A 56942-nucleotide genomic window follows, 5' to 3' on the forward strand; every position below is an offset into this window, starting at 1 on the left:
GCTTAACACTCTTTTCAATTGGTTTTTGAGTATTATAACACAGTAAGTAAAGCAATTTAAATTTAGCTCTTTTATCTTTTTTTATATAAAGAATTGTGTTTAATAGAGATTAGTAGAATATATTTTATAAAGCAATTGTCAATTTCTGAATGATTGATATGATTAAGTTAATAATGTAAAAGGTAGGTGTATCATGGTAAAAAGTTTAGAAATACCAAAAGAATTGTTAAACTACAAGGAACTAATCGAGTCGACAGTTAAAAACTCAGTAGTCATTCAGCCTGATATTCGAAAGACGAGTTTAACAGAAAGTAAGTTTTGTGGGGATCCTTTTTTTCCTAAACAAATGGCATATCCAAAGGACGAAAATGGGGAACCGATGAAGTTACTTGCACAAATAAATTTTTCAGAGTTACCTCAATTAAACGAGTTTCCAACTTCGGGTTTGCTACAATTTTACATATCAGCTGATGACGATGTTTATGGTATTGATTTCGATGAACCAGCTAAGCAGAAGAACTTTAAACTGATTTACCATGAGCAATTAAATGAAACAGATTTGATTGAAGATTTCTCATTTGTAACGGATGATAGAGATATAGAGTTTCCTATTGGGAAAGAGGCAGGAATGACATTTGGTCTAGTGCTTCAACCTGTATCAGCTTTTTCAGTTGATTTCGATATAATAGAAGAAAATATTCCACTTGATCAAGAAATAGAGCATGAAAATTGTAATGATTTACATGAATTATATATTGAAAAGTTTGTTGGAGAAGGTCATCGAATTGGTGGCTACCCATACTTTACACAAGCAGATCCTAGAGAAAAAGAAGAGCACCCTATATTACTTTTACAAATTGATTCGGATGATTCAATTGACTGTATGTTTGGTGACGTAGGAGTTGCTAACTTCTTTATTTCTAGAGAAGATTTATTAAACAGAAATTTTGCGAATGTCCTATACAACTGGGATTGTTGCTAGATATGTCAGTATAAAAAGAGCATTACTTCTTTAGCAGGAAGTAGTGCTCTTTTTATTGAAGTTTATAGAGTCGAAAGAAATACACTCTTTTTTAAAGGTTTGGAGGTCTATGATGAAAATTGTAGAGTTTAAGCAATCTTATATAGATGATGCAGCAAGTTTATTGGCGAAAAGGCAACAAAATGAGAGAACTGTAAATAAAGAATTACCAGTAAAGTTTGAAGAAATAGCTTATGCAAAGAAAGCGATAGAGTCATTGGTTACGAAAAATTGGACTGGCGTTGCAGCAATAAAAGACGATCAGTTAGTTGGTTATATGATTGGTACGATTCAAACCGATAAGAACCGTGAACGCCATACATGGATTCAGTATGCAGGAGTAGCAATTGCTCAAGGGGAAAATGAAGAATTATACCGTGAGTTGTACGCTGTACTCGCAAACGAAATGGTTAATAATGGTTCTTTCCATCATTACGTGATGGTACCAAGCGGTGATGCGAATATGTTGAATGCTTGGTTTCGTTCAGGATTTGCATAGGAACAAGTCCACGGAATTCGTGACATTTCAGAGGGGATAGAGCCATATCACATTCATCCTGATCTTCAAATTCGTTTAGCAACCAAAGATGATGAAAAAGATATTCGAGCATTGGCTACGGTTATCATGGAACATCAAGCTGAGTCTCCAGTTTTCGCACCTGGTTTTATAGAAGAAAGAGAAGATTATCAAGATGGGTACGCTGAATTAATATATGATGAAACAGTTACATTTTGGTTAGCTATTCACCAAAATGAAGTAGTTGGTTATCAAGTATATATGTTAGCAGAGGCATCAGATGAAAATATGCTTATACCAGATTCATGTATAAGTTTGGTGGTTGGTGCAACAGTTGAGTCTGCTAGAGGCATGGGGGTTGGCACAGCTTTATTACAAAATGGTCTTACTCATGCAAAGGAATCAGGTTATAAAAGTTGTGAGACTGACTGGAGAATGACAAATCTAGAATCTTCAAGATTTTGGTCGAAAAATGGATTTAAACCTTTAGTCCATCGATTAGTTCGTCATATTGATTCAAGGGTTTTATGGGCAAAGGGAAAATAGGTTCAGCTTTTTACTTTGGAAAGGCAATTTATAAGGTATTATAATAATAGAAAGAAAATTTACATAATAATATAGATGGTTTTTGAGGGGGATATAATCGTGGAATTAGTAGGGAATAATGTTTATTTAAGAATGCTAGAAGTTGAAGATGCAGAAGAGCTTTTACATTTTGAGGTGAAAAATAGAGAGTTCTTCAAACCCTTTACGTATATAAAAGATGAGAGTTTTTATACAGTAGAGTTTCAACAAGAACGCATTAAATCGAATAAAGAAAAAAGTGATAAAGATCTGTACTATTTTTTCGGTATCTACTTAAAAGAAACTGAAGAATTGATTGGAAATACGATGTTAGCTGAAATTTTAAGAGGGGATTTACAGAGTTGTTTTGTTGGCTATTCTTTAGATGAACATCAAAATGGTAAAGGTTATACGACTGAAGCAGTTAAGCTTGTAGTAGATTATGCATTTACTGAATTAAAGCTTCACCGTATCGAGGCTGGTGTTATGCCTCATAATATAGGCTCTATTAGAGTATTAGAAAAATCTGGTTTCCATAAAGAAGGGATTGCCAAGAAAAACGTGAGAATTAATGGGAAATGGGAAGATCACCAAATGCTTGCTATTATCAATGAAAATGAATAATAAAAGCTTATAAAAATATCTGGAGGAATTAAGATGGATATCGTTAGTTACCCTAATCTTTCGAATAGACCGTATAGCTTGCAGGTTGAACGTGAAATGGAAGTGTCAATAGACGTACTATATCACGCCTGGACGGAAGGGTTTGGTAGTTGGTTTGCAGCACCGGATTCTGTCATTATGGAAGCAAAAGTGAACTCTGTCTTCTTCTTTGAAACTGAATTTAATGAGATGCGTCATCCACATTATGGTCGTTTCTTAAAACTTGAGCAAAATCGACTGGTTGAAATTACGTGGATAACTGCTGGAACGAAAGCTGAAACAGTTGTTACGGTAGAATTCGTTTCAAAAGATCGTGGTGTAATGATTAAATTAACACATGCTGGTTTCAGTGATGAATTATCAAGAAATCAGCATGAAGAAGCGTGGCCATATGTACTAGAACAACTTGATAAACGTATGAAGGAAACAATAAAGTAATGAGAAAAAAATCTTTTCTTTTAGAACTACAAGTATTAAAAGAGATTGCTGAGATATTAAATGAGGGTACTGACTTACACAGTACCCTTGATTGTGCATTAGCAAAATTAATTCAAATTACAGGCTTAGAAACTGGATGGATTTTTTTAATCGATAAAAATGGTAACTATGAATTAGTCGCCTCTCATGAGTTACCACCAGCGTTAACAAATGAAGAAGTAAAGCCGATGTGTTGTGGCGATTGCTGGTGCGTGAGCAAATACGTACAAGGAAGACTTAATAAAGCATCAAATATAATGGAATGTAAAAGATTAGAAGAATCTGTGATTCATAATTGGGGTGACACAAATGGTGTGACTCACCATGCGACTGTACCACTTCAAGCGGGAGAGGAATCATTTGGATTATTAAATGTAGCAGCATCAAACAAATTACAATTTGATCAAGAAGAGTTAGACCTCTTAGGAGCAGTAGCATTACAAATTGGTACAGCAATTAAAAGAATTCAATTAACTGAAAAAGTGAAGGGAATTCAAGTAATTGAAGAAAGAAATCGTTTAGCTAAAGACTTACATGATTCAGTTAGTCAATTGCTTTTTTCAATCAATGTAACAGCTAAAGCTGGGGGCAATGTATCAGATAACAAAAATATAAAAGAAACATTCCATCATATCCAACAAATTGCACAAGAAGCGCAGGCAGAAATGAAAGCATTAATTTGGCAGCTTCGACCGCAAGGAATAGAAAATGGAATTGTTAGTGCTTTAATTAACTATGGTGAAATGCTAGGTTTAAAAGCACATAGCAAAGTCAAAGGTATCAATGTTCTTCCTTCCAAAATAGAAGAGACATTATGGCGAGTAGGCCAAGAGGCTTTTAATAATTGTAGAAAACATTCTGGTCAAACGGATATTTATTTGCAATTATCAAGTAATGGTAAAAATATTAACATGGTGATTGAGGATAAAGGTGCTGGTTTTGTGTGCCCAGAAAATGTAAGTATTCCTACATTAGGGTTAAAAAGTATGCGAGAAAGAGTAGAAGCATTACAAGGATCTTTTATCGTGGAAAGTGAACTAAATAAAGGAACAAAAATAATAACAAATATTCCTTTTTAAAGAGGGAGAAATAGTAATGACAATAAAATTAGTAATTGCTGACGATCATCACATTGTCAGAAGAGGACTAATCTTTTTTTTAAATACTCAACAAGATATCGAGGTCATTGGTGAAGCATCAAACGGGGAAGAGGCTTTACAGTTAATAAAAGAATTGCATCCCGATATCGTCATTATGGATTTATCAATGCCAAAGTTAAATGGAATTGAAGCAACAGAACAAATTAAAAATGAAGGTCTACCTGTTAAAGTAATGATATTAACAAGTTTTTATGACCAAGATCATATTTTACCAGCAATCGAAGCAGGAGCGGTTGGCTATTATGTAAAAGATAGTGACCCAGATGAGCTTGTAACAGCTATACGAAAAATCTATGATGGAGAAAAACAATTTCATTCAAAAGTTACTACACAGTTAGTCTCTGCATTAACGAGTAAAAGTGAATCGAAATCTGAACAGACGATTCACGACAAACTAACGAAACGTGAAATGGATGTTTTAAAGGAAATTACAAGAGGTAAGAGTAACAAAGAAATTGCTTCTTCATTATTTATTACTGAGAAAACAGCGAAAACACATGTATCAAATATATTAGCAAAGTTACAACTTCAAGATCGTACACAGCTTGCACTTTATGCGATTCGAAATGGGATATCAGATTAATCAGGTGATAAAAGGTTTATTCAGGTAGCGGTCGATATTTTCCGTAAGGTTATTGATTACGTTAACAATATACTGGTAGAAAGGAAGATTGGATGCGAATTCTTGTTTTAGGCGCTGGTGGAGTAGGCGGATACTTTGGCGGCCGTTTAGTAGAAAAAGGAGAAGATGTTACTTTTTTAGTTCGAGCGAATCGAAAAAAACAGATAGAAGAAAAAGGACTAGTGATCCGTAGTGTGCACGGTGACATGATCGTACAACCTAAGATAATCACAGCGAGTGAGAATGCCGGAACGTTCGATTTAGTGCTTTTTTCAACTAAATCCTATCATTTACATGATGCCATTAAAGATGTAAAGCCATTTGTAGGTGAACATACAGTCATTTTACCACTACTAAATGGTATCTCACATGTAACAACTTTAAAAGAAGCATTTGGAGAAAGTAACTTAATTGGTGGTTTATGTTTTATTGAAACGACTTTAAATCATGACGGAGAAGTTGTTCAGACAAGTAAGGCAGCAAGACTTGTATATGGTGAATTTATGAATAAAGACACTGAGCGCATCCATAAAATTATGAAAGCATTTAGTGGTACGAAAGCTGATTTTGTATTAAGTGAGCAGATTGAACGAGATATGTGGCATAAATTTATGTTCATTACGGTCATGTCTGGTGTAACTTCCCTTATGCGAGCACCAATTGGACCAATCAGAGAAAGTGAAGGCGGCAGGACGATCATCCGTCAATTATTTGAAGAATGTGCTAACATAATGCACGCCCATGATGCTCCAATCCACGAGAATATTGTTGATGAACATATGAAATCAATTGATGCTCTTGGATATGATATGAAATCTTCAATGCAGAGAGATATGGAAAAAGGTTCTTCTATTGAAAGCGATCATTTGCAAGGATACTTGCTCGAACTTGCGAAAGCGAAACATCTTTCAGCACAATTGCTTGAGGTAATTTATCAAAACCTCAAAGTATATGAAAAAATACATGTGGAAAATCATTTTTGACCTTTAATTTTGGTAGAAGTGGGTTACCTTTGACGGTAATTAGCACCCCAAGCAGGCGAAGCAACGAAGAAAGCGAGCGTTTGGTAACAGTCTGTAACCTACAACTTTAGTTGTAGGTTTTTTATTTTGTTGATACACCAAAACGTGTAGCAAAGTTCTACCAAACGACTGACGATTACACTCTATTTATTGACTATACTAAAAGTACTTATCAAAGAGGAGTGGGATTTATGAATATTGTCATTGTTAATGGTAGTCCAAGAAAAGAAGGGCGTACTGGTAAATTGTCAGCTATTATTTCTAAAAAATATAATATCAGAACGATCGATTTAAGTGAATTAACTTTACCAATTTATAACGGACAAGAAGATCAAAATGAATTAGCTAATATTAAAATGTTAAGGGCTGAATTAGAAAATGCAGATGCAATGATTGTCGCTTCACCAGAATATCATGGCGGAATGAGTGGGGCATTAAAAAATGCATTGGATTTCTTAGGTAGCAAGCATTTTAAAGATAAACCAGTAGCTTTAATGGCTGTATCTGGTGGTGGAAAGGGAGGAATTAATGCGCTAAATAATATGCGAATTGTACTTAGAGCACTATATTCAAATGTATTATCTAAACAATTAGTCATTGATCCAACTGATTTTATCCAAGGTGGCGTTGCTTTGGCAGAAGAACCTTCTTACTTAGTAAATGGTTTAATTCAAGAGTTAAAGCTCTATACTCAATTAACAAAAAAGTTAAACGAAGAGTGGAGTGCTTCAAACTATTAAGAAAGGAGTCTGTATTAAATGAAAAATTGGGTCCAATTCAGAATCGCAAGACCAACAGATCAGTTAGAAAAAATTAAAAAGTTCTATGGTGAAGGGCTAGGATTAAAGCGTGTAGCTGGATTTGAAAATCATGATGGTTATGATGGAGTCATGTATGGCTTACCCGATGTAGAGTATCACCTAGAGTTTACTCAATATATTGGCGGAAGTCCATGTCCTGCACCAACAAAAGATAACCTCCTTGTATTCTATATACCTAATAAAAATGAGATAGATGAGATAAAAAACAGATTACAATTAATGGGATATGAAGAAGTTGAACCAGAAAATCCTTACTGGCTTGGTAAAAGTATTACAGTAGAGGACCCTGATGGTTGGAGAATCGTATTAATGAATACTGAAGGATTGAAGAAATAAAACGTGTTAATGTCATTGTCATAACGAACTAATAAATTTTTGCTATTTAAACTCGAACTACTTCATCAATGAAGTAGTTTTTTTATTAAAACAATATTGAATGACCTTCATAAAATAAGTTAATATATAATAAAACTTATAAAAAGAAGGTATTTGATGATGGATACTTACGATTTGAAAATTATTAATCGATTAATGGATCATTCAAGAATAAAATGGGCTGATTTGGCTGCTGAAATCGGGCTTTCTGCACCAGCTACTGCAGAAAGGGTAAACCGACTGGTAGAGCAAGGCGTAATAAAAAGTTATGGTGTATTAATTGATGCTGAAAAGGTTGGAAGTGAGCTTACTGCTTTTGTTGCAGTATCACTTGATCGCCCCGAAAATAGAGCACCATTTTTAGAACTTATTAATGAATTAGAAGAGGTACAGGAATGTCATCACATCGCAGGTGAGGACGATTATTTATTAAAAATAAGAAGTAAAAATACGAAAGATTTAGATCGAGTCATTAGTCATGAAATAAAAGGCCTTAAAGGAGTCATTAGAACAAAAACAACAATTGTAATGGATACAACGAAAGAAACGTTTAGAGTCCCATTACAAAATCATAAATTTTCAATTGAGTAGGGAGGGTTAGTATGGAATTGGCGTTTTTATTAAAAGGCTTGTTAATTGGTTTATCAATTGCTGCTCCTGTTGGTCCAATTGGTGTGTTATGTATTCGAAGAACATTAGCACATGGTAGAGTCGTAGGATTAGTTTCTGGATTAGGGGCGGCAACGGCGGATGGGATTTATGGTTTAATTGCAGGGTTTGGACTGACGGTTATTACGAATTTTTTAATTGGACAACATTTTTGGATTCAATTAATTGGTGGTATTTTTCTCTGTTATTTAGGTGTAAAAACACTGATGTCAAAAGCAAGCTATACTCAAACTGAAACCCAAAAGAAAAATATGCGGAATGCCTTTTTATCAGTTTTGTTTTTGACACTAACAAATCCAATGACAATCTTATCATTCATTGCAATTTTTGCAGGGTTAGGGATCTCTAATACAAGCAGCAATTTGATATCCTCGGTAGTTTTAGTAATAGGTGTATTCTGTGGATCTACTTTATGGTGGGTCATTTTAAGTAGTGGAGTAGGGTTGTTTAGGAAAAAGATTACAAATAAATCATTAACTGTGATCAACCGTTTATCAGGATTAATCATCCTAATTTTTGGTGGAATTGCTTTATATGAGATAATTAAATAAAGCTTCTTCAAATGGATTAGAGTATAAAAAAAAGAATCAACTTAAAAAGCTAGACTGCGAGGAACGTTTCAATGCTATTATTAAAAAGCTTTATTTTGGGTTTTTCAGTCTCGGCTCCTGTTGGCCCAATTGGTTTATTGTGTATACAAAGAATTCTGTCTAGAGGAAGAACGGCAGGTTTCATGACAGGTTTAGGTGCTGCATCTGCTAATTTAATTTATGCGAGCATCGCCGCGTTTGGGTTTTCAGTTGTATCTTCTTTTTTAGTAGAACAGCAGTTAATATTGAGGGTAGTCGGTGGTGTATTTTTACTTTACTTAGGGATAAAAACATTTATAAAAGAACCTTCTAATCATGCGGCTAATTTAGAAGATGAAAGTGTATTTGCAATGTTTCTTTCAACGTTTGTCTTAATGATTACGAATCCAGTGACCATTTTAAACTTTGTCGCGATGTTTGCTGGATTAGGTTTTGAACAAAGCTCCACCTCTAGTTTAGTCGGAGTAACTTTAATTGGTGGCGTATTTTTAGGAGCTATTTCTTGGTGGATCATTTTAAGCTATGTTGTAAGCTTATTTAGGAATAAAATTCGACCTCATTTAAGTAGGGTCAACAAAATAGCCGGACTACTTATTATAATTTTAGGTATCTTAGCCTTTATAGAAACATAAAAAAGGAGCCTAGCGCTCCTTTTTTGTTAGTTACTTACTTATATATTTCTTTAACGGTTTCCAGTAATTTTCAATCCATCCTATTGATAAATGTTCATCTTGTCCTTCCGGGAAACCTGTATGATCTAGAATTACCATTGTTCCTGATTCATGTTCCTTCAATTCAAAGCGTACAAGAGAATATACGCCCTCATTCCAGTTCCCAGCACGCCACGCTTGTACAATCAATTTATTTTCAACCAGTTCGATATTTCTTCCGTGAATCATTCCTCCAAATAGTGAAAATGAACCACCAGCTTCATTATGAATTTCTGTTGGTGCTCCACCAGTCAATTCACTAAATTTATTAGATTCTGTTAGGATTTGAAAAATTTCATTTGGGCTTACATTAAATATATTTTCTTGATGAATTGTATGTGACATATGTTATTCCTCCATTTTAACTTTCGATTTATTTTTTTGTTATAGACCAAGGATCAATACCAGGATCATTTCCTTCTAGTAACTGCTTAATGCGATCCATATAATGATTCCATCCTTTGTTGTTTGAAGGCATTTTTTCTTTGGGAATATTAGAGTGGATTAGTGTAAGCAAAGTACCGTTTTCTTTAGGCGTTAGACGGAACTCTAACGTAGTAGATCCAGGTGGCATGATGCTTGAATGATTCCATCCCCATGACATAATAATTTTTTCATTGGGTATCATTTCAATGTACTCACCTATCGCAATATCTTCACCATTAATATCAATTCGATATTTACCACCGATTTTTGGCTCTAATAAGATGTGACGTCCCATCCACTTAAGCATTTTTTCAGGATCAATGAAAAAAGAAAATAATGTTTTCGGACTACATTCGATAAAAATTTCTTTTGTGATTTGATTATTTTGCTTATGATTCATTATTTCTCCTTTCTAATTCTTCTGCAGCTTGTTTTAGAAGAGATAAGCTATCATCCCAAAAGTGATCTAAGTATGATGTTAAATCACTAAATCCTTCCTTTCTAATTTGATAAATTCTCTTATTGCCCTCCTTCCGAACGGTGACAAGTCCGGAGTTCTCTAATACTTTAAGATGTTGTGAAATTGCTGGTGGTGAAATATCAAAATTACTAGCAATTTGACTTGAAGTCAGTTCTTCATTCTTTAACAGATTTAATATTGTTCTGCGGTTTTGTTCTGAAATGGCGTGAATTACTTTTTCTATCATGAATCTAATTTAGCACCCACTTAATTAAGTGTCAACTTAAATAGTTTTAAACGTATTTACAAGTATGCTTTATCTTTAAGTTTCTCTATTTTATGCCTATATATAATGCAAAATTAAATAATAAGGAATTGACAATTATATTTGATGTAACTATAATGATTACATCAGGAGGTTGAATCCTATGAAGATCAGTAGTCGTTTTACTGTCGCTGTTCATATTTTGTCTTTAGTTACGATCGAGAATAGTGCACTTTGCACTTCTGAGTGGATTGCAGAAAGTGTCAATACGAATCCAGTCGTAATCAGAAGAGTGATGGGAAAACTTAAAAATGCTGGCTTAATTCAAGTTCGTCGAGGAACAGGTGGGGCTTCACTTTTAAAGCCTTTAAAAGAAATTTCTCTTCTAGATGTTTACCGTGCAGTAGAAGTAGTAGAAGAGGGAGAGCTTTTTCAATTTCATGAAAATCCGAATCCAAATTGTCCTGTTGGGGCTAATATTCAAGCAGTACTCGAATTGATTTTAAACCGAGCTCAAGAAGCGATGGAACGCATTCTGGATGAGGTAACGATGGAAGAATTAATTACAGTATTAACTAAAAAAATTGGATAATAAGATTCAATTTTTTTTGATAATGTTGTAACTTAGTTTGTTACATCACTAGCTAGTTTTATTTTTTTATTATAGTTGTAACTAAAATGGTTACAACTTAAAAATATTTTTAAACAACATACTTTCAGGAGGAATATAAGATGAAAATTGGAATTATTGGAGCTACAGGTAAAGCAGGGAATCTAATAGTAAAGGAAGCAATTGAAAGAGGTCATGCAGTAACAGCGATTGTAAGAAATGTTTCTAAATTAGCAGATCATATTGATTCAGTTTTAGAAAAAGAAATTTTTGACCTACAAGCAAACGATTTAATGCAATTTGATGTTATCGTAAATGCCTATGGTGCACCAGTTGGCCAAGAGCATCTTCATGTAGAAGCAGGCAATGTGTTAATTGAAGGTATCAAAGGTACAAATGAAACAAGATTAATTGTTGTAGGTGGAGCAGGAAGTTTATATGTAGATGAACAAAAAACAATTCGTTTAATTGATACGCCTGAATTCCCAAAAGAGTATTTTGCAACTGCATCCAACCAAGCAAAAAATCTTGAGGACTTACAGAAATCGAGTATTAATTGGACATTTATTAGCCCAGCAGCACATTTCGATCCAACTGGGAAAAGAACAGGTACTTATCAATTAGGGAAAGACAATTTTATTGTAAATGCAAAAGGTAATAGTTACGTTAGCTATGCTGATTATGCAATTGCTGTACTTGACGAAATCGAAAAACCTAAACATGTTAACCAACGCTTTACACTTGTTTCTGAAGCTGAATAAACAAAAAAGAGATTCTTCAAAAGAAGAATCTCTTTTTAAATTTCAATTAGATACTTTTCTTTTTGTAAACATAAAAATACATACTTAATGGCCACCAAATCACTGCGAAGATCGGGTAAACAGCCCATACTGTATCTGGAGATGAGACGATATTAACTGTAATAAAGAAAACACTGATTAATAAACTTGCAGTGAATGAAAAGAACACAAAGCTTCTACGTTTTGTATGATAAATTGCTAATGGCCACCAAATGACGGCAAACGCAGGATAGATTGCCCAAGGATAATCTGGGGAACCGAAAAGATTAAAACTAGAATAGTAGATAATTGTTGCTAAGCTACCGAGGATTGCAACGCGTAATGAACCTGATTTTGCTCCTAAGTGCATTAATATTGGCCACCAAATAATTGGATAAGCTGCATAGAAAAACCATAAATAATCTGGTGAATGAATTAAGTTTTCAGTAATAAGGAATGCAATAAGTACTAAGCTACAAAATAATGAAAGCTGTTTTGCAGATTTTTTAAATACAAAATATAAACTAATAGGCCATAATAACAGGAAAAAACAAGGATATATAAACCAAAGTGTATTAGGTGAGGTAATATAATTTACGATCATAAAAAATACCATACTCATAATACAACCAGCAGTGGCGAATCCAACATAATTTTTCATCATTTACACCTCACTTATTTCGTTGCCAATAAAAGTACATTGAAAGCGGCCACCAAAGTAGACCAAATGTGGGATAAACAAACCAAATCGTATTTGGTGTATAGTAAAAATTAATAAATAGGAAAAGTGCAATTAGAAGTCCACTACCGCAAAGTGAATAAGCTAAGTTTAGTTTTGCTAATTTACTCTTTTTTTGATCGGGATTCTTAACGCCTAGCTCTTTTTTTAGTTCATCTATATCTCCGAATTCAACAATTGCTTTATTGATTGCATCTTCTTCTTCCTTACCATTTTCCATTAAATAGATTACTTTTTCTTCTAAGTTTTGAATAATTTCTTGTTTTACTAGTTCCGATTCTTGTGTTCTAGGAATTTCTTTAAATAATTCTTCAATATGATTTTTGATTTTTTTCATCACAAGTCCTCCATAAATAAATCAATAATTTCTTTTACTTCATGCCATTCTTTTGCTAATTCATTTAAATATGCTTTACCTAATGATGTAATTTTGTAATACTTTCGTTTTCCACCGTGAGTAATGTCACCGAAATAAGCCTCGACTAGTTCTTTTTTCTCCAAGCGTTGAAAAACGGCGTAAAGAGTAGCTTCTTTAATTTGGAATCGATTATTTGTACGTAAGCCGATTTCTTGAGAAATTTCATAACCATATCGATCCTTCTCAAAAATAAGCCTCAATATTATTGAGTCCAAATGACCACGTATGATATCACTTCTAACCATAATTCACCTTCTAAAACATATTATTCTATCTGATAGAGTAATACTAACAATAATTACTCTATCTGTCAAAGTAATTTCAGTGAAAAATTTCGTCATTCTTTTTATTTCTGTTTTGTCACAAATTCCTCGTGCTATTCGTCTTAAGTAATGAGATAAGAGGAAAGGGTGAAGAAATATGTATTCGACAGAAGATATTACAGGCGTAAAATGGGATGTTGTCATATTAGGTGGAGGAATAGCTGGATTAACAGCATCTATTTTGTTAGCGCAAGAGGGGAAAAAAGTATTGGTACTAGAAAAAGGAGGGAATTTAGGTGGAAGGGGCATCTCGAGTAATTTAGGAAAAGCTCATGTGAATTTAGGCCCACATGCACTTTTTTCAGATACACTTGAGGTATTTAAGGAGGTTGGAGTCAATATTACAGGTAAATCGCCAAAATTAAGCGGTGCATTTGTGTTTGGAAAAGATCATGAAAAAATGAACGTAGTAGATATAGTGAATTTATTTCTTGGTAGCCATTTGAAGTGGAAAGAGAAAATGGAATTTATTCGTTTTTATCGTCATATACGTAAAATGGAGTTAGAGCCTTTAAATGGAATAAGTTTAAAGCAGTATCTATCTACTGCGCTATCAAGTAACAAGGTGAAAGACTTAATTTATACATTTGTTCGGTTATCCACATATGCAAATAACCCTGAACTAATCAGTGCTCGTGTAGCAATTGGTCAATTACGAGGAACAAGTGTATTGTATTTGAATGAAGGCTGGCAAACAATTGTTAATAAACTGATCAGTAGGGCGAAAGAAGTAGGGGTCACAATCCAAAAGAATGCAGTCGCTAGTAAAATTTCAGGTGATTATCCTGAATTAACAATTTTGTTAAAAGATGGGCAAATGATGAAATCACGTAGTATAGTTTCAACAATTAATCCACATGACCTAATGAAACTTGTAGGTGAGAAGGCCTCGGAATCTTTTCATAAAAAAGTAGATCAAATTATACCGGTTCGTGCAGCATGTTTAGATCTTGTCATGTCTGGTCTGCCCAATCCTAAAACGAATTTTGCATTAGGTGTGGAAAATCCATGGTATTTTTCAAATCATTCAACAGTGGCAAAGCTTTCAGATGAGCCTAGTCAAATTGTAGTACATGTGATGAAATATTTAGATTCCATGATTGAAACTGAATCACAAAATGATGAATATGAACTAGAATGTTTCCTAGATGTAATCCAACCTGGGTGGAGAGATTTTATTGTGTCACGTCGTTTTCTTCCTAAAATAGTTGTTTCCAATGCAATAAAAAAACCAAATGAAAATATAGTAGACGTAGATGAAATAGGGATAGAGGGCTTGTATATTGCAGGAGATTGGGTAGGAGATAAAGAAATTCTTTTGAGTGCGTCACTAAGTAGTGTTAAAAATGCTACGAAACTACTAGAAAAGAAACTAGCATTTCAACATTTATAGAACAGAAGGGAAGAGACTTCGTGGATATAGATATACTATATTCTGAATATAAACCACTTTTATTTTCAATTGGTTATCATATGTTGGGATCAGTCGAGGATTCTGAGGATTTAGTACAGGATACTTTTGTTGCCTTTCACCAACTAACTAATACTTCATCCGAAGAACCGAATAATATAAAAGCTTTTTTATGCAAAGTTATGACAAATAGATGCTTAGACTTATTAAAATCTTCAAGAAAGAAAAGGGAAGTCTATGTTGGACCATGGTTACCTGAACCAATTCTTCAGTTAAAATTTGAAGGCACACATGAAGATCCAGCGGAAAAAATCATTTTAGATGAAACGATTTCCTATGCACTATTAGTTCTACTTGAACAGCTAAGTCCTGTTGAAAGAGCAGTGTTTCTTCTTCGAGAAGTTTTTGAATTTGAATATAAAAATATTGCTGAAATTTTAAGCAAGACTGAAATGAATTGCCGCAAAATCTTTAGTAGAGTCAAAGATAAAATTCAAGCTGATCATCAAAATACGAAACCAAATATTGAAGAGGATTTCTTATTAGCAAAACGTTTTATCGAAGCTGTTGGGACTGGAAATCTAGAAGTTTTGATTTCACTGTTAACAGACGACATTGTTCTTATTTCTGATGGTGGTGGTAAAGTTAAGGCAGCCATGCGTCCTCTATCCAACAAGAATCATGTTATTGCATTCTTAACAGGTTTAGCGAAGAAGGAAGCCGACTCTGCGGAAGTCAAACTAGTCATGGTAAATGGTCAAATTGGCATACTAGTAGATGGCAAAGAACCTACAATCATTTGCTTTGAAAAAGCAGGAGATTGCTATAAGAGAATTTACCTAGTTAGAAACCCAGAAAAAATGAGAATAAAGTAAGTAATTTAATAATCAAGTTCCTTATATAATGATTATTTTCATATTTTATTAAGGAAATCGTTCGTTGTTCTAATAAAAAGCCGCTATAGCGGCTTTTTGTGTTGGAAAAGAGTACGAGCAAAACAATCATGAATGTATTGGACACAATTTGAATATAGTTAATTAATTCTCAAAATTTACAAGAATTGGGTTTCTAATTTTAATAGTTTTTTTATTAGGAGGTCAAGGATGATTGTATTTAATCAAGTGAATAAGTTTTACGGGGATTTTCAAGTCCTAAAAGATATCAACCTAACAATTAATAAAGGTGAGGTGGTTGTCATAATTGGTCCGTCCGGATCAGGGAAGAGTACTTTGTTGCGCTGCATTAATCATTTGGAATCAATTTCAGAAGGAACTCTCACCGTAAATGGAATTTCAGTAGGAGATAAAAATACAGATATTAATAAGCTTAGGCGTAATATCGGTATGGTTTTTCAGCACTTTTATTTATATCCCCATAAAACTGTACTTGAAAATATTACGCTAGCTCCTATGAAAGTTTTAGACCAATCCGAAAAAGAAGCTAAGGAAACAGCAAGTCATTATCTCAATAAGGTAGGTATATTGGAAAAAGCAGAATCGTATCCTTCCCAACTTTCCGGAGGTCAGCAACAGCGTGTCGCAATTGCCCGCGGACTTGCCATGAAACCAGATATCATGCTGTTTGATGAACCAACTTCCGCACTTGATCCCGAAATGATTGGGGAGGTCCTTGATGTGATGAAAGCCCTCGCTAGAGAAGGCATGACAATGGTTGTAGTAACTCATGAAATGGGCTTTGCAAGAGAGGTTGCCGACCGTATTGTGTTTATTGATGAAGGACGAATATTGGAAGAAGCAGTTCCGGCTGAATTTTATGAGAATCCACGTGAAGAACGAGCTCGATTATTTCTCAGCCGTATATTAAATCATTAATTGGAGGGAAAAGGATATGTTTAAAATAAAAAATTTCATGAAATTGGCACTTGTATCAATTATGGCGACCAGTTTCCTTGCTGGTTGCGGTGGGGACAAGGACTCTAAAGGAAACAGCAAGGATGTATTTGCTCAAATTAAAGAAGATAAAAAAATTGTGTTTGGCGTAAAGCATGACACGCGTTTGTTCGGATTGAAAAATCCTTCAACGGGTGATGTAGAAGGATTTGACATCGATCTTTCAAAAGCATTAACAGAAGAAATGTTTGGCGATGATGTTAAGCCGGAGTACATAGAGGTTACTTCTAAAACACGAGTAGGCCTTCTAAATAATGGCAAGGTTGATGCAGTAGTCGCAACAATGACGATCAATGAAGAACGTAAAAAAGAAGTAGATTTTACTGATGTCTATTTTGATGCTGGTCAATCATTGCTTGTGAAAAAAGGTAGCAAAGTAAAAAGCATTGAAGATTTAAAAAAAGGAACGAAGGTGCTGGCTGTTAAAGGCTCGACATCTTCAATTAATATTCGTGAGAAGGCTCCTGAAACAACAGTCCTTGAATTTGAAAATTATGCTGAAGCCTTTACAGCTTTAAAGTCTGGAAAGGGTGATGCGCTCACGACTGATGACGCAATTTTATATGGTATGGCAGAAGAAGATCCTTCCTTTGAATTGGTAGGAGGAACGTTCACTGAAGAGCCTTATGGAATTGCTGTAAAGAAAGGCAATAAAGAGCTTGTCGATGAGTTAAATAAAGCATTAAAAAGTCTGAAGGATTCAGGTAAGTACGCTGAAATAAAGGATAAGTGGATTAAAAACTAATTATTACTATCGGGATTCTCATAGGATGTGTAGTAGTCCGAATGCAAGTTTTTCGGACCTACTCATCCTGATTAATTAGGAGGAGATCGTTTGCTAGATTTCTCGATACTAACGAAATATATGGATTTATTTTTGGAAGGTTTAAAAATAACGATTATTACTAGTTTAATAGCTTTAATAGCAAGCTTTATTTTAGGAACAGTAATTGCTGTTATGAGAATTGCTCCATTTAGGCTACTTAACTGGGTTGGCACGGCATATGTTGAATTTATTCGTAATATACCAGTATTGGTTATTGTGTTTTTCACTTTCTTAGTTGGGAACTTTGGAGGAATGATTGCAGGAACAATAGGATTGACCATCTACACAGCCGCATTTATTGCTGAGGCTATTCGTGCCGGGATTTTGTCTGTTCCAAAAGGGCAAATGGAAGCTGCCCGATCGACAGGGTTAACATATGGTCAGGCAATGAGAATGGTTATTCTCCCGCAGGCGATTAAAATCGTTATTCCACCACTAGGCAACCAATTTATCAATTTAGTTAAAAATTCTTCATTACTAGCAGTAGTAGCAGGCGGGGATTTAATGTATCAAGGGGATCTCATATCTGCAATGACTTATGCGACCTTTGATACTTATATTTTTGTAGGATTATTTTATTTAATTATAACGATTCCTTTAAGTTTAGGGGTTGTTTTTTTAGAAAAACGCATGGCTAGAAGTAATTAGGGAGGGTGTATAGATGGATTTTCTAGCGCCATTCTTAGAAGTATATTCACCTGACAATGTAAGATTTCTGTTAGAAGGATTTTGGGTTACTCTAAAGGTCGCTGCGATTTCAATTGTACTTAGTTTCATAATCGGCGGTATTGTAGGTACACTTCGATATGCAAAAATTCCGGTTGTTTCTCATTTGCTAGCTGTGATCGTTGAGACGATTCGTAACCTACCTTTATTACTAATTATTTTCTTTACTTATTTTGCACTTCCTGAAATCGGAATTGAGATGGAAATTACAGCAGCCGCAATCGCAGCATTGACTGTTTTTGAATCAGCTATGATTTCGGAAATTATTCGTAGTGGCTTAAACTCTATTGAAAAAGGGCAGATTGAAGCAGGACGTGCTTCGGGACTAAACTACATTCAGACTTTACGCTATATCATCGTGCCCCAAGCGCTGAGAAGAATGGTGCCGCCTATTGTAAGTCAATTTATCTCTTTGCTGAAAGATACGTCTCTAGCTGTTGTGATTGCGCTGCCTGATGTATTGCATAATGGACAAATTATCTATGCACAAAAAGGATCATATGTAGTACCTGTACTGGTCATGGTATCGTTCATGTATTTCATCGTTAACTTTGCTTTGTCAATGATCGCGAGAAGATTAGAATTAAAACAGATATAATAACTCCAACATAAAGAACCCTATAGAGTAGACACAAAAAGGTCTACTTTATAGGGTATATTTATGCTGATAATGGTCATTCAAATTGCTTGGAATATAGTTGTTTATATACTCCGCCATTTGTCAACAATTCATCGTGTGTACCTTGTTCAGTAATACCTTCATCTGTCAAAACGAGAATCCGACCGGCATTGCGAATAGTGGAAAGCCGATGGGCAATTACAATTGTTGTACGTCCTTTCGCCAACGATTCTAGTGACTCCTTAATGAAGGTTTCACTCTCGTTATCAAGTGCACTTGTTGCCTCATCTAAAATGAGAATTGGTGGATTTTTTAAGAATACGCGAGCGATGCTTAGTCGCTGTTTTTGACCTCCAGAAAGTTTAACGCCTCGTTGTCCAATCTCAGTGTAATAACCATTTGGTAAACTCATGATAAATTCATGTGCATAAGCATGTTTTGCAGCAATGATGATTTCTTCTTCATTAGCATTTGGATTTCCATATCGGATATTTTCAATTATTGTGCCTGCAAATAAATAAACATCTTGCTGAACAATACCGATTGCATTTCTTAATGACTGTAGGTCGATATCACGAATATTGATGCCGTCTAAAAGTAATTCACCATCAGTTACATCGTAAAAACGAGGTATGAGAGAGCATAATGTTGTTTTTCCTGCTCCAGACGCCCCAATTAGCGCAATATATTTACCAGGCTGAACATGGAGTGAAATATTGACTAAGACATGATTCAGATGGTTACCATACTGAAAAGAAACATTCTTGAACTCAATTTCCCCTTGGACATCCCCCAATATAAGCGCTTTTGAACTGTTTTCAATCACAGGCTTTAGATTCATGATTTCCATAAATCGTTGGAATCCAGTAATACCTTCTTGAAACTGAGTGCTCATATGTGTAAGTCGCTGTATTGGTTCAATCATAAAATTGATGTACATTAAAAAAGTAATCAAATCTGCTAAATCAATTTCGTTATTGACGATTTTGGTACTACCGAAAATAATCACCGTAATGGTAATTAGTTGGAGCAGTATTTCAACACCATTGTAAAAATAGGCTTCTGCCTTGTAAGTTTCTTTTCGACTATCGAGGAAACGATTATTCTCTTTATTAAACTTTTCAATCTCTACATTTTCATTTGCAAATGATTTCACAACGCGGATTCCAGATAGACTGTCTTCTACCTGTGAGTTTATATCACCAATTCGTTCTTTGTTTCTTCTTAATGCCCGATTCAAAACCTTATTAAAATACAATGTAAAAGCACCCAAGAATGGTAAAAAGCAGAATACTGCGATAGTTAACGGTGCGTTAATAAAAAACAAAATGCTAAATGCCCCAATAAAGCGGACGAGATATTTGATGTAGTCTTCTGGACCATGGTGGTACAACTCGGAGAGAAGTAACAAATCATTCGTTATTCGAGACATGAGCTGACCGGTCTTTTCCTGATCGTAAAAGCTAAAGGAAAGCTTTTGCATATGTGAAAATAGCTCACTACGCATATCACGTTCCATACGTGCCCCGACTTCATGACCTTTATAATCCACGAAGAAATTGCCTAGATTCTGAATTGTGACTAGAACTAACATCAACCCTCCAATCCAGTAAACATCATTTAGTGAACTGGAGATGTCGCCTTCCAAAACATCTTTTGTAATATATCGAACGAGCAGAGGAAATATCAAAGTTATTGTGGATACGAAAAAGGCACAGACTAATATGGAAAGATACAACTTTAAATACGGTTTGTAATATGAGAAAAACTTTTTAACTGGAAAATGCATAAATTACCCCTTTATTGTGTTATTTACATTAACACATATATGGGGGTACACCGTTTACATCTTAAGAAAGTGTTCCACCCTTATATGTTCGTACGGTTTGACTCACGATGTTTCTCATGTTTATTCCTCCTTTTTCATGATTACTATCATTTTATACACATTACCAAAAAGAGAGAACTGTAAATCAGTTGGTGAAAGAACTGTATTTTACGACTTATGGGTAAATGTTGCCAAGCGAATAGACCTACTAACAGAATGGGGTATTGTAATTGACCAGGCTAAAGGAGATATTTATTCGATGCAAGAATTTCCTTTTGAAAAAATTGAATAGAATAAAAACAAACCTTGTATCTTATCCGAGATCAGGATTTGTTTTTTACATTCTAAAGTAGGTTTTCAATGTAATGAAAGTATATAGTTATCATAAATAAGTGGAGGTAAATTTCATTGAACCTCGAACTTAATACTATATGACATGATTAAATGAGAATGATGAATTTGAAAATCATATAGGTTTTAAGGAGAATGAAATGTTTGAAAAAATGAAGAAATGGGCTAAGAAAATTAAGCGACAAATATTTGTACTTTACTTTGCATGTAAAGATGAAAGAGTACCAATGTATGCGAAAGTATTTACAGCGTGTGTGGTTGCGTATGCATTCAGTCCGATCGACTTAATCCCGGACTTTATCCCTATACTTGGCTACTTAGACGATGTCATTCTGATTCCAATAGGGATCACACTGGCAGTAAAGATGATACCAAAGAATGTACTACTGGAATGTGAAGAGAAAGCAGCGGAGATGATGAAGAAAGGTAAGCCAAAGAATTGGTTTGTCGGTGCGGTCATCGTATTTATATGGATTTTGATTGTCATTTGGGCTAGTTATAAAATTTATCGTCTATTTATCTAATAACTTTTTTATGACTAAGTTAGGGGGAAGTTTATGAAGCTTATTTTAAATCAAGTTGGGACTATTTTTATTCCAGTCAAAAACATCGAGGAAGCAAGTAATTGGTACTGTGAAATACTTGGAATACCTAGAGATGGAGAAATACTGTATGGTCATTTATATATCGTTCCAATGATTGGTACAGGAATTGTATTAGACAGCAAGATTTATTCAGAAGAAAACCTCATAAAAACTCCACTTTTTCATTTAAATACGAACAACATTGAAGATGCCTATGAGTATATGAAAAGTATGAATGTCCACTTAACAACAGGAATAGAACATAACCATTATTTTAATTTTAAAGATCCTGATGGAAATCATTTAATGGTTTGTAAATGCTAAAGCTTTTAATAAAGCGGGCGTAGATTTTTTACATTGTCAAAAAAAACAAATAACGCTTGGACGTAGTCATATATCCAAGCGTTTCGTCATTATTTTTATTCACTCGTTTGATTTGTATTCTCCTTAGATAAAAACCATCCACCTAGAGCGATTAGAAGCATTACTGACCAAAAAATTGTATTCCATATTGGTCCTTCGACGAAATCATGAGAAAGTATGTGTACTGCAGGGTGCGCTAGTGTATGCATGACTAATTTAACTCCGACCCAACCAACCAACAACATTGCGGCTGTTTCAAGTTTAGGACGTTTCGTTAAAATCTTAACGAAGAAACCGGCAGCAAATCGAATAACAATTAAGCCTGCAATTGCCCCGATGATAATCACGATAAATTTCGCACCATCCATACCACCAATTTCGCCCATTTTTGTATCAGGCAAATCAATAACAAGTGCCACTGCAGCTAAAATAGAATCGATGGCGAATGCGATATCAGCTAATGATATTTGAGCAATGGTCATTCGATAGCTTTTTCCTTTTTGGTCTTTTCCATCATCATGTTTTTTGAGTAAATGTTTTAAAGCAATAAAGATTAAATATGCAGCGCCGATTGCTTGAACCTGCCAAACATGAAAAAGAAACGAAATAATAAAGATAGCACCGATTCTAAATATAAACGCTAAAAGCAACCCAATATTAATGGCCTTTTTTTGTTGCTCCTCTGGTAGATGCTTAGCCATTACTGCTAAAACTAATGCATTATCTGCAGATAATAATCCTTCTAACAGAATCAAAATCAGTAAAACCCACCCATACTCTAATAATAAAGAAAGTTCCATAAACTCCTCCTAACCAATCGAGCTTTTTATTTAAATGTACAACAAATTATTTTAAACTCCTTCCCCATATAATCCCTTAATAAATCTTTACTTATCCAATTTTAGATTTTTGAAGGTAAATAATATATATTTATTGAAATTTGGGGCTTTGAAATCAAGATTTCCACTCGGGGGTGTTAGTTTGAATGAGAGAATGTGTGGAGTGCGTCTCATTATAAAAAACTCCCACTATAAATACTATTCAATTTGAATTAATTATTATTCTATAATTGAATTTGAATACCTTTTTCAAAGGGACTTTTCTTTAAGATTGTTGATTTTGGATAGTAAATGACTTAGACAAAAGTTGATTACAAAGGAAGGTACGAGACTCCTGTAGGCAAGTAAGGTAGGCATACTAAAACCACAACGTCCTGTCGTAACGTTTGCACGATCCACATCCTGTGGACCCAAGGCTGAGACCCCACAAGGCAAGTAAGGGAGCATCCTGGAGAACTAGAACATTCTTATATAGAAACAATATATACGAAAAAAGCCATTTCAAAGAAATGAAATAAACTCTTGATCATTTACTTTATATTGAACAAAGCTTTATAGTGATACTATATTAGTCGGAATGATAGGAGATTTTATGGAAAATAAAGAGTATTTATTAGAACAACTAAAAGAAATTGAAAAGTGGGAAAAAGATCAAAAGAATTTATTTTTTTGGGAGAAAATAGGCAGAATTCCTTTTATGATTTTAGATAAGATCACACCAAAATTTATTCACGATAAAATAGGTAGTATTTTAGATGAGCTTTCAAAATATGTAAATGCTGGTGGGCAGTATTTAGTCAGCGTTCCGTCTACACTTGCTAAAATGAGTAAAGAAATTTCCGTCGAAGAGTTAACGGAATTAGACCATGTTGATCAGTTATCCATTGAACAAATGGACAAAGCTGCAAGTGCATTTGTTTTAAGCCGGAAACAATTTGCAAAGGTACAAGGAGCAACAACTGGTTTTGGTGGAATCTTTACACTTGCGATCGATGTCCCTATTTTATTAGGGCTTACTTTAAAAACACTTCAAGAAATTGCAATTTCATATGGATATGATCCGAATGATCAGGAAGAGAGAATTTTCATCATTAAATGTCTTCAATTTACATCCTCTGATATTGTTGGAAAGAAAGCAATATTAGAAGAATTAACATATGTTGAGGGGAAAAAAGCTTTTTCTCAAATTGAAGGATGGAGAGAAGTGTTTTTTACTTATCGAGATAATATGGGATGGAAGAAGCTTTTTCAAATGGTTCCGATAGCGGGATTAGTATTCGGAGCATATGTAAATAAGCAGGCGATTGAAGATGTTGGTGAAGTAGGAAGAATGTTATATAAAAAGAGAAAAGTAATGGAGAGAATGAAAAGTTTATAAGACAAAAAAAGGATGAATCCGAAAAGAGGATTCATCTTTTTTGATTACAGATTTTAATCAAACGTTTGTTTAGTTTTTGAATTTAGTAGGAAATTGCTTGATAATTCCTTCAGAAAGTACATCAGACAATTTGTAAATGTGATTTAAGCCATGGTCGAAGGCTCTTACATTTCCTTCCCAATCCATTTTCAGTCTTGTAATTAATTCTTCAGTAACCATTTTTAAATGAGTATGCAACAGATCTTTTAATTCTTTATTGTTCCAATGCGGATTTGCTTTGCTTAAAAAATTAGCAATATCGTCTGCATTTTTAAACCATTCAGCATTTAAGCTATTTAATGTATTCATATCATTTTTCTTTCCAGCTTCAACTATTTTACCAGCTATTAGAATATGGTCAGTAAATAGCTTTGCGAGTTGGTCGCCAGCAGCAACACCGTAGTAAGGTTTAATTGCATTGCCTATATCTTTTTGGTTTTGTAATAATCTTGCTAATACTTTCTCTTGATCTGGTAATCCGGCAACAGCACTAGTGATGTATTTACTAGTCCAAACAGTATGATCCGTCCAAAGTTTATGCATATTTTCTTTAAGCTGAACTGCTGACTTACTCATACATTTTGATTGAACGCGAGAATCAGTTTCTGCGTAGGATTTTAAAGGTGCTAGTATTAAACTAAAACATAGAAACATTACTGCCATTTTAAGGAACTGTTTTTTCAAGTTGTTATCTCCTATTCAATAAATTTTTAAAAGCTCAAATATTATTTTGGATTTTTTTAGTAATTTCATTCATAATTAAAATTATATAAATTTTCTAAATAATCAAAAGTAAATATTGGGAGTAACATGCATGAAAAATAAGCCGAAAAGAATTCATATCATTGGCTCGGTTGGAAGTGGAAAGACAACTTTAGCGAAAAATATATCAAATATTTTATCTATTCCTTATTACGAATTGGACAATATAGTTTGGAAAAGAACAAGTAATGGAGATATCAGAAATAGTATGGACGATCGTGACGCTATTTTTCAGAATATCATTGGACAAAATTACTGGATTGTTGAAGGGGTTCATTATGAATGGGTTAAAAAGAGCTTCGAACTAGCGGATATGATTTTGCTTTTAGATGTTTCAAAAAAGAAAAGGAAATATAGAATTCTTAAAAGATTTATCTTACAAAGATTAAATATAGAGAAAGCGAACTATAAGCCGACATTGAAGATGTTGAGGAAAATGTATACGTGGAATCGTAATTTTGAACTGCTGTATAAACCTGATATATTAAATATGCTTAAGCAGTACAACCATAAGGTGTACCTTCTTAAGGACAATCAAGATATAGATAAATTATTTCATTAGTAAATAAATGAAGAGCGAAAACCGAAAAAGCAAAAAGACATATCTTTTTACTTTTTTGTTATTTATTAAATCGATCAAAGTTAACTTTGCTCCATCATTTGGTCATAACGTAGTAGTACTTAAATAATTATATTTTAAATAATTACTTGCGGAAGTAGCGACTGGCATTGCCATTCAAATTCACTTTTTTTACGAACAAAGCTTCCGTGATTGGCGCATTTTAGTAGATTTATTTAATAGTTTATTAATCTTGCTGAAGAACTCCTTTTTAAAGTGAATTTATCAAATAAAAAAAGCAAAAAGAGTTATCTTTTTGCTTTCTGTCGGTAAACAAAGTAAGCGATTCATACTGATTGAAAACGATTAACCGTAAAGATTTATATTGTGATATCTAGTCTCTAAAAACCGTGGTTTGCGATATCTTCTATACTTTGTGTACTTGTTCCAGTAAGCTCTGCTTCAAACAAGTCTATAATTTGTAAAAATCTTTCAGCTTCCCTAAACACATGGTCTGCTAAAAGTGGATGAATAATACTCTTAATTTTACATGCTTCAATTAAATCACGAGCTGATTTCTTAAAGTCTCTAAGAGACTTTACTGAAACTCGATTTTCATCAAGTAATTTATCGATTAGTGGAACAGTCTCAGATTGCGGTTGCATCGCTTCTAAATCAACTGCTTGAAATAGTAATTGATCAAAATCATGACTAAAATCTCGTGCTTGTTCGACTAGTTTTCTTTCTGAAGGATCTAAAAGATGTCCAATAAACTTTGCATGATCTGCCATAATTCTAAGGAAGAATACATTCTCCCTAATAATAGCTGCAGGCTGAGGTTTTAGTTTCCCTTCATTTAATTCTTTTAAACGATTTGCGAAGTATGCAGCTTCTCTACTTGTGTGGTCAACAAGCAGCGGAAAATTATTACCTGATATTTTACAGGTTATAATTAGCCCCAGTATTTTTCGCTTAAAGGCCCATATCATGGAAGCAGAATTATGAACTTCTATATTAAATTGTTGTATTTGTCGAGGATCTGATTGAATGGTGAAATTTTGGGCTTTCGTTTCAATTGCTTCAAATAATTTATAAAATTGATCTGCTTCATTTATGAGTTCGGTATCATCGCAATTAAATCCAAGCTTGAGAAATAATGAATGCTCTTTCATAATTCTTGACCAAAATAGAATTTCATCTAATGAACGTGAAACAAAAAGGTTGGACATGAAATCACCCCTACATATTATTTACCGCTTCCATTTATAGTTATTTTCATTTGGACTTGAACATTACAAATCATAATAATAAAAGAATATAATCATACTAAATTCATAAAACATTTTACTTGATTTGTTATCAGTTTAATATTAAACTGATAACAAGATCGATCTTAGAGGTGGTTGCTATGCAAGATAATCATGAATTTTCTTCAAATAAATCTAAAAATTTAGCTATATTATTATGGTTCCGATTAGCGCGTTTCTATCTTAAAAATGTTAGAGAGTCTAATCAACACCTAAAGAAGTGGGACTTAACGACTGCACAATTTGATGTAATCGTACATGTTGGCAGAAATAAGAGAATTACACAGCAAGAATTAGCAGATAAATTAGTCGTAACAAAGGGAAATGTAACTCATTTGTTGAAAAAGATGGAAGAGATGAACTGGATAAAGAGGGAGGTTGAATGGAAGAATAAATATCTTTCTTTAACTGAACTTGGTGAAAAAATGTATGAAGAAATAGTTCCGACGCAAGAGAAATTTCAACAAAACCAATTCAGTAAACTTACTGAAGATGAACAAAAACAATTGCTTAATTTATTAAGAAAACTAAATAAATAATCACAATGTAGAAAGGGAGAAGAAGAATGGTAAAAATGAAAGGTATACACCATATAACTGCTATTGTTGGCGATCCACAGGAAAATATGGATTTCTATGCTGGTATTTTAGGATTACGTTTTGTAAAGAAAACGATTAACTTTGATGATCCGGGAACATACCATTTTTACTTTGGAAACGAAAATGCAGATCCAGGAACGATTATGACATTTTTCCCTTGGGCAAACGCTTATAAAGGTAAAGTAGGAAGCGGCCAAGTAGGGATTACAACATTTTTAATTCCAACAAATTCATTAGGTTTTTGGGAAAATCGTTTAAAATCTTTCCATATTGAAACGAAAAAAGTAACAAGATTTGGTGAAACATTTCTACAGTTCGAAGATGTCCACGGCTTACATTTAGAACTAGTTGAAAGAGAAGCAGGTGCAACAAATACATGGGAATTTAATGGTGTAACAAAAAATGTAGCAATAAAAGGTTTTGGAGGAGCGGTTTTATATTCTGGCGCACCACATAAAACTGCCGAGTTACTAGAAGATGTAATGGAATTAGAGAGCTTAGGCCAAGAAGGAAATTACTTGCGCTTTAAAGCAAGTGGCGAAATTGGTAATATCATCGATATCGAGCTTGCACCAGTTGGAAGAGGTGTGATGGGTGTTGGTACAGTACATCATATCGCTTGGCGTGCAGGTAATGATGAAGAACATGTAAATTGGCAGCATAAGATTCATGACCATCAATACGGCGTAACTGAAATAAAAGATAGAAATTATTTTCATGCAATTTATTTCCGTGAGCATGGCGGACTATTATTTGAAATTGCAACTGATCCTCCAGGCTTTATGATTGATGAACCAAAAGATAGCTTAGGAGAAAAGCTAATGCTTCCTAAATGGCAGGAAGTAAACCGCGAAGGTATCGAAAATCACTTGCAACCAATCGTTATCAGAGAATTGAAAGGAGAAAATTAAATGAAACACATATTCATTAAAGGGACGAATCCAAGTAAGCCAACTTTTCTATTACTTCATGGTACAGGAGGAAATGAACATGACCTGCTTCCAATTGCTAGTATGATTGATGATGAAGCTTCAGTTCTATCAGTAAGAGGTAATGTAAGTGAAAATGGTATGCCAAGATTTTTTAAGCGACTAGCTGAAGGAGTATTTGATGAAGAGGATTTAGTATTCCGTACAAAAGAGTTAAAAGAATTTATCGATCAGGCTTCAACTGAATATGATTTTAATCCGAATCATGTCATTGCGATTGGTTACTCTAATGGAGCTAACATTGCTGGTAGCTTACTATTCCATTATGAGGATGTATTGAAAGGTGCTATGTTATTACATCCAATGGTACCGATTAGAAATTTAGATTTACCACAAATGAAGAATCTTTCAGTCTTTATTGGTGCAGGAAAAAATGATCCAATTTGTCTTCCTCAAGAAACTGAAGAGTTAGCTTCTTTATTACAAGGTGCAGGTGCAAAAGTAGAAACGCATTGGGAAAATAATGGTCATAGCTTAACAAGAACAGAAATCGAAAAAGCAACAGAATGGTACGAAAAAAACTTTTAAGAGGTGAATTCATGAAATCTTTTTCTCCAACAGATTTGAGTGAACGTGATAATTATAAGTTTTTAATTGGTGGAATTATTCCGAGACCGATTGCTTTTGTTACAACCGAATCAAGTGAAGGAATCATAAATGGAGCACCATTCAGTTACTTCAACATCATAACGGCAAATCCACCTATGATATCTATTTCAGTACAACGACAAGCGGGTAAACAAAAGGATACTGCAAGAAATGCCATAGAGAAAAACGAATTCGTAGTTCACATTGTTGATGAACTAAATGTTGAAGCAATCAACAAAACAGCTGCAGCATTACCTCCCAACGAAAGTGAAATTCAATTAGCGGGCTTAACGCCAGTCGATAGTGTAAAAATATCAGTACCAGGTGTAAAAGAAGCGAAAATTCGTTTAGAATGCAAACTAGAACAAGCAATTCCTTTAGGCACGAATAATGAAGCCTGCGATTTATTAATTGGCAAAATTGTACACTATCATATCGATGAAGCCATTTATGAAAATGGACGAATTGATTCCAATGGCTTAATGGCAGTCAGCCGTTTAGCTGGAGACCATTATGCTAAGATCGGTGAAATTTTTACAATTGAACGACCAAAATAATCTTATAATAAAAATGATACCTTATCTAACATTAGATAGGGTTTTATTTTTTGTTTCAAAAAAACTCCTTGTTCGTGGATTTTTCGCTGGTCAGTTGAGGCATCAGGAGCCTAATCTCAAGTTAAAAAGAACAATGTTAACGAATCTCAAAAAAAAATTAAAAAGAAAAATGAACGATTTGTAGAAGATAAACGTATAACCTATGTAATCAAATTAAATATGAATCATCTATTGCTTGGTGGAAGGAGGAAGGAATGGATTCTTTCGAAGAATTAGAAGTCGTCAAACTCGCCCAAGAAGGTAATCATGAAGCATTTGCAGAGTTATTTCAAACATACTATTCCTTTTTATATAAATATGTATTAAAAATGACACTCGATCCACAAACTGCTGAAGACCTCGTGCAGGATACGATGCTAAAGGGTTTCGATCATATTCAAAAATACAACGCTCAGTCTAAGTTCTCTACATGGTTAATTACAATTGCAACGAGACTATATTTAGATCAGCAAAGAAGAAAAAAGCGCGAGTGGTTTTGGCAAAAAACTGAAATAGAGAATTTGTCCCGTTCTTTAAATTGGCAGCTTTCCTATAAAGGGTTTGAATGGGGTGATGTCATGGAAGGATTTAATAAATTAAAATCTGAAGTTCGTACTGCAATTTTATTAAAGCATTACTACGGATATACAAATGAAGAAATCGCCAAAATGATGAACATACGTGAAGGTACGGTTAAATCAAGAATTCATAATGGCATGAAGGAATTAAGAAAGGAGCTAATGCAGGATGAGTAAAGAAACAGATGAACTGTTATCAGCAATGAAGCAAATCGACGAATTAACTGAAGTTGAGATCCCATCATTAAATAACATCACTCAAAAAATTACTTTGCACCAGCATCGAAAAAGGTCGTCTTATGTGAAGGAGTTAATTTTGTTTATTTGTGTAGCTTGTAGTCTTTTTGTCGGAGCAATCCTTCTTTCACTTCAAACACCGATGAATCTAATTGTCATACAACTGTTGGGGTTTATAGCAATACCATTAATTTTTATAAGAGATAAAAAGAAAATCGAAAGCGAGTGGTAGATCAATGGAATGGACAGTTGAAAATATAATTACATTGGTTTTAGTTTTTATCATTTTAATATCTCAAAGTATCCTATTGTTTACGAATGCTAAAAAGAGAAATCGTTCTTCTTGGCTCTGGGGACTAGTGGGAATGATTCAGTTTCCTTTCCCTAGTATTTTCTTCTACTTTTTAGTCGTCAGAAAGGATCGGAAGGTAAATAGATTATAAATAGTGAAATAGAAAGAGAGGGACTACACATGGAGAGTAGACCAAGGTTAGATATACAAAGAACGCCTTTGCAAAATTGGATTAATATTATTTCAGTTTTTATAATTGGGGGAACGGCAATATATTTACTAGTTAATTATGCGAAATTACCAGATCAAATCCCGATGCATTTTAACTATTTGGGAGATGTAGATTATAGGGGGCCGAAAGAAAGTATCTTCATACTTTTGGGAGTTAGTATATTAATATATATACTAAATAAAAGAACTCAGCGCATACCACATAAGTTTAATTATATTGTAGAAATTACTGAAGAAAATGCAGAGAAACAATATCAAATGGCTGTCAGAATGATGTCTATAATGAACTTAGAAATCATGATTATAATTGCGTATATAAGCCGGGTAATTGTTGAAAATATACAATTGAATTCATATGTCATGATCTTATTTTTAGTCATATTGTTCAGTACGTTCATCATGTATTTAGTGAATTCAAGGAAATATAGATAACTTAGAATTGATGGAATACCAACCTTTTAGAAGCATCTCTAAATAAGGTTGGTATTTTTTTTGAAATTTGTGTTTGACAAGTTTGGTGTATTAACTGTATAGTACACGTATAAGGTGTATGAACCAAGTAGTACACACACTTAAAATCGGTATGATGAATTAGGAGGTGGGCTGATGGAGTTTATTGTGAACAATAGAGAGCCAGTATATTTACAGGTAGTTAGGCATTTTAAACAACAAATTGCTAAAAGACTATTAGAAGCTGGACAAGAAATACCATCAAGAAGAGAACTCGCTGTTCAATTTAATATAAATCCAAATACTGTACAAAAAGCGTACAAGGAAATGGAGGAACAAGGATTGATAACAACGGAAAAAAATTACCCAAGTAAAATAACGACTGATGTTGAAATATTAAAGGGAATACGAAATGAGCTAATTATGGAAGCAGTTAATGAGTTTGTTGATTCAATTAAGGTCATCAATGTCCCAGTTGAGGAATTACTAGAAATGGTTAAGAAAAATTATGAATTGAAGCAGACTAACCATGAAGAAGGAGAGTCTAAATGATAAAAGTAAGTAATGTTTCTAAAAAATTCGGACGAAAACATGTTCTAAGAAATATCAATTTTACAGCTAATAAAGGCGAAATAACATGTTTAATTGGAATAAATGGAGTAGGAAAGTCTACAACGATGAAAGCAATTATGGGCTTAACGCCAATTGATCAAGGTGAAATCTTAATAGATGAGAAGAAGATTCATCATTCAATGTATGAAAATATTACATTTATCCCTGATACTTTAACGATGCTTCCAAGTTTTACAGTTGGCGAAGCAATCCAATTCATGCAGGATTTTTATGTCAACTGGAATCAAGAACGTGCAAAAGAATTACTTGGATTTTTCCGATTAAACTTAGATGAAAAATTAGGTGAGTTGTCAAAAGGGAATGCAGCAAAAGCAAATTTATTATTTGGTCTTGGATTAGACGTAGATTATGTTCTAATGGATGAGCCATTCTCTGGTATTGATATGTTTAGTAGAGAGCAAATCGCCAAAGTATTCACGAGTCATTTAATAGAAGATCGTGGTGTTATTATTACAACTCACGAAATTAATGATATTGAACACTTATTAGACAAAGTCATCTTATTGGATAATGGAGAAATCTTAAAAGAATTTTATACAGAAGAATTACGATCGGAAGAAGGAAAGTCAGTGATTGACGTAATGAGAGAGGTGTATCAATCATGAATCGATTTATCAAACTAGTAAATTTCGAAATTAACCGTTTTATCAAATTATATATTGGATTATTAATTTTAACTGCAATTTCACAGTTTGTGAGTATTTTCATCGCAAAATCAGATTACTTAAATCAAGCAGAACATGCTAAATATGCTAGTTCAAGTAAAGCGTTAGAAGAATTTATTTCGTCATATGGCACAATTAGTTTTCATCATGTGACAAATAATATTTTCTTCGTAGCACCTATAGCGATTTGTGTGGCGTTAATGCTCCTTTATATTTTTATGATTTGGTATAGAGATTATTTTGGTAAAAACACATTTATATATCGACTATTTATGGTCCCGACGTCGAGAATGACAATCTATTTTGCAAAAGCAAGCACAATTCTAATCATGGTATTAAGCTTAATCGCTTACCAATTTATTTTACTTCCAATTGAAATAACTGTATTTGAAAATAATGTTCCTAGTGAATTGCTAAGCAAGATTAGTACTGTAGATTTAATCTTAAATAATATGTTATTTACAACAGTTTTACCAAGTAACTTTATACAGTTTTTATTATCGTATGGTGTTGGTTTAGTATCAATATTTGCGATTTTCACCGTGATTCTATTAGAGCGTAGCTTTAGATGGAAAGGAATTGTGTTGGGAATTTTATATGCAGCATTTATTGTGTTTGTCCTTATATCACCAATTCTAATTAATGAGCTAGTTTTAATGCCTAATAATGGCTTTTCACTTTATCCAAACGAAGTATTTTATATTGAGTTAGGTTTAATCGGTTTGATCACTGCTATTTCAATTATGTTAAGTAAGTACTTGCTACAGAATAAAGTTTCGGTGTAAGGGGGAGTAAAAATGAAACGATATCGAAATCTCGCTGTTATTGCAGCCGTTACAACAATCAGTCTTGGTGTGTTTTATACAAAGGTTGCCACATCAGAAAGTAATCGTCCTGTTTTCTATATTAGTACAGAGCAAGGGGAAACAAGTGCTGCTAATCATTTAGAGGTTCAGGGAAATCTATATGAAAATAATATAAATAGAAGTGTAAACATTACGACAAAAGGTACTGAGTACAAAAATGATCACTCAATATTTGATGAAATTAATCGCAAATCATTTAGTTTAGAAAAACTAAATACTTTACAAAATGACGAGAGAAATTTTATGCGTGGGAAAAATAATGAGACTAACTTTTATTTAGATAAAGATTATGCTTGGTATGCAGATGTAAGAGGAAAGAATTTAAATTTTGAAGCGAGAAATAATGATTACAAATTGTATATAGACGGTTTAGATCTACAAAGTAAAGATCGCATTAAGTTTAAAGTAGATATTCCTAATGAAGAAGAGTATTCATATATAGGAATTGAAGATGTTCAGTTAGTCGGCAAAGAATTAGTTGTTACTACATTTCAAAACAAGAATTATGGAGAAAATGAACGTTATATTTATCGAATTAGTATAAATAAAAAACAAATGACTGATAGTAAACAGATTACTATAGACAAAGAAGAATCTACTATTCATACAGAATATACTAACCCATCTGAAATAGATTCTACAAAATTAAAAAAGTATTATGTTTTTAAACAAGTAAAAATGAAAGATACGCATGAAGAAAACGGAGAAGTATTAAGCGAAGAACTTCATAGTGCTATGCACATAATGAATTTAGAAACAGGTAAGGAAGACAAAATAAATTTAACAAAAGAACAATTGGAAATGAGCAAGCAAAGTGATTTATTTCAGAGTGATAATATGCTTTACTTTATCATCCAAAATGATCAAAACGTAACAATTATAAAATATAGCTTAGAACGCAAAAAAATTGAAGGTGAGCCAACTGTTATTTCGAAAGAAAATGGCGTCTCTTTTTCTGGTAATAAAATAATTGATGGCAAGTTGTATACGATTGCGAATAGAGAAAATGGTGAGGATCGTTCAATCTATATTTTTGATTTAGCAACTGGAAAAACAATCTATGAAGGTGCAATTAAAGTTAAAAATACACAAGAAAATAAAGAACAGCTTCTAAAAAAGTTAGAGTTATATGAATTTAATCTGCGCTAGTAGACTAACCTAGTTCCGTAATGGACTAGGTTAGTTTTTTTATTTGCTTTCATATCGAAAGTAGCTTATAAATAAACTGAATGAAGGAATGTACGTTCTAGTTTAAAAGGTTTCTAGTTTACATTTTGAGGACAATCATGAATAGTAATAGAAAATATAAAGTACATTTGTTCTGTTTTTGATTGATTTTTGAAAAAATGTGGTAAAATAGAAGGATAGGTTTGTTTTGGAAATGGAGGCGGGGACGATGGAGCAGCAAAATTTTGAAGTAGTTTCAAATTATACACCTCAAGGCGATCAGCCAAATGCAATTAAAGAGCTTGTAGAAGGTGTTAGAAATGGTAAAAAGCATCAAGTGTTACTTGGGGCAACAGGAACGGGAAAAACATTTACGATTTCAAATGTTATTAAAGAAATTGGAAAACCAACATTAGTGTTTGCTCATAATAAAACACTTGCGGGTCAATTATATAGTGAGTTAAAGGATTTTTTTCCGAATAATGCTGTTGAATATTTTGTTAGTTACTATGATTACTTTCAACCGGAAGCGTATGTACCTCAAACGGATACTTACATTGAAAAAGATTCAAGTATAAATGATGAAATTGATAAACTACGTCACTCAGCCACATCTTCATTATTTGAACGGAATGATGTCATTATCGTAGCAAGTGTTTCTTGTATTTACGGTTTAGGTTCCCCAGAGGAATATCGTGAGTTAGTTTGTTCTCTTCGTACTGGCATGGAAATAAGTAGAGATGAGTTATTGCATAAATTAGTAGATATTCAATATGCAAGAAATGATATTGATTTCTCACGTGGTACATTTCGAGTTCGTGGTGACGTAGTGGAAATATTCCCTGCTTCAAGAGATGAACATTGTATTCGCGTGGAGTTTTTTGGTGACGAAATTGAGAGAATTAGAGAAGTGGATGCACTGACTGGTGAAATTTTGGGTGATCGTGATCATGTAGCAATTTTCCCTGCATCTCACTTCGTAACGCGTGAAGAAAAAATGAAGGTTGCGATTAAAAATATTGAAGCTGAATTAGAAGAACGCTTAAAAGTAATGAGGGAGAACGGAAAATTACTTGAAGCGCAAAGATTAGAGCAAAGAACAAGATACGATTTAGAAATGATGAATGAAATGGGCTTCTGTTCAGGAATCGAAAACTATTCACGTCATTTAACATTAAGACCACCAGGTTCAACACCGTATACTTTATTAGATTACTTCCCAGAAGATTTCTTAATGGTAATAGATGAGTCACATGTAACTGTGCCTCAAATCAGAGGGATGTTTAATGGAGACCAGGCGCGTAAGCAAGTATTAGTTGACCATGGATTCCGTCTTCCATCTGCACTTGATAATCGTCCTTTACGATTCCAAGAGTTTGAAGATAAGGTTCAACAAACAATTTATGTTACGGCAACGCCTGGACCATATGAACTTGATTTATGCCCTGAAAAAGTAGAACAAATTATCCGTCCTACTGGTCTATTAGATCCGACAATTGATGTTCGACCAATCGAAGGTCAAATTGACGATTTAATCGAAGAAATAAACCAACGAATCGCAAAAAATGAAAGAGTTCTTATTACAACTCTTACGAAAAAAATGAGTGAAGATTTAACTGATTACCTGAAAGAAATCGGGATCAAAGTAAATTATTTGCATTCTGAGATCAAAACATTGGAGCGAATTGAGATTATTCGTGACCTTCGATTAGGTAAATATGATGTATTAATCGGAATTAACTTATTACGAGAAGGTATCGATATTCCTGAGGTTTCTTTAGTTGTGATTTTAGATGCAGATAAAGAAGGCTTCCTTCGTTCTGAACGTTCATTGATTCAGACAATTGGTCGTGCTGCAAGGAACTCAAATGGTCATGTTATTATGTATGCAGATAAGATGACAAATTCGATGAATATCGCGATTGAAGAAACGAAACGTCGACGTGAAATACAGGAAGAATATAATAAAAAACATGGTGTTACACCGAAAACAATCATTAAACAAGTACGTGATGTCATTCGAGCAACTTCTGTCGCAGAGGATGAAGAAGTTTATGAAAATGGTATTCAAGCTAAGTATTCGAAAATGAACAAAAAAGAACGTCATCTATTCATTCAATCTATAGAAATGGAAATGAAGGATGCTGCAAAGGCGCTTGATTTCGAAAGAGCAACTGAGCTACGTGACTTAATACTAGAGTTAAAGGCTGAGAGGTGAGGAACTTGAAGAGTATGAATGAAATTATTATTAAAGGGGCTCGGGCACACAATCTTAAAAACATTGATGTGACGATTCCGCGTAATCAACTTGTTGTCGTAACTGGTTTATCGGGATCGGGAAAATCCTCACTAGCTTTTGACACAATATACGCAGAAGGACAACGAAGATATGTAGAGTCATTATCTGCATATGCTCGTCAATTTTTAGGCCAAATGGATAAACCGGATGTAGACTCGATTGAGGGTCTATCTCCGGCCATTTCGATTGATCAAAAGACGACAAGTAGAAATCCCCGTTCAACAGTTGGTACTGTAACGGAGATTTATGATTATTTACGTCTACTATATGCTCGAATTGGTACACCAATCTGCCCAACTCATGGAATTGAAATTACATCTCAAACAGTAGAACAAATGGTTGACCGTGTGATGGAATATCCTGAGCGTACAAAAATACAAGTACTTTCTCCAGTTATTTCTGGACGTAAAGGTACTCATGTAAAAGTATTTGAAGAAATTAAAAAAGAAGGCTTTGTTCGAGTACGTGTAGATGGGGAACTTTATGACGTATCGGATGAAATAGAATTAGAAAAAAATAAAAAGCATTCAATTGAAGTTGTAATTGACCGAATCGTAATTAAAGATGGAGTAGCTTCTCGACTTGCTGATTCTCTTGAAACTGCATTAAAGCTAGGAGAAGGACGAGTTATTATTGATGTAATCGGAGAAGAAGAGCTTCTATTCAGTGAACATCATGCTTGTCCCCATTGTGGTTTTTCAATTGGAGAGCTTGAGCCAAGAATGTTCTCGTTCAACAGCCCATTTGGAGCATGTCATTCATGTGATGGATTAGGTACAAAATTGGAAGTTGATTTAAGTTTGGTCATTCCAAATGAAGAACTTACATTAAAAGAAAATGCAATTGCACCGTGGGAATCAATCAGTTCTATGTATTATCCACAACTTCTTGAAAGTGTATGTAATCATTATGGAATCAATATGGATATACCGTACAAAGATATACCGAAACAGCTAAGAGACAAAATACTTTATGGCAGTGACGGAGAACAAATCTACTTCAAATATGATAACGAACAAGGTCATGTTCGTGAAGCAATGATCGAATTTGAAGGTGTTGTTTCAAATGTAGAAAGACGTTACAAAGAAACAACATCGGATTATATTCGTGAGCAAATGGAAAAATACATGGGTGTGCAGAGCTGCCCAACTTGTAAAGGACATCGATTAAGAAAAGAAGCACTTGCTGTATTTATTGGTGAATTACATGTAGGTGAAGTAACAAAGATGTCTGTTAAAGAAGCATACGACTTCTTTGATACGCTTAACTTAACTCCAAAACAAGAACAAATTGCTAACTTAATCCTTAGAGAAATTAAGGAGAGATTAGGATTTCTTGTAAATGTAGGTTTAGACTACTTAACATTAAATCGAGCAGCTGGTACATTATCTGGTGGCGAAGCGCAACGTATTCGTTTGGCAACGCAAATCGGTTCAAGACTAACAGGTGTTCTTTATATCTTAGATGAGCCGTCAATTGGATTACATCAAAGAGATAATGATCGCTTAATTTCTACGCTATTAAATATGCGAGATATAGGAAATACACTAATTGTCGTAGAACATGATGAAGATACAATGTTAGCTGCTGATTATTTAATTGATGTTGGACCTGGCGCTGGTGTTCATGGAGGACAAATCATTTCTCAAGGTACACCAAAAGAAGTAATGGAAGATCAAAACTCACTAACAGGTAAGTATTTATCAGGTGAGAAGTTTATTCCCGTACCTCTTGAACGAAGAAAAGGTGACGGTCGTGAGATCAAAATCATCGGGGCAAAGGAAAATAATTTAAAAAATGTTTCAACTTCATTCCCTTTAGGCACATTTGTCGCTGTAACTGGAGTATCTGGCTCTGGAAAGAGTACTTTAATTAATGAAATATTATATAAATCTTTAGCTCAAAAATTAAATGGTTCAAAGGTTCGTCCGGGAGAACATAAAGAAATTAAAGGGATTGAGCAATTAGAAAAAGTAATTGATATTGATCAGTCTCCAATTGGTCGTACTCCTCGTTCGAACCCAGCGACTTATACTGGTGTATTTGATGATATTCGTGACGTTTACGCGACTACGAACGAATCAAAAGTTAGAGGATATAAAAAAGGTCGATTTAGCTTCAACGTAAAAGGTGGAAGATGTGAAGCTTGTCGCGGAGATGGAATCATTAAAATTGAGATGCATTTCCTACCTGATGTCTATGTACCTTGTGAAGTATGTCATGGGAAACGATACAACCGAGAAACGTTAGAAGTAAAATATAAAGATAAATCTGTATCAGAAGTATTAAATATGACAGTTGAAGATGCAGTTGTATTTTTCGAGAATATCCCAAAAATCAAACGAAAACTTCAGACTTTGAATGATGTAGGCTTAGGATATATTACACTTGGACAACCGGCGACAACATTATCAGGAGGGGAAGCACAACGTGTAAAACTTGCTTCTGAACTTCATAAGCGTACCAATGGTCGAACATTATATATTTTGGATGAACCAACAACAGGATTACATGTAGATGATATTTCACGACTACTAGTCGTACTACAAAGATTAGTAGAAAATGGAGATACGGTTCTTGTTATTGAACATAACTTAGATGTCATTAAAGCTGCCGATCATCTGATTGACTTAGGGCCAGAAGGTGGAGACAAAGGTGGAACGATTGTTGCAACTGGAACACCAGAGGAACTTTGCAAAGTAGAAGCTTCTCATACAGGGAAGTATTTAAAAGCAGTTCTTGATCGAGACAAAAGCCGAATGGAACAAAAAATGGCATTAATGGAATCATAAAAATGAGTTGAAATACAAAGAGGGGAAATTACATTCTCCTCTTTGTTTTTGTATGTGTAAGTGAGTTGTTTTCTGATAAAAAGAGCCCAAAAAGGATTTGATATGCTAGTTTTCGTTTTTTGGACATTCTTTTTGTTTGTTTTGGCATAGAATAAATTATAAAGTATTTATTATAATAATTTTTATATAAATAGAGGCTGGATAGTTAGAGAGGAGATTACTGTGAGAAAATTATATCGATCTTCTAAAGACTCAATGCTTGCAGGAGTATGCGGTGGTTTGGGTCAATATTTTAATTTTGATAGTACATTAATACGATTACTGTTTGTATTATTATTTTTTATCGGATTTGGTGCTATATTTTTAGTTTACTTAGTTTGGATTTTTATTGTTCCAAAAGAAGGCGAAGTGTAAATTTTATGAGATGGTTATTTTCATTAGCAATTAATAGTTTAGTTTTCATTGTAGTAGCTGGTTTTCTTCAACCAGATTTTTATGTAGCAAATATTCCAACAGCTGTAGTTGCTGCACTAGTTTTATCTATATTAAATACAATTATCAGACCAATATTAATTTTTATCACATTACCCGTGACGATTTTTACACTTGGATTATTCCTGTTTATAATCAATGCGATTACTTTAGAAATGACAGATTATATCCTTGGTGATGCAATCAGGGTAAATGGGTTTGGTACGGCTATTTTAGCTTCAATTTTAATTAGTACATTTAGTATGTTAATACAATATTTTGTATTCGATCCAAAAAACAAAAAAACAAGTGAACGTAAATAAAAGCTCCCTTTTGGGAGCTTTTTAATTTGAAGAAAGAATGTAGTTTTCCACTTAAAGATGCTCACTCTTTATTGGAACCTTGGATGGGATCCACTTTAGTTTAACAATCTGACAATATAGAGTTTTTTTATCTCGAAATAAATGGAAAAGATTATTTTCCATGTTTTCCTTTATGATGATTGTCATCATCATCATCATCTTGCTTCTTTTTTTTCTCAACGACAACTGTAATGTTCGTCGAGAAATTCTGATAGCTAACTTTTATACTTGTAGCACCTTTTGCTTTTGCGACAAATTTGCCATCTGAGAAGTTAACAATTTTTGCATTTCCAATTTTATATTTTGAATCTTTAGTGATATCTTTTTTAGTTCCATCAGTATAAACTGCAAAAATTTTAATTGACTGCTTATCACCCTGTTGTAATTTCAATTTTGAAGGATTAGCTATAATACTCTTAAGTTTCGTCGGTGATTGTACAGAAACTTTACCTTCTGATTTTGCACTAAACTCCTCATATGAAACAGTAATGATTACATTGCTTTTTCCTTCCTTCACGGCTGTTACAATTCCATCTTTAACAGTAGCAACAGAAGTATTAGAGCTTTGCCAATTCAAGTTATCTTTTAAAACTTCCTTTGTACCATCTGAATAATATCCATAAACCTTTAATGGAATAGTTTTACCTACTGCTAGCTTAAACTCTTTTGGATCAATTTTGATACTTTCTAATTCAACTTTGTCTTCAACGTTTATCGTTAATAGAACATTAAAATCTTTATAAGAGAATTGTAATTCTGTTGTACCAAAATCTTCTCCAGCTGTAATAAGACCATTTTCGAAAATTACAAGCTCATCTATATTTTCTACTTTTAATTCGGGACTTTTTGTCACGTCCTCTTTTTCGCCAAGATCATTTATATAAGTAAGGATAATTTCTTTTGATTCACCAGGTGCGATTGCTACTTCACTTTCAGATAATGTTAATCGATCTTCAACGAGATTTGTTTCTTCAGCATGAGCTACTCCGTTAGTAAAAAATGGTAGAAAAAAAGTAAGTGCAAGTAGGAAAGAACATACTCCATTAGTCCATTTCTTAAACATAAATCCACCTCTATCATATTATTTTGTTAACAATATTAATATCGGCATAAAACTAAGGTTGTATATATGAATACAAGTAAATAAGCCATAGTGATTACTTTTCAATTATTAAATTAATAAACATTAACAGATCCTTTCATTTACAAATAGAAATTTATTACATCGATTTTTCTTGATAAAAATATGGTTAGCCATTTCTCGACATTTTCCCACCAACTTTAAAAATGGTACAATATGAAAAGATAAATTTATAAATTGAAATGAAAAACCAAATTTATAATCTAGGAGGCTCATGAATGGGTAAGTTACGTACGAAGGATATAGTTGAGCATTTTAAATTAGATGTAATAAGTGGTAGCGAAGGATTAAAAAGGTCCATTAATACGACTGATTTATCTCGACCTGGAATTGAAGTTGCAGGGTTTTTTACATACTACCCTTCTGATCGTGTGCAGTTATTGGGGATGACTGAGCTAACGTTTTATGAAAGTCTAACAGATGAGCAAAAAGAAGACCGATTAAAAAAACTTTGTGCAGAAGATACACCTTGTATTATCGTATCACGTGGGCTTGAAATTCCGACTGAATTAATTGAAGCAGGTGAAGAAACAGGGGTTCCAATCTTACGTTCTGGTAGTAAAACGACTAAATTATATAGCAGACTGACAAGTTATTTAGAAGCTAAATTAGCACCAACAACAGCTTTGCATGGTGTATTAGTTGATATTTATGGTGTTGGTGTATTGATTACTGGTAAAAGTGGTGTTGGTAAAAGTGAAACAGCACTAGAATTGGTAAAACGAGGCCATCGATTAGTTGCTGATGATTCAGTAGAAATCCGTCAAACTGATGAAGATACTTTAATCGGTTCTTCGCCGGAATTAATTGAGCACTTATTAGAAATTCGTGGATTAGGTATCATCAATGTGATGACACTGTTTGGAGCAGGTTCAGTCCGTACTTATAAACGAATAACGTTAAATATCGATTTAGAAATATGGGATTCACAAAAAGTATATGATCGAGTAGGTTTAGATGACGAAAAGTTAAAAATATTAGATACCGATATTTCCAAAATTACATTACCTGTTCGTCCAGGTCGAAACTTAGCTGTTATTATTGAAGTTGCAGCAATGAATTTCAGATTGAAAAATATGGGAGTTAATGCAGCTCAACAATTTGCAGATCGCTTGGAAAAGGTAATAAAGGGCGGTAATAATACAAATTTAGATGATCTAAACGATCTAATATAAAAATGAAGTGGGGAAAAAATAGATGGAAGCAAATATACAGCCATTAGATAAGGTGTTTTTTGAGCTAGGACCTCTTTCTATCAAATGGTATGGGGTATTAATAGGTATAGGTGTCTTATTAGGTTTGTGGTTAGCCATTCGTGAAGGGAAACGCCGTGGTGTTCATGAAGAAACTTTTATGGATATCGTATTAATTGCAGTTCCATCTGCAATTTTAGGGGCAAGAATTTACTATGTATTATTTGAATTCGATTATTATTCTAAGCATTTAATTGAAATTCCACAAATTTGGAATGGTGGCTTGGCTATTCACGGCGGCTTAATTGGTGCTTTTATTGCTAGTTATATTTTTTCAAAGAAAAAAGGTATATCATTTTGGAAATTAGCTGATATTGCAGCTCCTAGCATTCTTGTTGGACAAATGCTTGGACGCTGGGGAAATTTTATGAATCAAGAGGCTCATGGGGGAGAAGTTACTCGTTCATTTTTAGAGGGTCTACATTTACCAACTTGGATTATTAACCAAATGTATATTGATGGTGCTTACTACCACCCGACATTCTTATATGAATCAATGTGGAGCTTGCTAGGAATTATCTTATTATTGTCTTTACGAAAGGTAAATCTTAGACGTGGTGAAATGTTCTTAACTTATTTAATTTGGTATTCAGTTGGTCGATACTTTATTGAGGGTCTTCGTACAGATAGCTTAATGTTAACAGATACAATTAGGATGGCTCAGTTTATTTCTGTATTAATTATTGTGTTTGCGATTATTGTTCTTGTTTATCGTAGGGTTAAAGGATTATCTAATGATCGTTATTTAGATGCATAATCAATTGAAATAGCGGGTGAGGGGGGATTCGTTTTGGAAACATTGAAAAATGGGTTAAAAGTAGGTTTGTTGACATCTTGGAAGATGGGGAAAATCATCTTTCCAATTTCATTCATTTTAACGATCGTGAAAGAGACGAGTCTCATGGACTGGTTTGTGAACCTACTCGAACCTTTAATGAGTTTTATCGGTTTAAAAGGTGATGCAGCAATTGTTTTAGTTTTAGGTAATGTATTAAATTTATATGCCGCGATCGGCGCAATGCTTCCAATGGACTTAACGATGAAGGAAGCCTTAATTTTGGCAGTTATGCTAAGTTTCTCTCATAATTTATTCATAGAAACGAGTGTAGCAACAGCGGTAGGGATTCGTGCTTCCTTTGTAGTGTTTGTGAGAGTTGGTTTCGCAATCATATCTGCATTATGTTTGCATTTCTTTTGGCCAGGTGGAACGGAAATTGTTCATAAGGGTATAGCAGTTGCAGAGGCAGCAAACGTTGGCGGTTTGGAGTTAATAAAAACGGCCATTATTGCATCTGCCCTTGGCATTTATAAGTTAGTTATTATCGTTATTCCTTTGATGGTAGTGATCCAATTTGCAAAAGATTTAGGCTGGATGAACTACATTACAAAATTCTTATCACCTTTTACAAAATTACTAGGTGTAGAATCAAAGGCTGGTGTTACATTAGCAGCAGGTTTATTTTTCGGATTAGCTTTTGGTGCTGGTGTTATGATTCAAGCAGTAAAAGAAGATGGCGTTTCAAAGAAGGATTTATATTTAGTATTCTTGTTTTTAGTGGCATGTCATGCGGTAATTGAAGATACACTAATCTTTATCCCCTTAGGTATTCCGGTATGGTATTTATTTGTCATAAGATTTTTTGTAGCTTTAATTGTTACATGCTTTGTAGCGAGAATAATAGGTAAGGTTAGTAAGAAATCCGAAACTAGCTTAAACGCGGAAATGAAATAGTAGCAGTTAGAGAGGGAATTCTAATGAAAATTACAACATTATTATTTGACTTAGATGGTACATTGATCAACACAAACGAACTAATTATTGCGTCCTTCATGCATACATTAGAGAAGTTTTATCCTGGTAAATATAAACGTGAGCATGTTATTCCATTTATGGGTCCAACATTAACGGAATCTTTTTCAACAGTTGATGCAAATCGTGTAGAAGAGCTAATTACAGAATATCGTCGCTTTAATGTTGAGATGCACGATGAGTTTGTTGAGGAATATGAGACTGTTTATGAAACGATTGAAACTTTGCACGAACAAGGTTATAAGATTGGTATTGTAACGACAAAGGCAAGAAATGTAGTAGAAATGGGTTTAAGCTATAGTCGTTTAAAACAATTTTTTGATGTTGTCATTACAATCGACGATGTTCAAAATGCGAAACCACATCCAGAGCCAATACAATTAGCGTTGAAAAAGTTAAATGCTACGCCTGAGGAAACAATTATGGTAGGCGATAACTACCATGATATTGAAGGTGGCAAAAATGCTGGAACGAAAACAGCAGGTGTTGAATGGTCACTTAAAGGGAAAGAATTTTTAGAATCGTATCATCCAGACTATATGTTAGAAAAAATGAGCGATATCTTAACAATTATAGGAAATGAAGAAAAGTGAGAAATACGAAAAGATACAATATTGAGGGGAAAAACTCACTTTGGCAGCTATACAAGACAGTATCATTTTGGAAAACTTTTCGAAACGTAATCGTCATTGAAGTTGCAAGATATATTCCGTTTTTTAGCGTGAAAAACTGGATGTATAGACGACTAATTGGTATGAAAATTGGAAATTACACTGCTTTTGCTTTTAAAGTTACTCCAGACTTAATGTTTCCAGAGCTAATCTCAGTAGGGAATAATTCAATCATTGGTTATAATACTACGATTTTAGCACATGAATATTTAATAAACGAATATCGTTTAGGAGAAGTAATAATAGGGGATAATGTGTTAGTTGGCGCAAATACTACGATATTACCTGGTGTAGTAATTGGTGATGGAGCGAAAATTTCTGCAGCAACTTTAGTCAATAAAGATGTACCAGCAGGAGCGTTTGTTGGCGGGAATCCAATGACAATCATTTCGTTACCTGATGCCAAAATTAGTATAAGGTAATATTTGTAAAATAAAAAAGTGGTTCCATTATTCATTGTTTTATGTAAAATAATAAATTGGACTACTTTTGAATTTTTTAAAGGTGGAAATTGTTCGTCGTATACAAATTCTTAAAATTTGGACGACGACTATTTCCTCTTTTTGTATGATATACTGTGATAAGCTGGAAAAACTGGAGGATCGAATGTCTGAAAATTTGGGGAATCAAACAAATCAATTTCATAATGTCGTTTCGTTCTCGTTACCAAAAGATTATTTCTACGAAAAAGGTATGAAAGCTTATAATAGTAACGATACTGAACAAGCGATTTATTATTTAAAAAAAGCTGCTGAAAACGAAGAAAATCAAACTGTACTAGTTGATATTTCTCGAAAGCTTTTATCAATGCATCAATACCAAACGTCTATTACAATTTTAGAATATATATTAGATAAGTTCCCTGCAAATGAAGATGTGTATTATTTATTAGCATTTGCTTTTTTTGAATTGGGATTATTTCAAAAAGCCAATCTTTATGCTCAAAAGTACTTAGAAATAGGTACTGATGAAGACCAGTTAGATGAACTGGAAGATTACTTAGATATTATCCATAGTGAAGAAGATGATGATCTAAGTATTAATGATGATTTACTTGTCCTTCAAGAAAGAGTAACAAGTTATTTAGCTAATCATGATTGGAAATCTGCCAAAACAACTTTACTCAATATAGTGGATAAATACCAAGAATTTTGGCCTGCTTACAATAACTTGGCTTTAGTTGAACTACATTTAGGAAATCATGATGAATCCGAAAGAGTACTTCATTATGTATTAGAACAAAATCCTGGAAACCTTTCAGCTCTTATTCATTTAACAATGTTAAAAAGAATTTTAAATGAACAAGAGGCTGCTCAAGAATACTTGATGAGTTTGTCTAATATTGTTCCGATTTCTGAGGAACATCGACATAAACTTGGCGTACTGTTTTATCAATTCCAACAATTCGAGCAAGCTTTTAAGCTATTTCACTTACTTTATATGGATAGACCGAATCGTGAAGTCCAATTTTATTATATGTATAGTGATGCAGCATATAGATCCGGTCGGGTTCAACTTGCAGAGCGTATCTGGAATTTAGAAATGTCAGAAGCTTTTGAGGACCATGAAGAATTGGCTCCTTGGGTCGACAAGAAACACTCAACGAACGAAATAGAAAAACTAATGTCAGAAACAGAGTACCAAGCAAAATACTCTAATTCGAATAGTGAGCGTTGGGGTTTAATCTATTTTATGAAGGAATATTATTACGATCAAAAATTCAGTTCAATCCTTCAAGATTTAGAACCGTTAGATCATATGGGTATCGATGAACAAATAGAGCAAGTAATGTTAAATAATATGTGCTATATGGAACCACACCCATCATTGAAAATTGTCATAGATGGTGCGAAGAAAATTCAAACTTACTGGGAAGATGACTATGTACTTCTACGAAATCAACTTCAGTTATGGTTTTTCTCAATTTGTGAATTAACATTGAAGTATAAAGAATTACCAGTAAATGAAAATGCTTTATTAGCAGCTACACATTATCTTGTAGAAAATGAAGAAAAACGTGTATCACAAAAGAAAATTGCAGCAAACTATAATATCTCTACTTATTTGTTAAATAAAGGCATTAGCGCCATTCGAAGCTTGTTTTAATACCAAATGGTGTTAGGCAAGCTTTCTTTAATTTTACATGAGCATATGATTTGTCGTTTTCTGTGGTTTAGTTATAGGATAGTGTTAGTTAATAATATAGGAAAATGAGTTATTCAAGTACAAGGAGTGGAATAGTAATGGAAGAAAAAATTTATGACGTTATAATCATTGGTGCAGGACCAGCGGGGATGACTGCTGCGGTTTACACATCTCGTGCAAATCTGTCTACTTTAATGATGGAACGTGGAGTACCAGGTGGCCAAATGGCTAATACAGAAGAAATTGAAAACTATCCTGGTTTCGATAGTATTTTAGGACCGGATTTATCAAACAAAATGTTTGATCATGCGAAAAAATTTGGTGCTGAATATGCATATGGTGATATAAAAGAAATAGTTGATGGTAAAGAATATAAAACAGTTATTGCTGGTAAAAAAGAATATAAAGCGCGCGCGATTATTATTACAACAGGTGCAGAATATAAGAAAATCGGTGTTCCTGGTGAGCAAGAGCTTGGCGGTCGCGGAGTATCTTACTGTGCTGTTTGTGATGGCGCGTTCTTTAGAGATAAAGAATTAGTAGTAATTGGTGGAGGCGATTCAGCAGTTGAAGAAGGCGTTTACTTAACTCGTTTTGCTTCAAAAGTGACAATTGTACATCGTCGTGATGAACTACGTGCACAAAAAATCCTTCAAGATCGTGCGTTTGCAAATGAAAAAATTTCATTCATTTGGAATACAACATTAAAGCAAATCAACGGAACAGATGGCAAAGTTAGTGGTGTTACTTTAGTAAATACACAAAACGGTGAAGAATCTGATTTTAAAACAGATGGAGTATTTATTTATATTGGAATGCTACCACTTACAAAACCATTTGTTAACTTAGGCATTACAAATGAAAATGGTTATATTGAAACAAATGATGTAATGGAAACAAAAGTTCCTGGAATTTTTGCTGCAGGTGATGTACGTGAAAAAACATTACGTCAAGTTGTAACAGCTACTGGTGATGGAAGTATTGCAGCTCAAGCAGTTCAACATTATATTGAAGAATTAAAAGAAGAGTTAACGAAAACAAACTAATTCCAACAATCAGCTTACAATTTTTACCGAATGGTAGAAACGTTAAAGTGTAAATGGAATTGTAATATTCTGAAATTTATATGTAATTAGGGTGTAACTTTCTTGCAATATAAATACTGTAATATAGATAACAACCAGAGAGCCCCCTAATATATATGGAACATGGATATGCGCTTGTCCATGTTCCCTTTTTTTGTTTATCGATAATATAGCCTAAATTAAATCCTAGATTAGAACATAATAATATGTTTTAACTAGGATTTTCGTATGCCATACTCCTTTCAGTATTTCAAGTGATCATTCATGGTTACGAGTTGTTGTTGTAGGTGTTTAAAGGTATAATATAGATTGGGCAGTTGCAACTAACTGTAAGAAGATTGTAAGTGAGGTATAGAAAATGCAAAGAGTTACACATTGTGTTTTGTTAAAAGAAAATAACATCCTCCTGTTACAAAAGCCTAGAAGAAACTGGTGGGTTGCTCCTGGCGGAAAGATGGAGCCAGGTGAAAATATTCGAGAAGCAGTTGTTCGCGAATATCGAGAGGAAACCGGTGTCTATTTAAAAAACCCAAAATTAAAAGGTGTTTTCACAATTATTATAGAAGAAAATGAAAAAGTAGTTAATGAATGGATGATGTTTTCATTTTTAGCTACAGAATTTGATGGTGAAAACCAAGATGAATGTGAAGAAGGGATTCTTCGTTGGCATTCAATTGATGATGTGAAAAACCTTCAAATGGCTGAAGGAGATTATCATATTATTGACTATCTACTAAAAGGTACTGAAATTCTACATGGTACATTTGTATATACACCAGATTTTGAACTATTACGATATCGATTAAATCCAAGTTAATGAATAAATCTTAGAAAGGGTGGAATTAGAGTGGCTACAAGATCGCATGTAAACATGGTCATTATTACCGGGATGTCCGGTGCTGGTAAAACAGTCGTTGTGCAAGCATTAGAAGATATAGGATATTTCTGTGTTGATAATCTTCCGCCAGCATTACTTCCTAAGTTTGTAGAATTATTGAAAGATCCAGATCATCATACAACAGATAAAGTTGCGCTTGTAATGGATCTTCGTGGACGAGAGTTTTTTGATCAATTAGGCAGTTCATTAGATCAGTTAATGACAACTCCTTCAATCATCCCGCAAATATTATTTTTAGATGCTACAGATTCTGCATTAGTTACAAGATATAAAGAAACTCGTCGTTCGCATCCATTATCACCAACTGGATCTCCATTAAAAGGGATTGAGATGGAACGAGCTTTATTGGCTCAAGTGAAGGGGCGCGCGCAGTTAATATATGATACGTCAGATTTAAAGCCTAAAGCTTTAAGAGAAAAGATTATTAAGCAATTCCGTCAGAATGAACAAGAAGGTTTTTCAGTAAATATTGAGTCATTTGGTTTTAAATATGGCATTCCAATTGATGCTGATTTAGTATTCGACGTTCGTTTCTTACCAAATCCCTTTTACATTGAATCGATGAGACCTTTGACTGGCCTTGATAAAGAGGTTTCCTCATACGTACTGAAATTTAACGAGACAACTGAATTTATGTTGAAATTAATTGATTTAGTTAGTTTCATGTTACCTCAATATAAAAGAGAAGGTAAAAGACAATTAATCATAGCGATTGGTTGTACAGGCGGTCAACACCGATCAGTTACATTAGCAGAATACTTAGCCGACTACTTTAAAGACCAATATGATACAAACGTTAGTCATCGTGATGTTGAGAAAAGGAGCCATAAATAATGCCGAGCGAACAATCAAAAATCGTCATTATTGGAGGCGGCACGGGCCTATCTGTTTTAGTACGAGGTTTAAAAAAACATCCAGTTGATATAACGGCAATTGTGACAGTAGCTGATGATGGTGGAAGTTCAGGACGTTTACGAGATGAACTGAAAATCCCGCCTCCAGGAGATGTTCGTAATGTACTGGCAGCGTTGTCAGACGTGGAACCAATGCTAGAAGAATTATTCCAACATCGTTTTACAACAACAGGAGATTTATCTGGACATTCACTTGGGAATTTAATGTTAAGTGCAATGACAGATATTACTGGGGATTTTTATCGTGCAATTATAGAGATGAGAAAAGTTTTAAATGTTAGAGGTAAGGTAATTCCGGCTGCTAATCAGAGCGTTGTTTTAAAAGCAGAGCTTGAAGATGGAACAATTGTTTCAGGCGAGTCGAAGATACCTTATTCTGGTAAGAAGATTGAAAAAGTCTTTCTATCTCCTAGTAATGTAGAACCGATAAACGAGGCAATTGTTGAAATAGAGAAGGCTGATTTAATTGTTATAGGGCCGGGTAGTTTATATACAAGTATTCTACCTAATTTATTAGTATCTGACATTGGTAAGGCTGTTATGTCTGCTAAAGCAAAAAAAGTATATGTATGTAATGTAATGACGCAGGCTGGCGAAACATTACATTATAGTGCGAGTGATCATGTAAAAGCATTAAATCATCACATGGATTCAAGCTTTATTGACACGATTATCGTGAATGAAGGGAAAATCCCAAATAATATTTTAAAACGATATAACGAGGAATTATCACAACAAGTATTGTTTGATTTAGATCAACTGAATGAATTAAACCTTGAAGTTGTTACGAAGCCAATTATTAAATATGATAATAACGTCATTCGACATGACACCGTAAAACTGGCGGAAATTTTATGTGACTTAATTCCAACTAAAGTTAAAGTTAAAAAGGGTAAAATGAAATAAATTTTTAAAATGTGTTAAAAGGAGGGGGTGATTCAAATGTCCTTTGCATCCGAGACAAAGAAAGAATTAACAACAATTGAAATTAAGGATTGCTGCTCTAAATCTGAATTATCTTCATTAATTCGAATGAATGGTTCTTTATCAATTGCAAATCGCCAATTTATTGTAGATGTTGTTACTGAAAACGCTGCGATTGCCAGAAGAATTTATGTATTAATAAAACGTGTTTACGATGTGGACGTTGAATTGCTCGTTCGTAAAAAGATGCGTTTAAAAAAGAATAATGTGTACATCGTTCGCATTAAAGAAGAAGCAAAACACATTTTAAATGACCTATATATTACGGGTGAAGGGTTTACATTTACGAATGAAATTGCGAAAGAATTAATTGAAAAGAAGTGTTGTAAACGCTCATATTTAAGAGGGGCATTTTTAGCTGGAGGATCGGTAAATAATCCAGAGACATCTTCTTATCACTTAGAAATTTTTTCATTATACAAAGAACACACAGAAGCAATTTGTCGTTTGATGAATGAATTTGGTTTAAATGCAAAGACTTTAGAACGTCGAAAAGGCTATATTACTTATTTAAAGGAAGCAGAAAAAATTACTGAGTTTTTAAATATTGTTGGTGCTCACTCGGCTTTATTACGATTTGAAGATATCCGTATTGTGAGAGATATGAGAAACAGTGTTAATCGTCTAGTTAATTGTGAAACTGCGAACTTAAATAAAACAATTAGTGCTGCATTCCGCCAAATTGAAAATATTAAATATATTCAGAGCTCAGTTGGTTTAGATATTTTACCTCCTAAATTACGTGAGATTGCAGAACTACGTGTAGAGTACGAGGATGTAACCTTAAAAGAATTAGGTGAAATGGTATCGAGCGGATCAATTAGTAAATCAGGAATAAATCATCGACTAAGAAAAATAGATGAAATTGCTGATAAACTTCGAGCTGGAGAGCCGATAAAAATTAAATAAATAGAACAGGGAGGAACGTATTTTGTTAGAAAAAAGAGGGAAAGTATTACTGGAAACTGGCATTCAAGCCCGTCCAGCAGCACAATTTGTACAAATCGCAACAAGATTTCGTTCAGAAGTTTTGTTAGCATATAAAGGTAAGCAAGTTAACGTAAAAAGTATCATGGGCGTAATGAGTTTAGCTGTACCATTTGGCGAAGAAGTTGTCATTACTGTAACTGGCGACGACGAGGTCGAAGCAATGCAAGAAGTGCTTAAGTTTATTGGTGAAGAAATATAATGTAAAAGGACATTCATTTTAATGGAATGTCCTTTTGGTTTGTAGACAAAGTAAATACAAAGAGATTCAGACTGATTGAAAACGCTTGTCTTTCGAGGCGTAAAGCCGGATGAGGAGTGGAGTTACCTTTGACGGTAATGAGCACCGCAAGTAGGTGAAGCAACGAAGAAAGCGAGCGTTTGTCAACAGTCTGGAAGGACATTCATTTTAATGGAATGTCCTTTTTAGTTTTATAGAACCGTAGGGGAATTGTATAAACATCTTTGTTAATAGCTACAATTATGAAAATAGGTATGTAATTTAATTGAACCAGGAGGATAAAATTTTTTCTTGTAGAAGAATTTTAATGTAGCTAATTCAATTCAATAATTTACAAGCAATTCCAAAAAGGAAAGGAGAGCTTTTCACTATGTACGAACCAAAAACGAAAGAAACGAATAATAGTGTCATTGAGTTTATTGAAGATGTTGAAAATCCTAAAAAACGTGAAGATGCATATAAGTTATTAGATCTATTTACAGAAGTAACAGGTTATGAAGCAAAGATGTGGGGACCAAGTATTATTGGATTTGGTGCATATCATTATAAATATAAAACGGGCCACGAAGGTGATGCGCCATTAGTTGCCTTTTCACCACGTAAAGCGAAAGTTAGCTTATATTTTGCGCCGGATGATCCACATCGAGTGGCTTTATTAAAGAATTTTGGTAAACATACAACTGGGAAATCTTGTGTGTACATAAACAAATTAGCTGATGTTGATGTAAATGTCTTGAGGTCTTTAATTGAGAATACGGTAAAGTTTATGAAGGAAAGCTATCCGGACCAACAGTAGTAGGGGCATCATACTTATTTAGTACACAACTCTTTTTTATATACAATGTAATGATTTTGAAGAAGGAGTGTTGAAATGAGTGAATTAAAAGTAATCGAAACCTTCAAAAACGCCCTTCAAAACTATTCCCTGGAGCAACTAAGATATAAATCAGCAGATGGGGTATGGTCTATTTGTCAAATGTACGACCATTTAATTCTTGTAGCACTCGAGTACCTTGAAAATGTGGAAGCATGTGCAGTATCAAAGGAAGAACAAAAGCTCGGGAAATCAGAGTTTGGTGGGAACTTGTTTAAGAATGGAGGATTTCCTCCAATTAAAATCAGATTACCAGACGAGTTAAATGCTCCACCAAATAATTCTGATTGCAACGAAGTCCTTTTGACTCGGCTAGAACAAGTAGAGAAAAAGATGCAATATTGGCAGTCTACAGTAGATCAAATAAATCCAAATTACAAGGTTAAACATGGTGGTTTCGGATGGCTCAATGCGAGGGAATGGTTTGATTTGGTCGACATGCATTTCCGTCATCATCTACGTCAGAAATCAGAATTAGAAGATAGAATTGCATTCTTAAGAACCTAAACAGAAATCCTCCAAACTGTTCATTGGAGGATTCTTGTTTATAGATTGTTATTTTGTTGTTTAATTTCCTCACCAGCTAAAATGATATTGGCCGTTTCAATGGTTCGATGTTCATTTACAGACTCGCCTGGTTCAAGATTGTTTAAATCCGCAGTGATCTTTAGTTCCTCCTCAAGATGAAGGGGCTTCTTTTTTTTGTCCATTCTGTTTAGACCTCCAAATTAAATCGAAATGTAAGAGACAATTCTCTAACGTTAGTCTTAACGAATTCTTGAGCTTCATTCAAGTTTTATAGAAAGTGGAAAGTGACATGATGGAAGAATAGAAAGGAAATAAAAAAACTAGCCGATAAAAATCGACTAGTTTCTATTCTGATTACTTAATTGTTGCAGTGCTAGAAATTACTTTATCAATTAAACCGTACTCTAACGCACGTTCAGATGTCATGAAGTTATCACGTTCTGTGTCACGCTCAATTGTTTCCAAAGGTTGACCAGTACGCTCTGCAAGAATACCGTTTAACTTATCACGTAAGAATAAGATACGTTTTGCAGCAATTTCAATTTCTGTTGCTTGACCTTGAGCTCCACCTAATGGTTGGTGAATCATTACTTCCGCATTTGGAAGGGCAAATCGTTTACCTTTTTCACCAGCAGCCAATAAGAATGCACCCATTGAAGCAGCCATACCAATACAGATAGTAGAAACTTGTGGCTTAATAAAATTCATTGTGTCATAAATAGCCATACCAGCAGTAATACTTCCACCAGGACTATTTATGTAAAGTGAAATATCTTTGTCTGGATCTTCAGCAGCTAAGAATAAAAGCTGAGAGACAATCGAGTTAGCTACGTTATCATCTATTGCACTACCTAACATGATGATACGGTCTTTTAACAGACGAGAGTAAATATCATACGCACGCTCACCACGACTTGTTTGTTCAATAACTGTAGGAATTAAATTCATTTTTTCTCCTCCTTCTTAGAAACAAAAGATTGATTAATTCAATAATACCTTTAAGGTCAGAAAAGGTCAAATAAAAGAGATGCTACATTCAGTGTATTCTTTCGACTAAAAAATATTAACGACTTAAAAAAATATTCATTAAGTAATACTTCAACATCATTAACGACTTTTCCTATTTTTAAACGAAAGATTATGTAGTTTTTCTTATGATTAATTTATATTCTAAAGATACGTTAACTTGAGGTTTGTTTTCTAGTTTGTCATAGATACATTTAAATGCATTTTCTGCCTGTTGTTTGATTGGATTATGTATTGAAGTAATGTCTAAAACTCTGGACATTAAGTGATTATCAAAACCAACAACAGCTAAATCACCAGGTATATTCATTCCTTTTCTTTTTGCCTCGGAGACAATACCAGCTGCTACGAAGTCATTTGCACAAATGATGGCATCAGGTCTATCCTTTAATTTACATAATTGATTTAATACTTCTTCGCCATCGGCAGCAGAATACACTTCAGTAAAGGTATACTCATTCCTAATTGGCATTTTATTGAGCTTTAATAGATCGTTATAGGCTTGAATTCTTCTTATAGTATTCAATCCATTCATTCTTCCAAAGGCATTCCCAATTTTCCGATAACCCTTTTGAATTAAATATTCTAGTGCCATGTAATAACCGATATATTGGTCTAAATAAACAGAAGGGACAAAGTTTGAATCAACTCTTTCTAACGCAACAATCGGTCCATATTTACAATATCGTTCAATGTCACTCCATTCTGAAGCCCTAACAGTAATAACCAAAGCATCTATCTCTTTTCTCCGTAAAGCCTCTAACGCTTCTATTTCACCTGTTTTTTCATAACTTGTATTATAAGTAATTGTTTTAAAACCATGTTCGTTTGCAATGGAAATAAAACTATTGATGTATGGTAAGCTGAGCTCATTAATCTCAGGGGTGATGATCCCGATTAAAAAGTTTCTTCCTCTTTTTAATTTAACTGCATTTAAATTCGGTACGTAATCAAATTGTTCAATTACTTTTAAGACTCTTTTTTTCGTTTCTTCGTTCACGTGAGGATGGTTGTTTAATACACGAGAAACTGTGCTTGGTGATACGTTTGATATTTTGGCAATCTCTTTTATATTCAACATACGCTTTATCTCCTAGCATGAATTACTTCTATTATTACTACATTATCATAAAAGCGGTTACGACTCTTGTTTGAAAATTTTATATTTTTATTTGAAAAGGTATTGACCTGAAATGCATTTCAGAAATTATGATATCGGTGTAAGCAGAATATAAAAATAAGAATCTAGTAGGAGGACATTAAGTATGAGTACTAATCAAACGAGCTTCCCAGAGGGTTTTCTTTGGGGTGGAGCAACTGCAGCTAATCAACTAGAGGGAGCATTTAATGAAGGAGGAAAGGGTTTATCAATTTTTGATATGGTTGTTTTTGTACCAAAAGAAGAGCGAGATCCAACTGGTCATTCGATGGATATAACAAATGAACAACAATTAGAAGAAGTATTAGCAGGAAAAGCAGGGGACAATTTCCCAAAACGTCGTGGAATTGATTTCTACCATCGATATAAAGAAGATATTGCACTATTTGCAGAAATGGGTTTCAAAACATTTCGAATGTCTATTTCTTGGCCACGTATTTTTCCACAGGGAGATGAAATGGAACCAAATGAAGAAGGTCTTGAATTTTATGACAAAGTATTCGATGAGTTATTGAAATATGATATTGAACCATTGGTTACATTATCTCACTATGAAATGCCTCTGTATTTAGTACAAAATTATAATGGGTGGGCAGATCGAAGAGTAGTAGATTATTTTGTGCATTATGCTGAAACAGTTTTTAATCGTTATAAAGATAAAGTCAAATTTTGGTTAAC

At 33.8% G+C, this 56942-nt stretch carries 69 protein-coding genes (1 of these 69 running past the window's edge); 55 read left to right on the forward strand and 14 right to left on the reverse strand.

Annotated elements, in window-relative coordinates; all coding sequences use genetic code 11:
- Positions 1-193: 193 nt before the first annotated feature.
- The 13 genes from V7056_RS07590 (at position 194) to V7056_RS07650 (ending at position 9133) form a co-directional block, all read left to right on the forward strand.
- The gene (locus V7056_RS07590; protein WP_499700730.1) at positions 194-982 is read left to right on the forward strand and encodes a YwqG family protein; all 789 of its coding nucleotides are present in this window, start codon (positions 194-196) and stop codon (positions 980-982) included.
- Positions 983-1094: 112 nt separating this feature from the next.
- Positions 1095-1520, forward strand: coding sequence for a hypothetical protein (locus tag V7056_RS07595; protein ID WP_499700732.1), 426 nt, complete (start codon positions 1095-1097; stop codon positions 1518-1520).
- A 111-nt stretch (positions 1521-1631) separates the two neighbouring features.
- Positions 1632-2084 (forward strand): GNAT family N-acetyltransferase, encoded by a 453-nt coding sequence (locus V7056_RS07600; RefSeq protein ID WP_499700734.1) that lies wholly within the window; start codon positions 1632-1634, stop codon positions 2082-2084.
- A 99-nt stretch (positions 2085-2183) separates the two neighbouring features.
- Positions 2184-2726 carry a GNAT family N-acetyltransferase gene (locus V7056_RS07605; RefSeq protein ID WP_499700736.1) on the forward strand — a complete coding sequence of 181 codons (543 nt, stop codon included), beginning with the start codon at positions 2184-2186 and terminating at the stop codon, positions 2724-2726.
- A gap of 33 nt (positions 2727-2759) precedes the next feature.
- Positions 2760-3203 (forward strand): SRPBCC family protein, encoded by a 444-nt coding sequence (locus tag V7056_RS07610; protein ID WP_499700737.1) that lies wholly within the window; start codon positions 2760-2762, stop codon positions 3201-3203.
- Positions 3203-4321, forward strand: coding sequence for a GAF domain-containing sensor histidine kinase (locus tag V7056_RS07615; RefSeq protein WP_499700739.1), 1119 nt, complete (start codon positions 3203-3205; stop codon positions 4319-4321). The genes V7056_RS07610 and V7056_RS07615 overlap by 1 nt, the downstream gene beginning before the upstream one ends.
- A 16-nt stretch (positions 4322-4337) precedes the next feature.
- Entirely contained in the window at positions 4338-4985 is a 648-nt protein-coding gene (locus V7056_RS07620) for a response regulator transcription factor (protein WP_499700741.1), read from the forward strand.
- Between the two features lie 92 nt (positions 4986-5077).
- Positions 5078-6007: a 2-dehydropantoate 2-reductase gene (gene panE / locus V7056_RS07625; RefSeq protein WP_499700743.1), complete on the forward strand. Its 930-nt coding sequence runs from the start codon at positions 5078-5080 to the stop codon at positions 6005-6007.
- Between the two features lie 230 nt (positions 6008-6237).
- A complete protein-coding gene (locus tag V7056_RS07630) occupies positions 6238-6786 on the forward strand; it encodes an NADPH-dependent FMN reductase (protein ID WP_499700745.1) in 549 nt (182 codons plus the stop codon).
- Positions 6787-6804: 18 nt separating this feature from the next.
- Positions 6805-7203, forward strand: coding sequence for a VOC family protein (locus V7056_RS07635; protein ID WP_499700747.1), 399 nt, complete (start codon positions 6805-6807; stop codon positions 7201-7203).
- A gap of 159 nt (positions 7204-7362) precedes the next feature.
- The gene (locus tag V7056_RS07640; protein WP_499700749.1) at positions 7363-7833 is read left to right on the forward strand and encodes an Lrp/AsnC family transcriptional regulator; all 471 of its coding nucleotides are present in this window, start codon (positions 7363-7365) and stop codon (positions 7831-7833) included.
- An 11-nt stretch (positions 7834-7844) separates the two neighbouring features.
- On the forward strand, positions 7845-8462 hold the full coding sequence (locus tag V7056_RS07645) for a LysE family translocator (protein WP_499700751.1): 618 nt from the start codon (positions 7845-7847) through the stop codon (positions 8460-8462).
- A gap of 71 nt (positions 8463-8533) precedes the next feature.
- The gene (locus V7056_RS07650) at positions 8534-9133 is read left to right on the forward strand and encodes a LysE family translocator (protein ID WP_499700753.1); all 600 of its coding nucleotides are present in this window, start codon (positions 8534-8536) and stop codon (positions 9131-9133) included.
- Between the two features lie 30 nt (positions 9134-9163).
- Here the strand turns inward: V7056_RS07650 and V7056_RS07655 are convergent, their stop codons facing one another.
- From V7056_RS07655 to V7056_RS07665, 3 genes are read right to left on the reverse strand one after another with little or no spacing between them, the layout of a single operon-like run.
- Entirely contained in the window at positions 9164-9556 is a 393-nt protein-coding gene (locus tag V7056_RS07655; protein WP_499700755.1) for an SRPBCC domain-containing protein, read from the reverse strand.
- A 28-nt stretch (positions 9557-9584) separates the two neighbouring features.
- Complete coding sequence (locus tag V7056_RS07660) at positions 9585-10037, reverse strand: SRPBCC family protein (protein ID WP_499700757.1); 453 nt, start codon at positions 10035-10037, stop codon at positions 9585-9587.
- The gene (locus V7056_RS07665) at positions 10027-10344 is read right to left on the reverse strand and encodes an ArsR/SmtB family transcription factor (RefSeq protein WP_499700759.1); all 318 of its coding nucleotides are present in this window, start codon (positions 10342-10344) and stop codon (positions 10027-10029) included. The genes V7056_RS07660 and V7056_RS07665 overlap by 11 nt, the downstream gene beginning before the upstream one ends.
- 181 nt (positions 10345-10525) lie before the next feature.
- On the opposite strand from V7056_RS07665, the gene V7056_RS07670 reads away from it, so the two are divergent.
- Together V7056_RS07670 and V7056_RS07675 are read left to right on the forward strand one after the other, a co-directional pair.
- Complete coding sequence (locus V7056_RS07670) at positions 10526-10954, forward strand: Rrf2 family transcriptional regulator (protein ID WP_499700761.1); 429 nt, start codon at positions 10526-10528, stop codon at positions 10952-10954.
- Between the two features lie 140 nt (positions 10955-11094).
- On the forward strand, positions 11095-11733 hold the full coding sequence (locus V7056_RS07675; RefSeq protein WP_499700763.1) for an NAD(P)-dependent oxidoreductase: 639 nt from the start codon (positions 11095-11097) through the stop codon (positions 11731-11733).
- Between the two features lie 46 nt (positions 11734-11779).
- Here V7056_RS07675 and V7056_RS07680 read toward each other — a convergent pair whose 3' ends face one another.
- From V7056_RS07680 to V7056_RS07690, 3 genes are read right to left on the reverse strand one after another with little or no spacing between them, the layout of a single operon-like run.
- Positions 11780-12412 carry a hypothetical protein gene (locus V7056_RS07680; RefSeq protein WP_499700765.1) on the reverse strand — a complete coding sequence of 211 codons (633 nt, stop codon included), beginning with the start codon at positions 12410-12412 and terminating at the stop codon, positions 11780-11782.
- A gap of 10 nt (positions 12413-12422) precedes the next feature.
- Positions 12423-12827 (reverse strand): permease prefix domain 1-containing protein, encoded by a 405-nt coding sequence (locus tag V7056_RS07685; protein ID WP_088000885.1) that lies wholly within the window; start codon positions 12825-12827, stop codon positions 12423-12425.
- Positions 12827-13153 carry a PadR family transcriptional regulator gene (locus V7056_RS07690; RefSeq protein WP_499700767.1) on the reverse strand — a complete coding sequence of 109 codons (327 nt, stop codon included), beginning with the start codon at positions 13151-13153 and terminating at the stop codon, positions 12827-12829. Before V7056_RS07690 ends, V7056_RS07685 begins: the two co-directional genes overlap by 1 nt.
- A 175-nt stretch (positions 13154-13328) precedes the next feature.
- Here V7056_RS07690 and V7056_RS07695 point away from each other — a divergent pair, with 175 nt between their 5' ends.
- The 6 genes from V7056_RS07695 (at position 13329) to V7056_RS07720 (ending at position 18702) form a co-directional block, all read left to right on the forward strand.
- Positions 13329-14624 (forward strand): phytoene desaturase family protein, encoded by a 1296-nt coding sequence (locus V7056_RS07695; RefSeq protein WP_499700769.1) that lies wholly within the window; start codon positions 13329-13331, stop codon positions 14622-14624.
- Between the two features lie 20 nt (positions 14625-14644).
- Positions 14645-15517, forward strand: a complete 873-nt coding sequence (gene sigJ / locus V7056_RS07700) for an RNA polymerase sigma factor SigJ (protein WP_499700771.1) — start codon at positions 14645-14647, stop codon at positions 15515-15517.
- Positions 15518-15745: 228 nt separating this feature from the next.
- Positions 15746-16474: an amino acid ABC transporter ATP-binding protein gene (locus V7056_RS07705; RefSeq protein WP_499700772.1), complete on the forward strand. Its 729-nt coding sequence runs from the start codon at positions 15746-15748 to the stop codon at positions 16472-16474.
- Positions 16475-16490: 16 nt separating this feature from the next.
- The gene (locus V7056_RS07710) at positions 16491-17297 is read left to right on the forward strand and encodes a transporter substrate-binding domain-containing protein (RefSeq protein ID WP_499700774.1); all 807 of its coding nucleotides are present in this window, start codon (positions 16491-16493) and stop codon (positions 17295-17297) included.
- 90 nt (positions 17298-17387) lie between these two features.
- Positions 17388-18026, forward strand: coding sequence for an amino acid ABC transporter permease (locus V7056_RS07715; protein WP_499700776.1), 639 nt, complete (start codon positions 17388-17390; stop codon positions 18024-18026).
- A 13-nt stretch (positions 18027-18039) separates the two neighbouring features.
- The gene (locus V7056_RS07720) at positions 18040-18702 is read left to right on the forward strand and encodes an amino acid ABC transporter permease (RefSeq protein WP_499700778.1); all 663 of its coding nucleotides are present in this window, start codon (positions 18040-18042) and stop codon (positions 18700-18702) included.
- A gap of 76 nt (positions 18703-18778) precedes the next feature.
- Here V7056_RS07720 and V7056_RS07725 read toward each other — a convergent pair whose 3' ends face one another.
- Positions 18779-20512, reverse strand: coding sequence for an ABC transporter ATP-binding protein (locus V7056_RS07725; protein WP_499700781.1), 1734 nt, complete (start codon positions 20510-20512; stop codon positions 18779-18781).
- A 530-nt stretch (positions 20513-21042) separates the two neighbouring features.
- Between V7056_RS07725 and V7056_RS07730 the strand changes: the two genes are divergently transcribed.
- Positions 21043-21426, forward strand: coding sequence for a YkvA family protein (locus V7056_RS07730; protein WP_499700782.1), 384 nt, complete (start codon positions 21043-21045; stop codon positions 21424-21426).
- Positions 21427-21459: 33 nt separating this feature from the next.
- A complete protein-coding gene (locus tag V7056_RS07735) occupies positions 21460-21810 on the forward strand; it encodes a VOC family protein (RefSeq protein ID WP_499700784.1) in 351 nt (116 codons plus the stop codon).
- A gap of 95 nt (positions 21811-21905) precedes the next feature.
- Here V7056_RS07735 and V7056_RS07740 read toward each other — a convergent pair whose 3' ends face one another.
- Positions 21906-22649 carry a TerC family protein gene (locus V7056_RS07740; RefSeq protein WP_499700786.1) on the reverse strand — a complete coding sequence of 248 codons (744 nt, stop codon included), beginning with the start codon at positions 22647-22649 and terminating at the stop codon, positions 21906-21908.
- A 631-nt stretch (positions 22650-23280) separates the two neighbouring features.
- Here V7056_RS07740 and V7056_RS07745 point away from each other — a divergent pair.
- Positions 23281-24066: an EcsC family protein gene (locus V7056_RS07745; RefSeq protein WP_499700788.1), complete on the forward strand. Its 786-nt coding sequence runs from the start codon at positions 23281-23283 to the stop codon at positions 24064-24066.
- A 69-nt stretch (positions 24067-24135) separates the two neighbouring features.
- Here V7056_RS07745 and V7056_RS07750 read toward each other — a convergent pair whose 3' ends face one another.
- Positions 24136-24789: a glycosyltransferase gene (locus V7056_RS07750; RefSeq protein WP_499700790.1), complete on the reverse strand. Its 654-nt coding sequence runs from the start codon at positions 24787-24789 to the stop codon at positions 24136-24138.
- A gap of 130 nt (positions 24790-24919) precedes the next feature.
- Between V7056_RS07750 and V7056_RS07755 the strand changes: the two genes are divergently transcribed.
- Positions 24920-25429, forward strand: a complete 510-nt coding sequence (locus V7056_RS07755) for a P-loop NTPase family protein (RefSeq protein WP_499700792.1) — start codon at positions 24920-24922, stop codon at positions 25427-25429.
- 398 nt (positions 25430-25827) lie between these two features.
- On the opposite strand, the gene V7056_RS07760 is transcribed toward V7056_RS07755, so the two are convergent.
- Entirely contained in the window at positions 25828-26655 is an 828-nt protein-coding gene (locus V7056_RS07760) for a DUF2935 domain-containing protein (protein ID WP_499700794.1), read from the reverse strand.
- Between the two features lie 179 nt (positions 26656-26834).
- On the opposite strand from V7056_RS07760, the gene V7056_RS07765 reads away from it, so the two are divergent.
- The 15 genes from V7056_RS07765 to V7056_RS07835 all read left to right on the forward strand — a co-directional run bounded on the left by V7056_RS07765 (position 26835) and on the right by V7056_RS07835 (position 40509).
- Positions 26835-27272 carry a MarR family winged helix-turn-helix transcriptional regulator gene (locus V7056_RS07765; RefSeq protein WP_499700796.1) on the forward strand — a complete coding sequence of 146 codons (438 nt, stop codon included), beginning with the start codon at positions 26835-26837 and terminating at the stop codon, positions 27270-27272.
- Between the two features lie 26 nt (positions 27273-27298).
- Positions 27299-28243: a ring-cleaving dioxygenase gene (locus V7056_RS07770; RefSeq protein ID WP_499700797.1), complete on the forward strand. Its 945-nt coding sequence runs from the start codon at positions 27299-27301 to the stop codon at positions 28241-28243.
- A complete protein-coding gene (locus tag V7056_RS07775; RefSeq protein WP_499700799.1) occupies positions 28244-28849 on the forward strand; it encodes an alpha/beta hydrolase in 606 nt (201 codons plus the stop codon).
- A gap of 11 nt (positions 28850-28860) precedes the next feature.
- The gene (locus tag V7056_RS07780; protein ID WP_499700801.1) at positions 28861-29466 is read left to right on the forward strand and encodes a flavin reductase family protein; all 606 of its coding nucleotides are present in this window, start codon (positions 28861-28863) and stop codon (positions 29464-29466) included.
- Positions 29467-29720: 254 nt separating this feature from the next.
- The gene (gene sigY / locus V7056_RS07785; RefSeq protein ID WP_499700803.1) at positions 29721-30260 is read left to right on the forward strand and encodes an RNA polymerase sigma factor SigY; all 540 of its coding nucleotides are present in this window, start codon (positions 29721-29723) and stop codon (positions 30258-30260) included.
- Positions 30253-30552 carry a YxlC family protein gene (locus tag V7056_RS07790; protein ID WP_499700805.1) on the forward strand — a complete coding sequence of 100 codons (300 nt, stop codon included), beginning with the start codon at positions 30253-30255 and terminating at the stop codon, positions 30550-30552. The genes sigY and V7056_RS07790 overlap by 8 nt, the downstream gene beginning before the upstream one ends.
- A 240-nt stretch (positions 30553-30792) precedes the next feature.
- Entirely contained in the window at positions 30793-31275 is a 483-nt protein-coding gene (locus V7056_RS07795) for a DUF1648 domain-containing protein (RefSeq protein ID WP_499700807.1), read from the forward strand.
- A gap of 174 nt (positions 31276-31449) precedes the next feature.
- Positions 31450-31845: a GntR family transcriptional regulator gene (locus tag V7056_RS07800; protein ID WP_088000837.1), complete on the forward strand. Its 396-nt coding sequence runs from the start codon at positions 31450-31452 to the stop codon at positions 31843-31845.
- Positions 31842-32531 (forward strand): ABC transporter ATP-binding protein, encoded by a 690-nt coding sequence (locus tag V7056_RS07805; RefSeq protein WP_192603330.1) that lies wholly within the window; start codon positions 31842-31844, stop codon positions 32529-32531. The genes V7056_RS07800 and V7056_RS07805 overlap by 4 nt, the downstream gene beginning before the upstream one ends.
- On the forward strand, positions 32528-33376 hold the full coding sequence (locus V7056_RS07810; protein ID WP_499700809.1) for a hypothetical protein: 849 nt from the start codon (positions 32528-32530) through the stop codon (positions 33374-33376). Before V7056_RS07805 ends, V7056_RS07810 begins: the two co-directional genes overlap by 4 nt.
- Positions 33377-33388: 12 nt before the next feature.
- Entirely contained in the window at positions 33389-34606 is a 1218-nt protein-coding gene (locus tag V7056_RS07815) for a hypothetical protein (RefSeq protein WP_499700810.1), read from the forward strand.
- A 247-nt stretch (positions 34607-34853) separates the two neighbouring features.
- The gene (gene uvrB, locus V7056_RS07820) at positions 34854-36842 is read left to right on the forward strand and encodes an excinuclease ABC subunit UvrB (RefSeq protein WP_499700812.1); all 1989 of its coding nucleotides are present in this window, start codon (positions 34854-34856) and stop codon (positions 36840-36842) included.
- 14 nt (positions 36843-36856) lie between these two features.
- Positions 36857-39715 (forward strand): excinuclease ABC subunit UvrA, encoded by a 2859-nt coding sequence (gene uvrA / locus V7056_RS07825; RefSeq protein WP_499700907.1) that lies wholly within the window; start codon positions 36857-36859, stop codon positions 39713-39715.
- A 222-nt stretch (positions 39716-39937) separates the two neighbouring features.
- Complete coding sequence (locus tag V7056_RS07830) at positions 39938-40129, forward strand: PspC domain-containing protein (RefSeq protein ID WP_088000825.1); 192 nt, start codon at positions 39938-39940, stop codon at positions 40127-40129.
- A gap of 5 nt (positions 40130-40134) precedes the next feature.
- Positions 40135-40509 carry a phage holin family protein gene (locus V7056_RS07835; RefSeq protein ID WP_499700814.1) on the forward strand — a complete coding sequence of 125 codons (375 nt, stop codon included), beginning with the start codon at positions 40135-40137 and terminating at the stop codon, positions 40507-40509.
- A 151-nt stretch (positions 40510-40660) separates the two neighbouring features.
- Here V7056_RS07835 and V7056_RS07840 read toward each other — a convergent pair whose 3' ends face one another.
- Complete coding sequence (locus V7056_RS07840) at positions 40661-41611, reverse strand: Ig-like domain-containing protein (protein WP_499700816.1); 951 nt, start codon at positions 41609-41611, stop codon at positions 40661-40663.
- Positions 41612-41907: 296 nt separating this feature from the next.
- Between V7056_RS07840 and hprK the strand changes: the two genes are divergently transcribed.
- The 14 genes from hprK (at position 41908) to V7056_RS07910 (ending at position 54058) form a co-directional block, all read left to right on the forward strand.
- Positions 41908-42864, forward strand: a complete 957-nt coding sequence (gene hprK, locus V7056_RS07845; RefSeq protein WP_499700818.1) for an HPr(Ser) kinase/phosphatase — start codon at positions 41908-41910, stop codon at positions 42862-42864.
- Between the two features lie 22 nt (positions 42865-42886).
- Positions 42887-43699 (forward strand): prolipoprotein diacylglyceryl transferase, encoded by an 813-nt coding sequence (gene lgt / locus V7056_RS07850; RefSeq protein ID WP_499700820.1) that lies wholly within the window; start codon positions 42887-42889, stop codon positions 43697-43699.
- A 33-nt stretch (positions 43700-43732) separates the two neighbouring features.
- Complete coding sequence (locus tag V7056_RS07855) at positions 43733-44674, forward strand: nucleoside recognition domain-containing protein (RefSeq protein WP_499700822.1); 942 nt, start codon at positions 43733-43735, stop codon at positions 44672-44674.
- A gap of 23 nt (positions 44675-44697) precedes the next feature.
- Entirely contained in the window at positions 44698-45345 is a 648-nt protein-coding gene (ppaX, locus tag V7056_RS07860) for a pyrophosphatase PpaX (RefSeq protein WP_499700824.1), read from the forward strand.
- Entirely contained in the window at positions 45342-45845 is a 504-nt protein-coding gene (locus V7056_RS07865; RefSeq protein WP_499700826.1) for an acyltransferase, read from the forward strand. The genes ppaX and V7056_RS07865 overlap by 4 nt, the downstream gene beginning before the upstream one ends.
- 184 nt (positions 45846-46029) lie before the next feature.
- Positions 46030-47529 carry a tetratricopeptide repeat protein gene (locus V7056_RS07870; RefSeq protein WP_499700828.1) on the forward strand — a complete coding sequence of 500 codons (1500 nt, stop codon included), beginning with the start codon at positions 46030-46032 and terminating at the stop codon, positions 47527-47529.
- Between the two features lie 137 nt (positions 47530-47666).
- Positions 47667-48614 (forward strand): thioredoxin-disulfide reductase, encoded by a 948-nt coding sequence (gene trxB, locus V7056_RS07875; protein WP_499700830.1) that lies wholly within the window; start codon positions 47667-47669, stop codon positions 48612-48614.
- 397 nt (positions 48615-49011) lie between these two features.
- Positions 49012-49470: an NUDIX hydrolase gene (locus tag V7056_RS07880; protein ID WP_499700832.1), complete on the forward strand. Its 459-nt coding sequence runs from the start codon at positions 49012-49014 to the stop codon at positions 49468-49470.
- Positions 49471-49524: 54 nt separating this feature from the next.
- Positions 49525-50385 (forward strand): RNase adapter RapZ, encoded by an 861-nt coding sequence (rapZ, locus tag V7056_RS07885; protein WP_499700909.1) that lies wholly within the window; start codon positions 49525-49527, stop codon positions 50383-50385.
- Positions 50385-51371: a gluconeogenesis morphogenetic factor MgfK gene (mgfK, locus tag V7056_RS07890; protein ID WP_499700834.1), complete on the forward strand. Its 987-nt coding sequence runs from the start codon at positions 50385-50387 to the stop codon at positions 51369-51371. Before rapZ ends, mgfK begins: the two co-directional genes overlap by 1 nt.
- Before the next feature lie 36 nt (positions 51372-51407).
- Complete coding sequence (whiA, locus tag V7056_RS07895) at positions 51408-52358, forward strand: DNA-binding protein WhiA (protein ID WP_499700836.1); 951 nt, start codon at positions 51408-51410, stop codon at positions 52356-52358.
- A 22-nt stretch (positions 52359-52380) separates the two neighbouring features.
- Positions 52381-52638 (forward strand): HPr family phosphocarrier protein, encoded by a 258-nt coding sequence (locus V7056_RS07900; RefSeq protein ID WP_499700838.1) that lies wholly within the window; start codon positions 52381-52383, stop codon positions 52636-52638.
- A gap of 409 nt (positions 52639-53047) precedes the next feature.
- Positions 53048-53473: a DUF1801 domain-containing protein gene (locus V7056_RS07905; RefSeq protein ID WP_499700839.1), complete on the forward strand. Its 426-nt coding sequence runs from the start codon at positions 53048-53050 to the stop codon at positions 53471-53473.
- Positions 53474-53548: 75 nt separating this feature from the next.
- Positions 53549-54058, forward strand: a complete 510-nt coding sequence (locus V7056_RS07910) for a DinB family protein (RefSeq protein WP_499700841.1) — start codon at positions 53549-53551, stop codon at positions 54056-54058.
- A 38-nt stretch (positions 54059-54096) separates the two neighbouring features.
- On the opposite strand, the gene V7056_RS07915 is transcribed toward V7056_RS07910, so the two are convergent.
- From V7056_RS07915 to V7056_RS07925, 3 genes are all read right to left on the reverse strand, one after another.
- Entirely contained in the window at positions 54097-54261 is a 165-nt protein-coding gene (locus tag V7056_RS07915) for a hypothetical protein (RefSeq protein WP_499700844.1), read from the reverse strand.
- 172 nt (positions 54262-54433) lie between these two features.
- Positions 54434-55027, reverse strand: coding sequence for an ATP-dependent Clp endopeptidase proteolytic subunit ClpP (gene clpP / locus V7056_RS07920; RefSeq protein ID WP_088000792.1), 594 nt, complete (start codon positions 55025-55027; stop codon positions 54434-54436).
- A 190-nt stretch (positions 55028-55217) separates the two neighbouring features.
- Positions 55218-56186, reverse strand: a complete 969-nt coding sequence (locus V7056_RS07925) for a LacI family DNA-binding transcriptional regulator (protein ID WP_499700846.1) — start codon at positions 56184-56186, stop codon at positions 55218-55220.
- Positions 56187-56370: 184 nt separating this feature from the next.
- On the opposite strand from V7056_RS07925, the gene V7056_RS07930 reads away from it, so the two are divergent.
- On the forward strand, positions 56371-56942 hold the 5' portion of the coding sequence (locus tag V7056_RS07930; RefSeq protein ID WP_499700848.1) for a glycoside hydrolase family 1 protein. It continues 892 nt past the right edge of the window; the window shows 572 of its 1464 coding nt (coding positions 1-572); it begins with the start codon at positions 56371-56373; its stop codon lies beyond the right edge, outside the window.

It is taken from the genome of Bacillus sp. JJ664 (assembly GCF_036962205.1).
Classification (GTDB): domain Bacteria; phylum Bacillota; class Bacilli; order Bacillales; family Bacillaceae_G; genus Gottfriedia.

What these genes read in the sequence shown, in the direction of transcription:
- V7056_RS07650 (WP_499700753.1), top strand. Translation starts at nt 8,534, where the DNA reads ATGCTATTATTAAAAAGCTTTATTTTGGGTTTTTCAGTCTCGGCTCCT.
- V7056_RS07905 (WP_499700839.1), top strand. Translation starts at nt 53,048, where the DNA reads ATGTACGAACCAAAAACGAAAGAAACGAATAATAGTGTCATTGAGTTT.
- V7056_RS07795 (WP_499700807.1), top strand. Translation starts at nt 30,793, where the DNA reads ATGGAGAGTAGACCAAGGTTAGATATACAAAGAACGCCTTTGCAAAAT.
- V7056_RS07780 (WP_499700801.1), top strand. Translation starts at nt 28,861, where the DNA reads ATGAAATCTTTTTCTCCAACAGATTTGAGTGAACGTGATAATTATAAG.
- V7056_RS07705 (WP_499700772.1), top strand. Translation starts at nt 15,746, where the DNA reads ATGATTGTATTTAATCAAGTGAATAAGTTTTACGGGGATTTTCAAGTC.
- V7056_RS07765 (WP_499700796.1), top strand. Translation starts at nt 26,835, where the DNA reads ATGCAAGATAATCATGAATTTTCTTCAAATAAATCTAAAAATTTAGCT.
- V7056_RS07640 (WP_499700749.1), top strand. Translation starts at nt 7,363, where the DNA reads ATGGATACTTACGATTTGAAAATTATTAATCGATTAATGGATCATTCA.
- V7056_RS07615 (WP_499700739.1), top strand. Translation starts at nt 3,203, where the DNA reads ATGAGAAAAAAATCTTTTCTTTTAGAACTACAAGTATTAAAAGAGATT.
- ppaX (WP_499700824.1), top strand. Translation starts at nt 44,698, where the DNA reads ATGAAAATTACAACATTATTATTTGACTTAGATGGTACATTGATCAAC.
- V7056_RS07675 (WP_499700763.1), top strand. Translation starts at nt 11,095, where the DNA reads ATGAAAATTGGAATTATTGGAGCTACAGGTAAAGCAGGGAATCTAATA.
- V7056_RS07590 (WP_499700730.1), top strand. Translation starts at nt 194, where the DNA reads ATGGTAAAAAGTTTAGAAATACCAAAAGAATTGTTAAACTACAAGGAA.
- V7056_RS07655 (WP_499700755.1), bottom strand. Translation starts at nt 9,556, where the DNA reads ATGTCACATACAATTCATCAAGAAAATATATTTAATGTAAGCCCAAAT.
- V7056_RS07595 (WP_499700732.1), top strand. Translation starts at nt 1,095, where the DNA reads ATGAAAATTGTAGAGTTTAAGCAATCTTATATAGATGATGCAGCAAGT.
- lgt (WP_499700820.1), top strand. Translation starts at nt 42,887, where the DNA reads ATGGAAGCAAATATACAGCCATTAGATAAGGTGTTTTTTGAGCTAGGA.
- hprK (WP_499700818.1), top strand. Translation starts at nt 41,908, where the DNA reads ATGGGTAAGTTACGTACGAAGGATATAGTTGAGCATTTTAAATTAGAT.
- V7056_RS07805 (WP_192603330.1), top strand. Translation starts at nt 31,842, where the DNA reads ATGATAAAAGTAAGTAATGTTTCTAAAAAATTCGGACGAAAACATGTT.
- V7056_RS07840 (WP_499700816.1), bottom strand. Translation starts at nt 41,611, where the DNA reads ATGTTTAAGAAATGGACTAATGGAGTATGTTCTTTCCTACTTGCACTT.
- V7056_RS07835 (WP_499700814.1), top strand. Translation starts at nt 40,135, where the DNA reads ATGAGATGGTTATTTTCATTAGCAATTAATAGTTTAGTTTTCATTGTA.
- V7056_RS07660 (WP_499700757.1), bottom strand. Translation starts at nt 10,037, where the DNA reads ATGAATCATAAGCAAAATAATCAAATCACAAAAGAAATTTTTATCGAA.
- uvrA (WP_499700907.1), top strand. Translation starts at nt 36,857, where the DNA reads ATGAATGAAATTATTATTAAAGGGGCTCGGGCACACAATCTTAAAAAC.
- V7056_RS07770 (WP_499700797.1), top strand. Translation starts at nt 27,299, where the DNA reads ATGGTAAAAATGAAAGGTATACACCATATAACTGCTATTGTTGGCGAT.
- V7056_RS07670 (WP_499700761.1), top strand. Translation starts at nt 10,526, where the DNA reads ATGAAGATCAGTAGTCGTTTTACTGTCGCTGTTCATATTTTGTCTTTA.
- V7056_RS07690 (WP_499700767.1), bottom strand. Translation starts at nt 13,153, where the DNA reads ATGGTTAGAAGTGATATCATACGTGGTCATTTGGACTCAATAATATTG.
- V7056_RS07680 (WP_499700765.1), bottom strand. Translation starts at nt 12,412, where the DNA reads ATGAAAAATTATGTTGGATTCGCCACTGCTGGTTGTATTATGAGTATG.
- uvrB (WP_499700812.1), top strand. Translation starts at nt 34,854, where the DNA reads ATGGAGCAGCAAAATTTTGAAGTAGTTTCAAATTATACACCTCAAGGC.
- V7056_RS07610 (WP_499700737.1), top strand. Translation starts at nt 2,760, where the DNA reads ATGGATATCGTTAGTTACCCTAATCTTTCGAATAGACCGTATAGCTTG.
- V7056_RS07645 (WP_499700751.1), top strand. Translation starts at nt 7,845, where the DNA reads ATGGAATTGGCGTTTTTATTAAAAGGCTTGTTAATTGGTTTATCAATT.
- clpP (WP_088000792.1), bottom strand. Translation starts at nt 55,027, where the DNA reads ATGAATTTAATTCCTACAGTTATTGAACAAACAAGTCGTGGTGAGCGT.
- V7056_RS07710 (WP_499700774.1), top strand. Translation starts at nt 16,491, where the DNA reads ATGTTTAAAATAAAAAATTTCATGAAATTGGCACTTGTATCAATTATG.
- whiA (WP_499700836.1), top strand. Translation starts at nt 51,408, where the DNA reads ATGTCCTTTGCATCCGAGACAAAGAAAGAATTAACAACAATTGAAATT.
- V7056_RS07630 (WP_499700745.1), top strand. Translation starts at nt 6,238, where the DNA reads ATGAATATTGTCATTGTTAATGGTAGTCCAAGAAAAGAAGGGCGTACT.
- V7056_RS07880 (WP_499700832.1), top strand. Translation starts at nt 49,012, where the DNA reads ATGCAAAGAGTTACACATTGTGTTTTGTTAAAAGAAAATAACATCCTC.
- V7056_RS07815 (WP_499700810.1), top strand. Translation starts at nt 33,389, where the DNA reads ATGAAACGATATCGAAATCTCGCTGTTATTGCAGCCGTTACAACAATC.
- V7056_RS07730 (WP_499700782.1), top strand. Translation starts at nt 21,043, where the DNA reads ATGTTTGAAAAAATGAAGAAATGGGCTAAGAAAATTAAGCGACAAATA.
- V7056_RS07720 (WP_499700778.1), top strand. Translation starts at nt 18,040, where the DNA reads ATGGATTTTCTAGCGCCATTCTTAGAAGTATATTCACCTGACAATGTA.
- panE (WP_499700743.1), top strand. Translation starts at nt 5,078, where the DNA reads ATGCGAATTCTTGTTTTAGGCGCTGGTGGAGTAGGCGGATACTTTGGC.
- V7056_RS07915 (WP_499700844.1), bottom strand. Translation starts at nt 54,261, where the DNA reads ATGGACAAAAAAAAGAAGCCCCTTCATCTTGAGGAGGAACTAAAGATC.
- V7056_RS07755 (WP_499700792.1), top strand. Translation starts at nt 24,920, where the DNA reads ATGAAAAATAAGCCGAAAAGAATTCATATCATTGGCTCGGTTGGAAGT.
- V7056_RS07665 (WP_499700759.1), bottom strand. Translation starts at nt 10,344, where the DNA reads ATGATAGAAAAAGTAATTCACGCCATTTCAGAACAAAACCGCAGAACA.
- V7056_RS07790 (WP_499700805.1), top strand. Translation starts at nt 30,253, where the DNA reads ATGAGTAAAGAAACAGATGAACTGTTATCAGCAATGAAGCAAATCGAC.
- V7056_RS07635 (WP_499700747.1), top strand. Translation starts at nt 6,805, where the DNA reads ATGAAAAATTGGGTCCAATTCAGAATCGCAAGACCAACAGATCAGTTA.
- V7056_RS07620 (WP_499700741.1), top strand. Translation starts at nt 4,338, where the DNA reads ATGACAATAAAATTAGTAATTGCTGACGATCATCACATTGTCAGAAGA.
- V7056_RS07775 (WP_499700799.1), top strand. Translation starts at nt 28,244, where the DNA reads ATGAAACACATATTCATTAAAGGGACGAATCCAAGTAAGCCAACTTTT.
- V7056_RS07760 (WP_499700794.1), bottom strand. Translation starts at nt 26,655, where the DNA reads ATGTCCAACCTTTTTGTTTCACGTTCATTAGATGAAATTCTATTTTGG.
- V7056_RS07740 (WP_499700786.1), bottom strand. Translation starts at nt 22,649, where the DNA reads ATGGAACTTTCTTTATTATTAGAGTATGGGTGGGTTTTACTGATTTTG.
- V7056_RS07810 (WP_499700809.1), top strand. Translation starts at nt 32,528, where the DNA reads ATGAATCGATTTATCAAACTAGTAAATTTCGAAATTAACCGTTTTATC.
- V7056_RS07685 (WP_088000885.1), bottom strand. Translation starts at nt 12,827, where the DNA reads ATGAAAAAAATCAAAAATCATATTGAAGAATTATTTAAAGAAATTCCT.
- V7056_RS07735 (WP_499700784.1), top strand. Translation starts at nt 21,460, where the DNA reads ATGAAGCTTATTTTAAATCAAGTTGGGACTATTTTTATTCCAGTCAAA.
- V7056_RS07695 (WP_499700769.1), top strand. Translation starts at nt 13,329, where the DNA reads ATGTATTCGACAGAAGATATTACAGGCGTAAAATGGGATGTTGTCATA.
- trxB (WP_499700830.1), top strand. Translation starts at nt 47,667, where the DNA reads ATGGAAGAAAAAATTTATGACGTTATAATCATTGGTGCAGGACCAGCG.
- V7056_RS07870 (WP_499700828.1), top strand. Translation starts at nt 46,030, where the DNA reads ATGTCTGAAAATTTGGGGAATCAAACAAATCAATTTCATAATGTCGTT.
- V7056_RS07745 (WP_499700788.1), top strand. Translation starts at nt 23,281, where the DNA reads ATGGAAAATAAAGAGTATTTATTAGAACAACTAAAAGAAATTGAAAAG.
- V7056_RS07725 (WP_499700781.1), bottom strand. Translation starts at nt 20,512, where the DNA reads ATGCATTTTCCAGTTAAAAAGTTTTTCTCATATTACAAACCGTATTTA.
- V7056_RS07925 (WP_499700846.1), bottom strand. Translation starts at nt 56,186, where the DNA reads ATGTTGAATATAAAAGAGATTGCCAAAATATCAAACGTATCACCAAGC.
- rapZ (WP_499700909.1), top strand. Translation starts at nt 49,525, where the DNA reads ATGGTCATTATTACCGGGATGTCCGGTGCTGGTAAAACAGTCGTTGTG.
- V7056_RS07910 (WP_499700841.1), top strand. Translation starts at nt 53,549, where the DNA reads ATGAGTGAATTAAAAGTAATCGAAACCTTCAAAAACGCCCTTCAAAAC.
- V7056_RS07800 (WP_088000837.1), top strand. Translation starts at nt 31,450, where the DNA reads ATGGAGTTTATTGTGAACAATAGAGAGCCAGTATATTTACAGGTAGTT.
- sigY (WP_499700803.1), top strand. Translation starts at nt 29,721, where the DNA reads ATGGATTCTTTCGAAGAATTAGAAGTCGTCAAACTCGCCCAAGAAGGT.
- mgfK (WP_499700834.1), top strand. Translation starts at nt 50,385, where the DNA reads ATGCCGAGCGAACAATCAAAAATCGTCATTATTGGAGGCGGCACGGGC.